At 47.5% G+C, this 57,671-nt stretch carries 55 protein-coding genes (2 of these 55 only partly in view); 11 read left to right on the top strand and 44 right to left on the bottom strand.

Annotation, left to right across the window (positions count from 1 at the left end; translation table 11 throughout):
• From L985_RS06360 to brnQ, 9 genes are all read right to left on the bottom strand, one after another.
• On the bottom strand, window positions 1–135 hold the start of the coding sequence (locus L985_RS06360; protein WP_029341318.1) for a glycerol dehydrogenase. The gene continues 978 nt to the left of window position 1, outside the view; the window shows 135 of its 1,113 coding nt (coding positions 1–135); it begins with the start codon at window positions 133–135; its stop codon lies off the left edge, out of view.
• A 94-nt stretch (window positions 136–229) separates the two neighbouring features.
• Window positions 230–1,057, bottom strand: a complete 828-nt coding sequence (locus L985_RS06355; protein WP_029341317.1) for a sugar phosphate isomerase/epimerase family protein — start codon at window positions 1,055–1,057, stop codon at window positions 230–232.
• Window positions 1,005–2,003 (bottom strand): DUF6005 family protein, encoded by a 999-nt coding sequence (locus L985_RS06350; protein ID WP_029341316.1) that lies wholly within the window; start codon window positions 2,001–2,003, stop codon window positions 1,005–1,007. Before L985_RS06350 ends, L985_RS06355 begins: the two co-directional genes overlap by 53 nt.
• Window positions 1,996–2,247, bottom strand: a complete 252-nt coding sequence (locus L985_RS06345) for a phosphopantetheine-binding protein (protein WP_029341315.1) — start codon at window positions 2,245–2,247, stop codon at window positions 1,996–1,998. The genes L985_RS06350 and L985_RS06345 overlap by 8 nt, the downstream gene beginning before the upstream one ends.
• On the bottom strand, window positions 2,235–3,431 hold the full coding sequence (locus L985_RS06340) for an AMP-binding protein (RefSeq protein WP_047396108.1): 1,197 nt from the start codon (window positions 3,429–3,431) through the stop codon (window positions 2,235–2,237). Before L985_RS06340 ends, L985_RS06345 begins: the two co-directional genes overlap by 13 nt.
• The gene (locus tag L985_RS06335) at window positions 3,418–5,043 is read right to left on the bottom strand and encodes an IucA/IucC family protein (RefSeq protein ID WP_052169514.1); all 1,626 of its coding nucleotides are present in this window, start codon (window positions 5,041–5,043) and stop codon (window positions 3,418–3,420) included. The genes L985_RS06340 and L985_RS06335 overlap by 14 nt, the downstream gene beginning before the upstream one ends.
• Window positions 5,000–6,694 carry an IucA/IucC family protein gene (locus tag L985_RS06330; protein ID WP_052169515.1) on the bottom strand — a complete coding sequence of 565 codons (1,695 nt, stop codon included), beginning with the start codon at window positions 6,692–6,694 and terminating at the stop codon, window positions 5,000–5,002. Before L985_RS06330 ends, L985_RS06335 begins: the two co-directional genes overlap by 44 nt.
• Window positions 6,695–7,021: 327 nt before the next feature.
• Entirely contained in the window at window positions 7,022–8,500 is a 1,479-nt protein-coding gene (locus tag L985_RS06325) for an AraC family transcriptional regulator (protein WP_052169516.1), read from the bottom strand.
• Between the two features lie 208 nt (window positions 8,501–8,708).
• Entirely contained in the window at window positions 8,709–10,049 is a 1,341-nt protein-coding gene (gene brnQ / locus L985_RS06320; RefSeq protein WP_047396111.1) for a branched-chain amino acid transport system II carrier protein, read from the bottom strand.
• Window positions 10,050–10,415: 366 nt separating this feature from the next.
• Between brnQ and L985_RS06315 the strand changes: the two genes are divergently transcribed.
• Entirely contained in the window at window positions 10,416–11,294 is an 879-nt protein-coding gene (locus tag L985_RS06315; protein ID WP_029341309.1) for an AraC family transcriptional regulator, read from the top strand.
• 124 nt (window positions 11,295–11,418) lie between these two features.
• Here the strand turns inward: L985_RS06315 and L985_RS17260 are convergent, their stop codons facing one another.
• The 7 genes from L985_RS17260 to L985_RS06280 form a co-directional block, all read right to left on the bottom strand.
• Window positions 11,419–12,273 (bottom strand): IS3 family transposase, encoded by an 855-nt coding sequence (locus tag L985_RS17260; RefSeq protein ID WP_419718458.1) that lies wholly within the window; start codon window positions 12,271–12,273, stop codon window positions 11,419–11,421.
• Entirely contained in the window at window positions 12,258–12,767 is a 510-nt protein-coding gene (locus tag L985_RS17255) for a helix-turn-helix domain-containing protein (RefSeq protein ID WP_029341908.1), read from the bottom strand. Before L985_RS17255 ends, L985_RS17260 begins: the two co-directional genes overlap by 16 nt.
• A gap of 99 nt (window positions 12,768–12,866) precedes the next feature.
• Window positions 12,867–14,057, bottom strand: a complete 1,191-nt coding sequence (locus L985_RS06300; protein ID WP_047391267.1) for an acetyl-CoA C-acetyltransferase — start codon at window positions 14,055–14,057, stop codon at window positions 12,867–12,869.
• Between the two features lie 13 nt (window positions 14,058–14,070).
• Window positions 14,071–14,847 (bottom strand): 3-hydroxybutyrate dehydrogenase, encoded by a 777-nt coding sequence (locus tag L985_RS06295; RefSeq protein WP_047391263.1) that lies wholly within the window; start codon window positions 14,845–14,847, stop codon window positions 14,071–14,073.
• Between the two features lie 5 nt (window positions 14,848–14,852).
• Window positions 14,853–15,515 carry a 3-oxoacid CoA-transferase subunit B gene (locus tag L985_RS06290; protein ID WP_029341304.1) on the bottom strand — a complete coding sequence of 221 codons (663 nt, stop codon included), beginning with the start codon at window positions 15,513–15,515 and terminating at the stop codon, window positions 14,853–14,855.
• 13 nt (window positions 15,516–15,528) lie between these two features.
• Window positions 15,529–16,230: a CoA transferase subunit A gene (locus L985_RS06285; RefSeq protein ID WP_029341303.1), complete on the bottom strand. Its 702-nt coding sequence runs from the start codon at window positions 16,228–16,230 to the stop codon at window positions 15,529–15,531.
• A 24-nt stretch (window positions 16,231–16,254) separates the two neighbouring features.
• Entirely contained in the window at window positions 16,255–17,694 is a 1,440-nt protein-coding gene (locus L985_RS06280; protein WP_047391258.1) for a GntP family permease, read from the bottom strand.
• A gap of 240 nt (window positions 17,695–17,934) precedes the next feature.
• On the opposite strand from L985_RS06280, the gene L985_RS06275 reads away from it, so the two are divergent.
• From L985_RS06275 to L985_RS06270, 3 genes are read left to right on the top strand one after another with little or no spacing between them, the layout of a single operon-like run.
• Entirely contained in the window at window positions 17,935–19,050 is a 1,116-nt protein-coding gene (locus L985_RS06275; protein ID WP_052169386.1) for a GGDEF domain-containing protein, read from the top strand.
• 55 nt (window positions 19,051–19,105) lie between these two features.
• Window positions 19,106–19,273: a hypothetical protein gene (locus L985_RS17025; RefSeq protein WP_023467823.1), complete on the top strand. Its 168-nt coding sequence runs from the start codon at window positions 19,106–19,108 to the stop codon at window positions 19,271–19,273.
• 13 nt (window positions 19,274–19,286) lie between these two features.
• Window positions 19,287–19,691, top strand: coding sequence for a DUF350 domain-containing protein (locus tag L985_RS06270; protein WP_023467822.1), 405 nt, complete (start codon window positions 19,287–19,289; stop codon window positions 19,689–19,691).
• A 151-nt stretch (window positions 19,692–19,842) separates the two neighbouring features.
• Here the strand turns inward: L985_RS06270 and L985_RS06265 are convergent, their stop codons facing one another.
• The 8 genes from L985_RS06265 to trhA all read right to left on the bottom strand — a co-directional run bounded on the left by L985_RS06265 (window position 19,843) and on the right by trhA (window position 27,799).
• Window positions 19,843–20,397: a hypothetical protein gene (locus tag L985_RS06265; protein WP_047391253.1), complete on the bottom strand. Its 555-nt coding sequence runs from the start codon at window positions 20,395–20,397 to the stop codon at window positions 19,843–19,845.
• 862 nt (window positions 20,398–21,259) lie between these two features.
• The gene (locus L985_RS06255; protein WP_231925719.1) at window positions 21,260–21,946 is read right to left on the bottom strand and encodes an ABC transporter permease; all 687 of its coding nucleotides are present in this window, start codon (window positions 21,944–21,946) and stop codon (window positions 21,260–21,262) included.
• 20 nt (window positions 21,947–21,966) lie between these two features.
• A complete protein-coding gene (locus L985_RS06250; RefSeq protein ID WP_029341297.1) occupies window positions 21,967–22,815 on the bottom strand; it encodes an ABC transporter ATP-binding protein in 849 nt (282 codons plus the stop codon).
• Between the two features lie 122 nt (window positions 22,816–22,937).
• Complete coding sequence (locus L985_RS06245) at window positions 22,938–23,987, bottom strand: LytTR family transcriptional regulator DNA-binding domain-containing protein (protein ID WP_051656231.1); 1,050 nt, start codon at window positions 23,985–23,987, stop codon at window positions 22,938–22,940.
• A 297-nt stretch (window positions 23,988–24,284) separates the two neighbouring features.
• Complete coding sequence (locus tag L985_RS06240; RefSeq protein ID WP_029341295.1) at window positions 24,285–24,545, bottom strand: hypothetical protein; 261 nt, start codon at window positions 24,543–24,545, stop codon at window positions 24,285–24,287.
• Window positions 24,546–24,566: 21 nt separating this feature from the next.
• On the bottom strand, window positions 24,567–25,265 hold the full coding sequence (gene rpiA / locus L985_RS06235) for a ribose-5-phosphate isomerase RpiA (RefSeq protein ID WP_047391248.1): 699 nt from the start codon (window positions 25,263–25,265) through the stop codon (window positions 24,567–24,569).
• Between the two features lie 42 nt (window positions 25,266–25,307).
• Window positions 25,308–27,032: a M3 family oligoendopeptidase gene (locus L985_RS06230; protein ID WP_052169385.1), complete on the bottom strand. Its 1,725-nt coding sequence runs from the start codon at window positions 27,030–27,032 to the stop codon at window positions 25,308–25,310.
• Between the two features lie 119 nt (window positions 27,033–27,151).
• Window positions 27,152–27,799, bottom strand: coding sequence for a PAQR family membrane homeostasis protein TrhA (gene trhA, locus L985_RS06225; RefSeq protein WP_023467814.1), 648 nt, complete (start codon window positions 27,797–27,799; stop codon window positions 27,152–27,154).
• A 112-nt stretch (window positions 27,800–27,911) separates the two neighbouring features.
• On the opposite strand from trhA, the gene L985_RS06220 reads away from it, so the two are divergent.
• Window positions 27,912–28,427, top strand: a complete 516-nt coding sequence (locus L985_RS06220) for a DUF1836 domain-containing protein (RefSeq protein ID WP_029341292.1) — start codon at window positions 27,912–27,914, stop codon at window positions 28,425–28,427.
• Between the two features lie 54 nt (window positions 28,428–28,481).
• Window positions 28,482–29,441 carry a DUF4003 family protein gene (locus tag L985_RS06215; protein WP_029341291.1) on the top strand — a complete coding sequence of 320 codons (960 nt, stop codon included), beginning with the start codon at window positions 28,482–28,484 and terminating at the stop codon, window positions 29,439–29,441.
• Window positions 29,442–29,518: 77 nt separating this feature from the next.
• Here L985_RS06215 and L985_RS06210 read toward each other — a convergent pair whose 3' ends face one another.
• From L985_RS06210 to L985_RS06195, 4 genes are all read right to left on the bottom strand, one after another.
• Window positions 29,519–29,797: a hypothetical protein gene (locus L985_RS06210; protein ID WP_029341290.1), complete on the bottom strand. Its 279-nt coding sequence runs from the start codon at window positions 29,795–29,797 to the stop codon at window positions 29,519–29,521.
• A 61-nt stretch (window positions 29,798–29,858) separates the two neighbouring features.
• Window positions 29,859–31,616 carry an EAL domain-containing protein gene (locus L985_RS06205; protein WP_235609864.1) on the bottom strand — a complete coding sequence of 586 codons (1,758 nt, stop codon included), beginning with the start codon at window positions 31,614–31,616 and terminating at the stop codon, window positions 29,859–29,861.
• 31 nt (window positions 31,617–31,647) lie between these two features.
• The gene (locus L985_RS06200) at window positions 31,648–33,282 is read right to left on the bottom strand and encodes an ATP-binding protein (RefSeq protein WP_231925601.1); all 1,635 of its coding nucleotides are present in this window, start codon (window positions 33,280–33,282) and stop codon (window positions 31,648–31,650) included.
• An 83-nt stretch (window positions 33,283–33,365) separates the two neighbouring features.
• Entirely contained in the window at window positions 33,366–33,797 is a 432-nt protein-coding gene (locus L985_RS06195; protein ID WP_029341287.1) for a YaiI/YqxD family protein, read from the bottom strand.
• Between the two features lie 124 nt (window positions 33,798–33,921).
• Between L985_RS06195 and L985_RS06190 the strand changes: the two genes are divergently transcribed.
• Together L985_RS06190 and L985_RS06185 are read left to right on the top strand one after the other, a co-directional pair.
• The gene (locus L985_RS06190) at window positions 33,922–35,667 is read left to right on the top strand and encodes an ABC transporter ATP-binding protein (RefSeq protein ID WP_084642212.1); all 1,746 of its coding nucleotides are present in this window, start codon (window positions 33,922–33,924) and stop codon (window positions 35,665–35,667) included.
• Complete coding sequence (locus L985_RS06185; RefSeq protein WP_047391245.1) at window positions 35,664–36,545, top strand: NAD(P)-dependent oxidoreductase; 882 nt, start codon at window positions 35,664–35,666, stop codon at window positions 36,543–36,545. The genes L985_RS06190 and L985_RS06185 overlap by 4 nt, the downstream gene beginning before the upstream one ends.
• A gap of 52 nt (window positions 36,546–36,597) precedes the next feature.
• Here the strand turns inward: L985_RS06185 and L985_RS06180 are convergent, their stop codons facing one another.
• The 10 genes from L985_RS06180 to acnA all read right to left on the bottom strand — a co-directional run bounded on the left by L985_RS06180 (window position 36,598) and on the right by acnA (window position 47,878).
• A complete protein-coding gene (locus L985_RS06180) occupies window positions 36,598–37,233 on the bottom strand; it encodes a DUF975 family protein (protein ID WP_047391242.1) in 636 nt (211 codons plus the stop codon).
• Between the two features lie 186 nt (window positions 37,234–37,419).
• On the bottom strand, window positions 37,420–38,082 hold the full coding sequence (locus L985_RS06175; protein ID WP_047391237.1) for a copper homeostasis protein CutC: 663 nt from the start codon (window positions 38,080–38,082) through the stop codon (window positions 37,420–37,422).
• Between the two features lie 25 nt (window positions 38,083–38,107).
• On the bottom strand, window positions 38,108–38,872 hold the full coding sequence (locus tag L985_RS06170) for a DeoR/GlpR family DNA-binding transcription regulator (protein ID WP_047391234.1): 765 nt from the start codon (window positions 38,870–38,872) through the stop codon (window positions 38,108–38,110).
• A gap of 191 nt (window positions 38,873–39,063) precedes the next feature.
• A complete protein-coding gene (gene plsY, locus L985_RS06165; protein ID WP_029341281.1) occupies window positions 39,064–39,678 on the bottom strand; it encodes a glycerol-3-phosphate 1-O-acyltransferase PlsY in 615 nt (204 codons plus the stop codon).
• A gap of 17 nt (window positions 39,679–39,695) precedes the next feature.
• A complete protein-coding gene (locus L985_RS06160) occupies window positions 39,696–40,724 on the bottom strand; it encodes a M15 family metallopeptidase (RefSeq protein WP_029341280.1) in 1,029 nt (342 codons plus the stop codon).
• 238 nt (window positions 40,725–40,962) lie between these two features.
• Complete coding sequence (locus tag L985_RS06155; RefSeq protein WP_023467801.1) at window positions 40,963–41,400, bottom strand: acyl-CoA thioesterase; 438 nt, start codon at window positions 41,398–41,400, stop codon at window positions 40,963–40,965.
• Between the two features lie 12 nt (window positions 41,401–41,412).
• Window positions 41,413–43,656 carry an AAA family ATPase gene (locus L985_RS06150; protein ID WP_047391232.1) on the bottom strand — a complete coding sequence of 748 codons (2,244 nt, stop codon included), beginning with the start codon at window positions 43,654–43,656 and terminating at the stop codon, window positions 41,413–41,415.
• A 76-nt stretch (window positions 43,657–43,732) separates the two neighbouring features.
• Complete coding sequence (locus L985_RS06145) at window positions 43,733–44,440, bottom strand: hypothetical protein (RefSeq protein ID WP_029341277.1); 708 nt, start codon at window positions 44,438–44,440, stop codon at window positions 43,733–43,735.
• 189 nt (window positions 44,441–44,629) lie between these two features.
• Window positions 44,630–45,094 carry a DUF3939 domain-containing protein gene (locus tag L985_RS06140; protein WP_029341276.1) on the bottom strand — a complete coding sequence of 155 codons (465 nt, stop codon included), beginning with the start codon at window positions 45,092–45,094 and terminating at the stop codon, window positions 44,630–44,632.
• Window positions 45,095–45,151: 57 nt separating this feature from the next.
• A complete protein-coding gene (acnA, locus tag L985_RS06135; protein WP_047391228.1) occupies window positions 45,152–47,878 on the bottom strand; it encodes an aconitate hydratase AcnA in 2,727 nt (908 codons plus the stop codon).
• Between the two features lie 257 nt (window positions 47,879–48,135).
• On the opposite strand from acnA, the gene L985_RS06130 reads away from it, so the two are divergent.
• Window positions 48,136–48,630 (top strand): hypothetical protein, encoded by a 495-nt coding sequence (locus L985_RS06130; RefSeq protein WP_029341274.1) that lies wholly within the window; start codon window positions 48,136–48,138, stop codon window positions 48,628–48,630.
• Window positions 48,631–48,663: 33 nt separating this feature from the next.
• On the opposite strand, the gene L985_RS06125 is transcribed toward L985_RS06130, so the two are convergent.
• Genes L985_RS06125 through L985_RS06115 form a run of 3 tightly spaced genes read right to left on the bottom strand, consistent with a single transcriptional unit; the run spans window position 48,664 to window position 51,323 of the window.
• Window positions 48,664–49,242 carry a hypothetical protein gene (locus L985_RS06125; protein ID WP_047391225.1) on the bottom strand — a complete coding sequence of 193 codons (579 nt, stop codon included), beginning with the start codon at window positions 49,240–49,242 and terminating at the stop codon, window positions 48,664–48,666.
• A gap of 34 nt (window positions 49,243–49,276) precedes the next feature.
• Window positions 49,277–50,461, bottom strand: coding sequence for an RNA-splicing ligase RtcB (locus tag L985_RS06120; protein ID WP_047391220.1), 1,185 nt, complete (start codon window positions 50,459–50,461; stop codon window positions 49,277–49,279).
• 40 nt (window positions 50,462–50,501) lie between these two features.
• Complete coding sequence (locus tag L985_RS06115; protein WP_047391216.1) at window positions 50,502–51,323, bottom strand: LysR family transcriptional regulator; 822 nt, start codon at window positions 51,321–51,323, stop codon at window positions 50,502–50,504.
• 107 nt (window positions 51,324–51,430) lie between these two features.
• On the opposite strand from L985_RS06115, the gene L985_RS06110 reads away from it, so the two are divergent.
• Window positions 51,431–52,669: a purine/pyrimidine permease gene (locus L985_RS06110; protein ID WP_047391213.1), complete on the top strand. Its 1,239-nt coding sequence runs from the start codon at window positions 51,431–51,433 to the stop codon at window positions 52,667–52,669.
• A 164-nt stretch (window positions 52,670–52,833) separates the two neighbouring features.
• Here L985_RS06110 and L985_RS06105 read toward each other — a convergent pair whose 3' ends face one another.
• The 3 genes from L985_RS06105 to L985_RS06095 all read right to left on the bottom strand — a co-directional run bounded on the left by L985_RS06105 (window position 52,834) and on the right by L985_RS06095 (window position 56,224).
• Window positions 52,834–53,922 carry an MBL fold metallo-hydrolase gene (locus tag L985_RS06105; RefSeq protein ID WP_029341269.1) on the bottom strand — a complete coding sequence of 363 codons (1,089 nt, stop codon included), beginning with the start codon at window positions 53,920–53,922 and terminating at the stop codon, window positions 52,834–52,836.
• A gap of 122 nt (window positions 53,923–54,044) precedes the next feature.
• Window positions 54,045–54,518: a YflT domain-containing protein gene (locus L985_RS06100; RefSeq protein WP_047391209.1), complete on the bottom strand. Its 474-nt coding sequence runs from the start codon at window positions 54,516–54,518 to the stop codon at window positions 54,045–54,047.
• Between the two features lie 125 nt (window positions 54,519–54,643).
• Window positions 54,644–56,224 (bottom strand): peptide chain release factor 3, encoded by a 1,581-nt coding sequence (locus L985_RS06095; protein ID WP_029341267.1) that lies wholly within the window; start codon window positions 56,222–56,224, stop codon window positions 54,644–54,646.
• A 402-nt stretch (window positions 56,225–56,626) separates the two neighbouring features.
• Between L985_RS06095 and L985_RS06090 the strand changes: the two genes are divergently transcribed.
• Window positions 56,627–57,671, top strand: the 5' portion of a protein-coding gene (locus L985_RS06090) for an MDR family MFS transporter (protein ID WP_029341266.1). The gene runs 200 nt beyond the window's last position; only the first 1,045 of its 1,245 coding nucleotides appear in the window; the start codon lies at window positions 56,627–56,629; its stop codon lies beyond the right edge, outside the window.

Genomic DNA, 57,671 nt, shown 5'->3' with positions numbered 1-57,671 from the left:
GACGATTTTCCAGACGACATCATCCGCGATGACGAGCGCTTTTTCACCGAACGGGCTCACATATGTACCGAGCCGGTCAATGACATCCTTTCCTTGGACATACTTTGAGGGACTAATGAAGACACGTTCTGACATGTTTCAACATCCTTTCTGTAAGGGACACGATAGTCAATGACATACAGTAGAGGAATTTCCTTTTCTACTAACGTTTAAACCCCATCGATTCGAATCATTTTGACAAAACGGGTACTCTTTCAAGAGCTTGTGTGATGAGACTCCGATCACTTCTTAATCGCTCGTCCGGATCAGGACCGAACCATTCGAGGCTAGCCGTCAAGTGATCGAGATGACCTGAAACGTCTTCAAAGAACCGGTGATAATCGACGATCCCTTCGAACAATGGAACCATCCCTTCCCGCGATCCGCTTGCCGCATAGACATTTGCTGGTTCAAAAACTGAAAACTGTTCAGCATTCGCCACTGTTTTTAAGTGTAGGTGATCCACATACGCTGCAAGTCTGAAGTATGCTTCGACGGGATCTGCCTTTGATTCGATGACGTGTAAGACGTCAAAGTTGATCCGACATGCCGGGTGATTGATCGCTTGTAATAAACGTATCGTTGCCGCAACCGTATCCGTTGCAGTGTTCGGATGAAATTCAAGTAATAATCGCTGTCCTGCAGGATCAAGGACACGACAAATCCCCTTCAATCGATAAACGAGTTGATCCCATTTTGCATCGGATAAGGTATGGCTCGCCTCATTACCAGCAAAGATGCGGATACGCTCCGTTCCGATTCGTGTCGCTAATCGCGAGAGTCGTTTTGTCTCCGCAAGTAGTTCTGACATCGATGCGTTTAAATTTAAATAATGACTCAACATACTGACGTTCAGATGGGACGAGTTCAGCCGATCGACTTCTTCCATCCTTAAATGTTCAGCATGAACGCCCCAGATATCAATGGCGTCAAAGCGTTCTTCTGAAGCAAAATCGATCAAATCATTAAATGAACGCAGATGATGCCGATAGCTGATCGTGCAAAGTGCGAGTTTCATGTTCAATCCCCTCCTGTCGTTGATACGCATGGAACGTGTCGACGAGTTGCCGTTTAATTGCACTCTCCCGTGCCCATTGTTCTTCGATCAATCGTTCGATTTCCAAGTACACTTCCGGTTGACGCGTTACAGCATATTTAACAGCCCGATGCTGGATGACAGAGTATTGATTGACTAATGTTTCAACCTCATCCGTCCATTCTTCAAAATCAGATGTCTGCAAGTCGCGTCCAATCGTTTCATATAAATAAGCAAATGCATGCTCATAGGCGTATTTTCGAATGGCAATGACAGGTAACTGCTTTAAGGCATTCGGTAATCCCTCAGGTTGTTTACGATAGTGATGCACAACACGTCTGACTGCCTCGGTCAATGGATGATGTACGTTTAGACAACTCATGAAATAGGCACTTACCGTCGTCGCGTCCGGTATTCGAACATCCGTACTCTGAAACGCGAACCCACCAGCGACAGCAGGATGACGTACCGCTTCCAGAATACGCTCGCGTGCAACATCACCTTCATATCGGAAATCAGGATCAAGCATGTGCCATACTTCCGGATTTTCTGTCGCCTCTAACATGACGTAGTGGGGAAACACATCATGGTGAAATTTATTTTCGCGCTCAGGTAGACTAGCTAAATCCAACATGACAATCACTGACTCGTCCTCGTTTTTCTGTTCGACTCGTTTAATAAGATGTGCGATATTCAGTTCCTTTGATTGCTCGTGATCATACCATTCTTCGACAGGTATGCCATAAAGCTGTTCATACCAAACAAGCATCTCCTGATGATCGATCTTCTCATCATGATGTGAGAGGACATAATCGGCTGACAAGGAGAACGAAGAGTCCCACACGCCAAAGTAATAGGGACGATGGTCCGCGTCCGATCGTTTGATCGTCTCGCAGACGCAACTGACGAGACAGTGTACTTTAATCATGTGCGACCTCCTGTAAAACAGACATCAACTCTTCTACTCGCATTTTGGGCAGGGCTGACATGTGCTCATCGGGAATCACTAACCCGTGTTCCAATTCAAGGTGAAGCAACAGATGAATCAAGCGCATCGAATCGAGTCCTAGATCATCTCGTAGAGAGTCTGTTGTCGAGACAGCGACAGATGATGACCATTCGAGCTGTTCGGTCAGTATATCTTCGAATTGCGCAATCGTTAAACGGGACATGTTTGTTCCCCCAATCGTTTTCTACTCACTTTCCCATTCGCAGACAGCTCGATTTGCTCAACGATTTGCCACTCCGTCGGTCGTTGATGTGGTGCGAGATGCTTCATACAATGTTGTTTCAGTTCTTCCTCTGATGCTGTCGTCACGAGTTGAGCGCAGACGCGCTCTCCTTGAAACGCATCCATTCGTTTAAAGACGACGACAGTCTCGACGGTCGGAAGCTGATACAAGACATCTTCGACTTCCCCTGGATAGACGGATAAGCCAGACACATTGATCATCTCATCGAGCCGGCTAAGAAAGTGCAGCCCGTCTTCAAAGTACATCAAATCCTTCGTACCGATCCGTACGCCTTGTTGCGAAACGACTAATTCTGCTGGTTTTCCCTTCGTGCCCGTTTCAATCTCAAGATGCTCTAGTGGAAAGCCGATCGCTTGCGGACTCGACGGATTCGGATGAAGTGCGATACAGCCGATTTCTGAACAGCCATATTGTTGAAGCAAATGATGTGTCTTCCGTTCAATCGAACGGAACCACTTTTCTGGTAATGTCATCCCGGAAATCATCACTGCGTGAACTGTTTGCGGGAACAAACTCATCGCATACGCCAGTCCCGGTGCCGTATAGATGATCGCGTCCGGATGCAAACGATGGATTGCTAGCACATGACGCGGTGAGAAGTCTTGTAGGATGACTGGTGTTGCTCCACGTCTTAAAGTCGCGAACACTCCACACAGTAATCCGAATGAGTGCGTCGTCGGACAAGCAACGATCGTCGCTTTCGTCGTCAGCGGAAAACTGTTCGTATAAGCATTCAGTTCCGTCTCGATCGACTCCCATGTCCGGTGAATGATTTTTGGTAGCCCCGTTGTACCGGAACTGAATTGAATCAATCCACCCGCACGTTTTTCTGCTTCCGGAAGCGAAACGATGGTCTCTTGATAAATCAAATAACCACATCCGGCTTGTGTCGCTAGACGCTCAGCACCGGAAACTGGCGTATCCGGATGAATGGGCAGGATCGTTCCATTCATTCGGCGCATCGCAAGACAAAGGGCTAACCACGCTTTTGTATCTGACGTACAGATGGCTACGGTCTTCCCTTCCGTTATGAACGATTGCTTCACCAGTTCATGTGTCGTCAATTCTTCTTCTGTCACCCATTCTTTCTCAATCCATAGCATGATCGTCTTCCTCTCCTCGTTGAACGAGTGAATTCTTTACATCGATTTGATTCGTCAAACCAAACCGTGGTGCCAGTAAGGCTTCTGCTGTTACTCTTTGTTCGTACCATCCGATTCGTTCTAGTCGGTCTCGATCAATCGGCAATCCTTCGATCGTCTGATGCATCCAATCAAAGAACGTCGCTTCACTCAAGTTCTCCGTCTGTTCAAGTTGATACGCTAGTTCCGTCAAATGATAGACGAATAATGTATCGTACAGCAGTTCGCGTAAGGCAAGCGGGTGTGACATTTCGTAATACGTGTTGAGCGGTGCATCAAAATCAGGATGTAGCCTCTTAAAATCGGGTACATCCGATGGATCGTCGAGTAACTCGGTGACGAACTCGACGCTATCATGAAAATCGCGGAGAATGATCCGTTCCGGCCATCCGTCCCGTAAGACAAGTAACGTATTCTGGGCGTGAGCTTCCACACCGATTCCTTTCTCAGTGACGAGTCGGATGATCGGTTCGAGATAGACAACGAAGAATCGACGAAGCCACCGTTCATGACCATATCGTTCCAACCACGGTCCTAGAAAATGTCTTCCGTCGACCTCGATTTGAGCAAGTGCCGTCAAAGGCATGACTTGCTCGCCCGGTTGAGCATACGTCAAGACGTTTTCTCGAAAGACACAGCCGACCCGACCCGCAAGTGGACCGCTCGAGCCGACGCATGAAGCAAATTCAGATAACAGCGTCACCGGCAATTCACTCGCCTGTTTTTTCAACCAATCCGATACTGCAGGAGCTGCCACGACATTCGGCACGGCAAAAGTCCGAACGGCTGACGTTTGCTTCAAGTCGAGTGGCAATTTGATATGCGGTAGTTCGGGGTGACCTGGACAAAAAACGGTTCGAATCGACTGCGTCGCTTGCACGAATACCCCGCCTTCTCCTAAGTCGATACCTCCGACTTGCGCCACCTCCTGCTTGATACGTGACCATTGCCATGGGTGGACAGGAAGAATCTGATAATCGATTCGATTCAAGCTCTCTAGCTTTTCCAAAAAACCGTGAAGTTTATGCTGTCCAAGTATTCGTCGAATCGGCATGATCCCATTTCCTTGAACGAGCGTAGGCGGCAAGGCGACCCAATGCAACTGGAAGCGATTGCCCGCTTCAGGTCCATATGCCTCGTGATCGGCACGCGAAAAGCCAATTCTTGATTTGAAGCAAGGATGGTAGGGATGCCCTTCGATGATGGTCTGCTCCAACTCTTCATAACCGAAGCCTGCTCGGTGGATTCGTAGACGATGTCGCTGCGACAAGTCATCGAAATCATGTGTACGTCGCAACTCTTCCTGAAAGTCGTCCGAGATCGGCAATTGCGTCAAAAGATACTCAAACCAGTCATTGACGCCGGATGACTTCGATGAGCGTAACGTCTTGATGTCGAGCCGTATTCGGTCGAACGGACCACGTTTGCCTTCGACTGTCACTTCACTATCTTTTAAGTGGAATGTAAAACAATGCTTTGTTCCGACAATCGTTTCAGTAAAAGGAAGAATCCGCTCAAATAACAGACTCTCAAGAAGTTGTTTGCAGATGCGTGTTTTGCTGTCGTAAAGCATAGTTTCCCTCCCGTAACGGATTATCCAAGTCGACGAAACAAACCCGTTCCCCCTCGACTTCGAGTTCATCGAGTCCTTGAAGGCGTGTTAGTAAATTCGCCTTGTATGGAAGTGTCGACGATTCTAACAACATCAAAAGCCAAGCTCTGCCTCTCCCTTCTAGATTTTCAACTCGTACCTGACACCATTCACGCAGTAACGCGATAGCAACTTCTTCGTTCAATAATGTGTCTGCTGCCAATCGGTCGATGACACTCGCTAGATGGTTCCAAATCATGTAGTACGTCAAACGCTCAGCAATGACTTCTTCTGAGTAGAACAACGTCGTATGCTTCAACTCCGGTTCTAGCAGGATGAAGGAATCTCGATTCGTGTCTGCTAAGTAATAGCCTTGATTATCCCGGACGTGATATCGAACTGGCCATCCTTTTTCAAATGTAATGAGACTATTTTGTTGATGTGCCTCGAGCCCGATTCCTTGTTCCTCATATAGTGTAACGATCGCTCCTAACGTCAACTCCAAGTACTGTTTCCACCACCGAGTGACATGCTCCGTTTCAATGGATCCTGACTGCCGGATGAGCCGCAACAGGAGTGATTCTGAATCCGGCAATGCTGGTTGGACGAGTGCTGCAACATTTACCGCGTGGGGTGCTGGCTCTCGCAAAATGACTTCGAATCCGGTCTCTTGTTTAGTCCGTATCGCTAAATATGCAGGATCGTGAATGAGGTCAAACGTATCAGGCAGAGACAGATGACGAAACAAGCGATACATCAAATAACCAGCCTCTAATTCATGCCGCTTATTGACGCGTCTTGAGTTCGTCACTTGGACAGGTATGGATAACTTCAACATATGACTTCGGTCGAGTGCTTCGACGGTCCGGAGCGACGAAGTTGCGTTATAGAGTGGTCCAGTTGCACCATGATAACGGAGAATACCTTGCTCGATCCACAGCTCGACTGTCGGCTGACGCAACAGATACTCGGCTTGAAGCGGATGAATCGGAACGATTCGCTCTTGTGCTGTCGCCTGAATTGAGTTAGCCAGTTGGTTCTCCATCAGCTGACTAATCGTCTCGTAGCTACCTGAACGCTCCTCGAGCAATGTCTCATGTACCGTAAAATAGTGAAGTTGAAACGGCTGACGGAATTCAGGCGCATACGCTTTTTGTTGCCAGTCGGTCATACCGACTCTACTTTTCGGGGTCGGATGGAACCAATGACCACACCACAAGCGTTGTTCATAATCGATGAACGTCTCTTGCTCTTGTGCATTCAGTTGTTCCTCCAAAATCAATTGGATTGTCCGGTGACTGTCAAGAACACGAAAGAGTAAGTCCGTCTGATCCGGATCTTTTTGTTGAAGCCTGATGCAAAAGGTGATGATACAGGACATGGCTGACACTTCCCGCCATCCGCTTTTTGTCTCTTCACGGATTATTCCAATCTCGTGGCGTCCGATGATGGAACGACGTTTGATTTCGATGAGATACGGTTTCATCCAATAAAAAGAGGATATTTCGGATGCATCAAACGGTCTCTCGTTGACCCATTCGCCCGGGTTCACTTCTCTGATGTAGCTGTTCATGAACGATTGAAGCGTCACCTCGGTCGCTAATCGCTCGATTTGTTCTTCGCATGTTCGCACGCTCTACTCCTCCTCTTATTGAAAATCATTCTCATTCCATAACAATAGAAAAACGGGTTTCCCCGTTTTTGATGGTACGTATACGCACTTATGTTAAGTAAAACGTTTTCAAGTTCCTTCAATCCGTTTTCACAATCAATCAAATGCCAGAAGTCACGTATCGTCGTGAGATTTAACACCAATCAAACAAACGATCCTCCCTAACATTCGTACGACAAGGCGACGACTTTTTAGGTTCATTTATCAGCCTTCTCTGCCTCATTGTGAACTCCACCTGTAATGATAATCATTATCAATGGTGAGTGACATGGATTTTCTTTTCATTCTTCATGGACAAACAAAACAGTTCCTATCACTGATATTCGTATGCAATTGACGTAACATATGCATTCTCCCAAGTGGTCCCCACGGATCCCAATCGACACTGTCTGGGTAAAATATACGCCCCGTCCTAACGGCACGAAGCGTTTGCCACGCCTTCGTTCCTCGAATTCGTTCCACATCTGCAGGTTGACTCCACAGTATGAACAGACCATCCGGATCCAACTGCTGTAATGTTTCTAGACCGATCGTCATGTAGACGGTATGCGGAAGTCCTTCCACTGCTCGTAGACCGATTTCATTGAACAGAAAATCCAACATCGTATGCCCTGTTCGTCCGTAAAGTCTGATTTCTGAGTCTCTGATCCAAATGACGGCCCATGTCACATTCCGATTGAATTCGAACTGTTGCTTCACAATTGTTTCAAGCGTCTCGACTTCGTTGATGATATCAGTCGCTCGCTCAAGCATATCGGTTGCCGTAGCAACAGCATACAAGTAATCCTTCCAACAAGTTTGTTTCGGAATATCGATGACCGGACAAGACGTCAACATAGATGGTGATTCACCTCGTATCGGTGTCCGTAAAACGAGATCGAGATTTGATGTCTCGAACCATTCCGGTAAAATCGTTGCTGACGCGTCGTATAGTCGTGTACCTTCGATTTCACTTAAAAAGTCTGGAACCCCGTTCGCACGATATTGTGTCGGAAAAGACGGTGCGATGACCGGTTGAATGCCAAGTGCCAATAAGTGATCTTGCAACAACGCCTGACTCCAGATTCCGACCCGTGGAATCAACCGTTTCCGGTACTGACTTGGTGATAGTCCCTCACGTTTTTTAAAGAGACGACTGAAATAAAATTCATCATTGATTGATACACGTTCTGCGATCTCAGCAATCGTCCAATCTGGATGTGCAATCATCCACTCCTTCGCCCGTTGCATCCGCAATTGATGAATCAGTTCCTTTGGTGATTGATCGTAGTGCTTTTTGAATTGACGAGAAAACGTCGGCAGTGACATGTTCAACTCATTTGCCAAGTCACTGACTGTTCTTGATTTCCCGAGTTCTTCTAACCACTGGGACGTCACTTCCTCAAACGTCTGCTCATGACGACGTTCACTTAATTGCTCCAGCAGTTGATACAGATAGCGATGCTGTCTAAGAGAACCGGTTATTGTTTCTGGACAACTGTGCATTCGTTCTAAGCACTCCACTAGTTCATTCGTTGGTTGTCGGAAGATTGGAAATGGCGTCAGTTCAACCTCTAACTGATACAAAAGACAATGCCCCTCCTGAACGATGAATCGTTCACCTGATTTCTTGACGAAACAGGCTTCTCCCGCCTCTAGACGTTTTCTTTCCGTGTAGGTAATGCCAGCGCCTTGTATGACGACGATCAAACTCGGACGTAACGCCAATTGTCCTCCTGTTTGTAATGCGTGTTTCCTCACTCGAAATGTATGTAGTGCTTCTGTCATTTCCAACTCACTCCTAAAAACATTTGCTACCTGATGTTTTTTTCGTATATCAACTTTGAATTTCCCTAATTGATAATGAATATCATTTTCGTTAACACTATAGCATCACTCTGCCGGTTTTTGTCAACAACTGTTGCTAAAGTACGTTCCACCGTCACAACAAAAAAGTCCCTTCACCCAGTGTAATCTGAGTGAAGGGACTTAATTTTTAAGCCACACGCGACGACGAGTGTGTCTCCGCTGTTTTCTTACCAACGACTGCTCCGATCACCCCGCCGATGATCGCTGGAACGACCCACCCGAGACTGACGGAAGCAAACGGTAATACTACATCGAACACGTCCGTGACAGCTGAGACGTTAATCCCTGCTGTCTTTAATCCATCAAACAAGCTGATGAGGAATGTCATCCACAGCGCCCCTTGATAGACGGCTGGTTTGCCTTTAAAGAGTGGATGCAAGAACGTCAAGAAGATGAGACAGATCGCCAGTGGATAAAGCGTCATCAAGACTGGTTTTGAGACGGCGAGCAATTGATTCAGACCGATGTTCGCGACGAGTGCGCTGAAGACCGATAGACCAATCGTCCATTTGACGTATGAGATTTTCGGCACGAGGGTCGAGAAGAACGATGCACAGGCCGTGATCAACCCGACGCTTGTCGTCATACAGGCGACCGTGATCATCAGACCGAGCAAGATTGCACCGTATTCACCGAAGTAATGATCCGACACAGCCGACAAAATCTCCGCTCCGTTTGCAAGTTGACCAATCTCCGAGACACTCGACGCACCCATGAAGGCTAGCGCCGTATACGTGATTGCAAGTAAGGCTGCGGCAATCAATGACGCTTTCGTACAAATCAGCAACAACTGTCGCTTTGACGTGACGCCTTTTTCCTTGATCGCTGCGATGATGATGATACCGAAGACGAAGGCCCCAAGTGCATCCAGTGTCATGTATCCTTCTTGGAAACCGTTAAAGAAGGCATTCGACTGATATGTCTTCAAAGGATTCTGAAAACTTCCGATTGGATGAAGGACGGCGACGACGATCAAGAGACCGATGAACGTAATCTTGATTGGTGTCAGTACCTTACCGACAACATCGACGATCTTCGTCGGGTTCAACGACAAAAGACAAGCGACCGTGTAGAACAAGACCGTGAAGATGAGTAAAGGCCAGTGGCTCGTTGACTCACTGAAGAATGGCTTGATTCCGATCTCATATGAGACCGTTCCGGCACGAGGAATCGCAAAGAATGGTCCGATTGCCAGATACAAGATGACCGAGAACCCGATTCCGAATGCGGGATGGACACGTGACGCCATCGCTTGTAGATCGCGTTCCCCTGAGTACGCGAAAGCGAGAATCGCTAGCAATGGTAGACCGACACCGGTAACGAGGAAACCGGCATTGGCGACCCAGACATGCTCCCCTGCGAGCTGTCCGAGCATCGGTGGAAAGATGAGATTGCCTGCCCCGAAGAACAAGGCGAAGAGCATCATACCGATGACGATGATAAATGATGTTGGAACAGTTTTAGACATAATAAACCCCCACTGATGATGATCGACTTGATCCGCTCCCTAAGCAGATGAAGTACTTCGTTCGAAAGAATACCATACGTTTAAGAGCTCGTGCTAGGAGTTTATCTGGAGAATATTCTGAAAATTATGCAGAAAGTTTGATATAGCTTGTTTCTACATAATTTGTTACGTCTGTGCGTCGAAGCGTGAAACCGGATTCATAAGTTCATCTGACGGAGTAGAAGCTTTTACTTCTTTTTAAAAAAGAAGATAATATAAATTGTCCACAATGATGACTCTCACCAATCGACTTAATTCGTATGCAAAGAATCAAGTCTCCTTTGTCAGCGACACGTATAGTGAATAGTGAAAGGAGGGGAATAAATATTGCTCGATCAATTAAATCAATTGATGCGTTATATCGATGAACATTTGACGGAAGAACTATCACCTCAAGACATTACTCGACTGACAGGACTATCCGATTATCATTTTCGAAGAATGTTTTCTTATATGTCCGGGGTAACACTAACGGAGTATATTAAACAAAGGCGTTTATCAGAAGCGAATCGCGACTTAATTCAAGGTGCTTCTGTCACTACGGTCGCCTTCCAGTATGGCTTCCGTTCTGTAGAAGGTTTTTCGAGAGCTTTTCGTAACTGGTCAGGTTATTTACCGTCATTTGCTATAAAACATCAGATTCAAAAAAACTTTCCTCCCTTCACATTTTATTTAGAAATTAAAGGAGGAACTTCAATGGAGTTTAAAATCGAAGAAAAAAGTTCATTTTTTATAACGGGTGTCTCTAAACGTGTACCAATTCAATTTGAAGGGGTTAATGAATCCATCATTGAGCTTGCCCAATCCATCACGACGGATCAACGACGACAAATGAAGGCAATGGCCGATCTTTATCCTAATCATATATTGAATGTATCTTTTGATCATGAGGAACAATTCCAGGAAGAAACCGGTTCACTTACTCATATGTTAGGATATGCTACAACGCAAAAATTAACTGATTCCGGTATAGGACTTGAACAGTTGTACATCGATGCATCGACATGGGTCATTTTCCCGAATCGTGGACCTTTCCCAGCAACTTTACAAGATACGATGGCTCGATCATATTCTGAATGGTTACCTTCCTCTGGTTATGAATTGATTGACTTGCCTGCCATCTCCTTTACGATTCACGGTGACGACCCTGAACAGGTTTATAGTGAAGTATGGGTCGCAGTTTCAAAGAAAAGTAGTGAACAGTAATTCTATATATGTTGGCAAACGAAAAAGCCGTCTTCTCAGCAAACGAAGACAGCTTAAATGTCACACACTCCCTTAAATTATTTGAATTGAACTGAACCAAAAAAGTTAGACAATAAATAATTTGTCAGGCGACCTTGAGGACCTGAGTCCGGTATTCCACCGGGCTCAGGTTTTTTAGTCGCCTCTTGATACGACGATGGTTATAGTATTCGATGTAACGCTCGAGCTCACATTTGAAGTGGTCCATGTCATCGAACTCCTTGAGATACAGGAGCTCTGACTTGAGCACAGCGAAGAAGCTTTCGATGGCTGCGTTGTCGAGGCAGTTGCCCTTACGGGACATGCTTTGCGTAATACCGTGCTCGTGAAGCGTACCGACGAACGCTCGATATTGATAATGCCACCCTTGGTCGGAATGCAGAATCGGTCGGGCTTTCCCGTCGAGCTTCCCGATTGCCTGATCCAACATTTCACCAACGAATTGATAGGTAGGGCGGTCCGATAGGGTATAAGCAATGATCTCACGATTTCCCAAGTCCATCATCGGCGAGAGGTAGAGTTTCTCCCCGAACAGGTGAAACTCAGTGACGTCAGTCACCCATTTCTGGTTCAGGCCGGTGGCCTTGAAGTCACGTTGGAGAAGATTCGGTGCGACCTTTCCGACCCGTCCTTTATAGGAGCGGTATCGCTTCATACGGACAAGACATTTTAGACCGAGCTCATTCATGAGACGGCGTACGGTCTTCGGATCGTGCCGGAAGCCTTGGCGTTCGAGAAGTGCGTGGATGCGACGATAGCCACATCGTCCCTCGTGTTCGTGGAAGAGAGTATGGATAGCTGTCTTCACCTCCGCATACTTGTCCTCGCCCGTCAGGCGCGTCCGCCAATAGTAATAGACGCTTCGTGCCATACCGAGCACGCGAAGGAGTCCCGGAACGGGATAGACTGACCGCAATTCGTCGATTACTTGTGCCTTGATCCGGTTCGTCGCGCATTCTCTTCTTGAACCAAGGCTTTCAATTTTTTTAACGCAGCGTTCTCCATCTCGAGATACTCGATCCGCTCTTTGAGCTTCTCGACTTCTGTCATCTCTTCAAATTCCTTCTTCTTGCGTCTCGCCATCGGGGCACGTCCTTTCGGTCTGGCGACCAGACCTGCGGTCCCTTCCCGTTCATACGTCGATCGCCATCTCGAGATCGTCCCTGGGGAAGAAATTCGGTACTTTACGGCCGCCTCTATATTGGACAGCCTGTTGGTCACCATGTCGTTTAATACCTCCAGTTTAAATGCCAGCGAGTGGCTTGTATAGGAAGGATCGAAGATCGTTTCCCCCCAACGCTCATAGAGACGCGACCACTCGCGGATCAGTTCACGTGCTATCCCGAATTCTATCGCTACACCTCGGTATCCGTCTCGTCCTGTCAGATAACGCTCAGCGACTTGGACTTTAAACGCCTTTGTATATTTGACCATAAAAAACACCCCATAAAAGTTGGATTTTTATGTCCAACTTTTATGGGGCAGTTCAAATTGAGGGAGTGTTTTCATTTCTTTTTATTATTCCTAATTCAATCATCCTCTTACAGACCTTACGATCGTCGCAACCCCTTGCCCGCCACCGACACATAACGTCGCAAGACCATGCGTTTCACCCGTCCGTTCGAGCTCATGAATCAACGTGACGAGAATTCGCGCACCACTTGCACCGATTGGATGACCGAGAGCGATTGCTCCCCCGTTCCGGTTAAGTTTTTCATGCGGGAACTGAAGCTCTGCATCGACCGCGAGGGATTGCGCTGCGAACGCTTCATTCGCTTCAATGACATCGATATCGTCAAGCGAGAGTCTCGCTTTACCGAGTGCCTTCTGAACCGCTTGAACTGGACCGATTCCCATGATGCTCGGATCAACACCGGACGTTCCATTCGCAACAATCTCAACGAGTGGTGTCACGCCGAGTTCTTTTGCCTTCGCCTCTGACATGATGACGAGTGCGGCAGCACCGTCGTTAATGCCTGACGCATTACCTGCTGTGACCGTTCCGTCCTTCTTGAACGCCGGGCGCAAGCGACTGAGTTTTTCGACAGACGTTCCGGCGCGTGGAAACTCATCTTGATCAAAACGAATCGGATCGCCTTTTCGTTGTGGAATCAGAACCGGTGTAATTTCTGAGACGAACCGTTCTTCCGCTAATGCCGTCTGCGCTTTTTGCTGACTCGTCGCTGCGAACTGATCCTGCGCTTCGCGCGATAGTTCATACACATCGGCTAAATTCTCTGCCGTAATACCCATATGGTAGTCGTTAAAGGCACATTCGAGCCCGTCCTGGATGATCGTATCGACGAGCGGTTGGTCTCCCATCTTCAGTCCAGAGCGTGCACCCGCGAGGACGTAAGGTGCTTGGCTCATGTTCTCCATCCCACCGGCAACGATGACGTCAGCTTCGCCTGACTTGATCGCTTGATACGCGAGATGGACGGCAGATAGACCGGATCCGCAGACTTTGTTGACGGTCATCGCCGGACACGTCTCCGGTAACCCGGCAGCAAGTGCCGCCTGCCGTGCTGGATTTTGACCAAGTCCTGCTGAGAGGACGTTGCCGAAAAAGACTTCATCGACGTGACTTCCTGCGACACCAGCTTTCTCGAGTGCCGCGCGGATGACCGTCGCTCCGAGTTCCGTTGCTTTGACGTCCTTCAAACTTCCATTGAAATTCCCGATTGCCGTGCGCGTCGCACTGACGATGACGACTGCTTCACTCATCTGCTCCATCTCCTTATTGAATCGTATATCCACCATCAAGGACGTTTGCTTGTCCCGTGATGCCTTTTGCTTTGCGGCTCGCAAGGAACAACGCATAATCCGCGATTTCTTCGACTGCGAGCAGACGTTTTTGCGGAACGAGCGGATAGATGACTTCTTCAAGTACCTTCTCAAGCTCGACGTGTCGCGTTTTCGCTAAGTCTTCCATTTGATTACGAACGAGTGGTGTATCAACGTAACCCGGACAAATCGCGTTGACGGTGATCCCGTGTTCTGCTCCTTCAAGGGCTGCGACTTTCGTTAGACCGAGCAACCCATGTTTCGCTGAGTTATATGCTGCTTTACCGGCAAAGCCGATCAAACCGTTGATCGATGCCATATTGAGAATGCGTCCGTAGCCTTGATCCTTCATGATCGGAAAAGCATGTTTGATGGCGATGAACGGTGCCGTCAACATGATCTTAATCATCAATTCGAACTTCTCCGTCGGAAACTCCTCAATCGGTGAGACGTGCTGGAGACCAGCGTTGTTGATTAAGACATCGAGTCGACCGAACTGTTCGACCGTTTGCTTCAAGACCGCTTCGACCTGTGCTTCATCGGTGACGTTTAACGTCATCCCGACTGCTTCATGACCGGCCGTGCGAATTGATGCCGCTGCTTCCTCTGCTGCTTCAGCACGGACATCCGTCACGACGACTTTTGCGCCAGCTGCTGCGAACGCCTTCGAGATTTCAAGTCCAATTCCACTCCCTGCACCTGTAACGAGTACGATATCTCCTTGTACCATCAACTTCACTCCCCTACCGTCACGCGTTCGAGTTCCGGACTGACCGTGAACCGCGCTTCCGTGACTTGTTTGATGTCCTCGACCGTATGACCATTCAGTGTCTCGATCAAGACCATCCCGTCCGGTGTAAAATCAAAGACGGCTCGGTCCGTAATCAGACGATTGACGACAGCGCGTCCTGTCAACGGCAAAGTACACGCCTGTTTGACTTTCGATTCACCGTGTTTGTTGACATGTTCCATGATGATGACGACGCGTTTTGCTCCATTGACGAGATCCATCGCCCCGCCCATTCCTTTGACCATCTTGCCCGGAATCATCCAGTTCGCGAGATCACCGTTCTGATCGACTTCCATCCCACCTAGGATTGCGAGATCGATATGCCCGCCGCGAATCATCGCGAACGACTCAGCACTATCGAAGTAAGAAGCTCCTGATTGTGCCGTAACCGTCTCTTTTCCAGCATTGATCTCGTCCGCATCAACCTCATGATCGAGTGGATAAGGTCCGATCCCAAGCAGACCATTTTCGGATTGCAACATGACATGCATGTCGTCCGGAATCGCATTGGCAATCAATGTCGGAATCCCGATCCCGAGGTTGACGTACATCCCATCTTCAATTTCCTGAAGTGCGCGTTCAATGATGATCTCTCGTGTCGTTTTCATGTCAATCTCCTCCTCAAGCTTCCCGGACAGTTCGGCGTTCGATGCGTTTTTCATAATCCGTCCCGACGACGATGCGCTGGACGTAGACGGCAGGTGTATGAATTTCGTTTGGATCAAGTTCGCCGACTTCAACCAGTTCTTCGACTTCGACGATCGTTACTTTTCCGGCTGTCGCGACAATCGGGTTAAAGTTGCGTGACGTCTTTCGGAAGACGAGATTCCCGAGACGATCCGCCTTCCAGGCTTTGACGATCGCAAAATCACCAACGATTCCTTCTTCGAGCAGATATGTTTTTCCGTCGAACTCTTTTTGTTCTTTTCCTTCGGCAATCGGTGTCCCAACGCCAGTCGGTGTGTAGAAACCAGGAATGCCAGCACCACCAGCACGAATTCGTTCCGCAAGCGTACCTTGTGGGACGAGATCGACTTCAATCTCGCCACTGAGGTACTGTTGTTCAAACGTCTTATTTTCTCCGACATACGACGAAATCATCTTCTTGATTTGCCGTGTCTGCAAGAGCAAACCGAGTCCGAAGTCATCGACGCCACAGTTGTTACTGACGACCGTCAAATCTTTGACGCCCTTCTCTTGTAACGCCGTAATGGATTTTTCCGGGATTCCGCAGAGTCCGAAGCCCCCTACGACTAACGTCGCCCCGTCAAAGATGTCTGCTGTCGCTTCCGCGAATGATGCGTATACTTTCCCCTGTTTCATCTGATGATGCCCCCTTTGAAGTCTTTAATACAAACCAGTTAAGCTATACAATCCGATCATCAAGAAGACGGTTACTGTCTTGAGGATCGTAATCATGAAGATATCCTTATAGGACTGACGGTGTGTGAGTCCTGTGACCGCTAGCAACGTGATGACGGCACCGTTATGCGGTAACGTATCCATCCCACCGGACGCCATCGAGATGACGCGGTGCATGACTTCTGGCGGCACACCGCCTGACGTGATTGCCTGTGTATATTTATCAGACATCGCACTTAACGCAATCCCCATCCCACCAGATGCTGAACCAGTGACACCGGCAAGCGTCGTCGTCGTGACTGCTCCGTTGACGAGCGGATTCGTAAATGTTTCCGAGATCCCGCTTGAGACGGACTTGAATCCCGGAAGTGCGGCGATGACACCACCGAAGCCATACTCAGCACCGGTATTCATGACGGCTAAGAGTGCGCCGCCGATACTGACGTTTAGACCCGTTTGGAAGTTCGTCTTGATCTTCGGGAAGTCATACAGCATCGCTGCGAGAATTCCAATCAATAGCGCCATTTGGACGGACCAGATCGCAAGAACAGCTGGTGTCTCAATCTTTCCGAATGCTTCTAATCCAATCGCTGAAAAGTCGAACCCTTCTGGATACCATTTCGGAATCGACAAGGTGAAAACTTTGTTCATGACGGCAACGAGGACGAGTGGGACGAAAGCAAGGATTTGACGATAGACCGGTTGACGATCCGTCTCAAGTGTCATTTCTGGTTCATTTTTCAATTCCATCTGTGGTGCGGCACTCGCAGCTGTCGCTTCGAATCCAGCGTATCCTTCACCCTCTTGATGGGCTTTTTTCTTGCGTGACTCGAGATACCACATCCCGACGACTAAGATGAACAAGCCACCGACCGTCCCCATGATCGGTGCAGCGTAGATATCTGTTTTGAAGAACGTCGTTGGAATGACGTTTTGAATCTGCGGTGTTCCTGGCAACGCGTCCATCGTGAATGTAAATGCACCAAGGGCAATCGTTCCTGGAATGAGACGTTTCGGGATATTCGCTTCGCGGAACAGGTTTGCCGCGAACGGATAAACAGCAAACACGACAACGAACAGGCTGACGCCGCTATATGTAAGAATGGCGCCAAGCAAGACGATAGCGAGGATGGCGCGTTTTGCACCAATCATGCGGATGATCGTCTTCGCGATTGATTCCGCGATACCGGACATCTCGACGACTTTCCCGAAAATTGCTCCTAGAAGGAAGACCGGGAAGTATGCTTTGATGAACCCGACCATCTTTTCCATGAAGATATTCGAGAAGAAGGGTAACACCCAATCCGGGTTCGTTAGTAAGACGGCGAACAAGGCACAGATTGGTGCAAATAGGATGACCGAAAAACCACGATAGGCAACAAACATCAATAAGGATAAGGCAAGAAGAATGATGACGAGTTCCATAAGTAGATCTCCTTCAAATTTAGTAAGCGTTTTCATTTCGCTTCTTCATCATTTAACAACGCAGTGTCGAGAAGGTCAATTACATTTCGTAAAACCATAAGTACAGCTTATAGAAATCATAATTTCACATTATAGACACAATTGGATCAGATAGATTATTTTTTCAAGTAACAGGAGTTAGTCCTTTTATGGCGTATGTCTTTTAAGTAACGTACTTTTATTTGAAAGGATGAACAGTTCATGAAAAGCATCCTTTTTGACGTCTTGCATAACGTGACGCTATTAATGGCTGGTTTCTACCTGCTCGGAAAATTATCACCGCTCCCGATCACCCGTGACTCCCCACGGCTGACCCGCGTGTTGTATGGCCTTGCCTTAAGTGTCATCTCATTACTACTCATGCAGATGACGATCGAAGCAGCGCCTGGCGTCATAGTCGATTTGCGCCATATTCCGGTCGTCGTCGCTGCCTACTTTGGTGGTGCCATCCCGACAACGATCGTGACGATCGCAATCATCATCTATCGCTTCAGTTTGGGAACGAATCTAGCAGCCTTCACCGCATTCGGTTTCATCGTCGCCGTTGCTCTCGGAACGAGTCTGATCGTTCGCGAGATGCCACCCTATGCAAAACGAACATTCACACTCGTGACGATATACGCGACGGCTTTACACGCTCTTGTCTTATGGATCGTCTTACCGAAACAGATTCTTCTACTTGAAGTGATGACAGTCGTCATTCCTGCATCGTTCGTAAGTAGTTGGCTCGCCCTGCTGATCATCCGCGATATTCGGTTGACCAAACAATCATTACGGATGCTTCGTCAGAAAGCGCAACTTGACTTTTTGACGGGATTAAATAATTCACGCGCCTTTAATGAATACTTCACGGATGTCAAACAGCGATTGATCCTGAACAAACAGTCGGTCGTGTTGTTGACGATTGACATTGATCATTTTAAACAGGTCAACGATACGTATGGACATGAGGCGGGCGACGAGGTGCTACGGCAGTTCGCCAATCGACTGCGCGATGGAGTGGCAGAAAGCGGGTATTTATCCCGTAACGGCGGTGAGGAGTTTTCAGTCCTGTTTGAGGGCGTGCCACTCGCTGAAGTGATTCCTTTAGCAGAACAATTGCGTGAACGGATCGCTTCCAGCCCGTTTCGATTGGCTTCGATCGATTTGCCACTTACGGCATCGTTTGGTTTAGCGGCTTTTGATGAAACGACATCTCAAATCGACCAGCTCCTTCCGGATGCGGATGCTGCCCTCTATCAGGCGAAGCAACAAGGTCGGAACCAAGTCGTCCTGTTTTCTCCTAATGCAGAATCTGCCGTCAGCTTTCAAGAATAACGATGGACGTCACCTCTGAAATCCGCTACCTTTAAAGAAGAGGTAGGTGATTGGCATGAAGTTAGCAAAAGGTCCCTATATCCTGATCGGCCTCATATTAGGTCTCTTGTTCGGATTCATTGGTGACAACTTCTATTTGTATGTATCAGCAGGTATTCTTGTCGGAGCACTGCTCGAATTATATGTTGCATACGAACAACGCAAAAAAAATAAAAAATCATGATGGAGGTATCAGCATGACATTCAGTGATTTATTCCTCTCGACTCTTTCGTATATCGGTGTCGCAACCGTACTCCTTGCCATCGGTGTCGTCCTGTTCGAGGTGACGACGAAATCAAAGGAGCTTGAATTAATTCGTAACGGGAAGAAAGCGGCCGTCTACGCCTTCGGTGGACGAATTCTTGGTCTCGCCATCGTCCTGTATTCGAGTATTTCGAACTCTGTCAGCATTCTCGATATGGTGTTATGGGGCGCACTCGCGATCGTCTTACAAATCGTTTTATTCTATCTCGCGGATTTACTAATCCCACGCTTAAGCATGACGAAAGAGATTGATGCGAACAACGAAGCAGTCGGCTTGTTGCTTCTCTTCTTATCGATTTCGATCGGTTTGATCATTGCAGGATCGCTTACATATTAAAAGGCACGAAAACAGCCCTGGATCATTAGGATCTAGGGCTGTTTAGATTGTATATCATTTAATCCATATTATAGATTCTAGCTTTATAAGGTCGTAATCTAACTGTATCATTCGAAACGTTCAAATTTATCCATCCTAAACCCCATCAATATTAGTTCCAAACTGAAGTAATTTCTTTTTCAAACATGACGGCCTCTCCTTCTTGAGAACGATCGACCTCATCTTTTATATATTGTGCAGGTGTAACGACCTCATTCCAAGCACTCTTCAGATAGTTTGCTTGATCGACGTTCATCGATTCCTTACCGTGCATATTGCTCGCAACATATTCAAGCGCCTCAATATAAGCAGTATAGTTCTTCGCTACTTTTTGTAAGGATTTTGATTCTGGATCATTCGACTTGAATTGGAAAGATTTTTCGATGTGGTACATCGCATCAATCTTCGACCTCAGTTCATTCATGGTCACATTCTTTGTAATGGAATCACCCGTCGAATAAGGTGCAAAGTTAGCCATATTTCGCATCGATCTATCGATGTAGTCTTTTCGATTGACTGAATTGACGGTCTTAGCATCCATCAACTCCTCATGCTCTTTATCTATATAAGGTGTTGTATAAGGGATGTATCCTGCTTGATACGAATACAAGCTTCCCCCGATTAATACAATGACTGTCGAATAGAAATATAAATATCGTTTTTTCAAAATACCCTCTCCTTAATGCTATGGAATTTTATGTACCTTACATCCTTCTATTAAGATCTGTAAAAAATGTTCGGGGGCAGTAGACTCCTCATAACATCATTCATTTCTTTCAAATTGCTACTTTTTCAATCTTTCATCGACTTTTGATCCACGATAAGAAATTTAGAAACCATTACAAAAATTGGATACGTTAATACAATGGTGATTAAAATGAAGCCTAAACCAGGGCTTGGCATGTCTCCTTCATTCGTGACTGGAATAATCCCACTTATGAAATAGGTGAATAAAACAAAGTAGACGAACCAGGAAAGACAGATGATTCGTTCAAACGACTTATGTAGAGTGGACTTGAAGGTGATCCGTCTAATTAAAAAAGGAATACTGATTAGAGTGATGCATCCAATCATGATATTCAGAGTCCAAAACATACTTGAAGACATATCAGTAAGTCTCATGATTCGATTGATATTTAGCATGCATTGTAATGGAATGAATAAAGCGACGGCATATAAAAAGCTCGATATGTTGATGTTTAAAAATGTTTTCATTCAATGAATCTCCTCTCGAAAAAGGCATAACTTGTATGAACACACTGCATAAATTCTAATTTTGATGACTTAGGAAAATATCTCGAATTAAGAAATATGATCTATACATTTTTCCAATCAAATACGAAAGTCAAACTTAATTCAAGTGAAAAGCATCAATTATTATGTGAAACTCTCCTACCAATCATTTTTATAATCCGTTCTGAATGACATACATAATGAGTAGGCCAAAGAGCGTCCCAACAATTGCTAACAGTACTTTTTTCATCATTTCTTACCCCCATCGATTTTTGTATTCTGTGCTGTAGTGACTATTAATCTTTTAATGTTCTCTTTCGATAGATCATGAAGACTAAAGCACTAGATAATATACCAGCAATCAAAATAACGATTAGATTAATGGATAGCGAAGAGAAAGAGGCACCATTCTCAACCTTTTCAGCTAGCTCTAACAGTTGTAAGTTCGGCAAATAATCGACAATCGAAAGTAACGGATATTTATCAGAAACCTGCTGGAGCAACGTTCCGAATCCGAATAAAAACATGACAGGTAATACAGCGACAGAAGCTTCCATCACAGAGGAAGTCATCAATCCTAGAAGTGTCCCTAAGGCAAGGTAGAACAAGCAAGAGACGAGAAGTCCAATTATTATGATGAAAGGATGTGACGGAGCATAACCCGTAATGACGGCACTGATGACTATGGTGAAGAGTGTGATCAGTGCAGTCAATATACTTTTGCCACCTAGAATCTCTAGAGTGGAGGCAGGTGACAGCATCAAGCTTCGTAACGTGTTCTTCTCTTTCTCTTCTGCGATCAATGTGCATTGAACGAATGCTGCTACTGAAGAGAATGTCAAATTGATGACGGTGTAGTGAATTTCTAACGTCACTTCGCCAATATTCTTATAGACAATTGCCATCAAAATAGGTACTAACAGTGTCGTACCGACAAATACGTTTCTTGACACGTCTTTTACATCCTTCTGAAAAATGGCCATTGTACGATTGATTGAAAAGATCATCTGAGTTCACTCCCTGTTACTTTTACGAACACGTCCTCTAGAGTCGGTTCGTTAGAATGGATAGATACAACCTGATTAGTACGTAACATTTCATAGATATGGCAAGCATCTTTTTCATTCGATTCGAAAACGTGTTCTAGGCCGTCTAATGATTCGATTGTCAACGTCTGATCAGCAAAACGCTGTTTGATCGATTTTGGTGATCCTAACAACTGGATATGACCACGATTTAGGAAGGCGACACGATCGCAAAGGGTGTCCGCTTCTACCATATCGTGAGTCGTTAAGAAAATCGTCGCACCGTCTCGATTCATATCTTTAAGGGCAGAATAGATGGCTTGAGTGTTGACAGGATCTAACGCAGAAGTAGGTTCATCTAAGAATAAGATTTCGGGTTGATGTAAAAAAGTTCGAGCGAGTAGTACCCGTTGTTTCATCCCTTTCGACAGTAAGGCAACTTTCTTATTCTGCTCATCACCTAAATTGACTAACTCCAGTGCACGATGAATACGGTTTTCAGAGACAGAAAAAATTTTGCAAAATAACTTTAAATTGTCTTTTACCGTCAAGCGATCGTAGAGACCACTATTGTCTGTCATGATACCTACTTTCTGAAAGGTGTTCTTTTGTTTGAGTTTTTCAGAGGGAATTCCAAGTAAACTGGTTGAACCCGTGGATGGTTTCATTTGACCAGTCAATATTTTGATCATGGTAGTTTTACCAGAGCCACTGGGACCAAGTAGCCCGAAAATCTCTTTTTGCTTGATATAGAAACTTAAATCGTCAAGAGCCGTCTTATCTGAAAAGTGTTTCGTCAATGATTCAATTTCGATTACCTTTTCCATAGTATAGTTCTCCTCTCGTTTTCTAACCTTAGAATAGTAGAGAGCACTATACATCGCACTATTTTAACGATGAAAGGAGTTAATAAGCTTATGAAAAGAGTAATTAGCTTGCTAGAAGATCGTCATTTAATGCCGAGCATCTCTTTAAGAACGTGTATTTTATTCTTAGATAAAGGCACTTCGGTTCGATCGTCGAGAACCAGACTAAAACTGTTCCGTGTCCACGTGACAATCTCGCGTACTTTCTTCAGATTAACGAGATAGGAACGGTGACATCGGAAAAAATACCGGTCCTGAAGAGTCGTTTCATACTCATTCATTGTATATAGACCCGGTAACATCGTATCCGCCACATGAATTTGAACACTTCCCGATGCGCTCTCGAAAAATTTGACCTCATCTATATCCAGTAAAATAAGATTACGTTCAAGTTTGGCAACGACCTTATTCAGTTCGAGAGGCGAAAACGGAGTGGATTTTTCAAGTCCATTGATCTCTTCATCATTTTTTGAGATTGCGTTCTCTTCTTCCTCAATTTCTGTATTGATGCGTGTAAGCCCACTACTACTTAATACATAAGATTCTTCGGATAAAGTAATTGCACTCTCCGTACTTCCTGTCAGTATTAGAAGACACTTTTCTTCCTGGAGCAACAATTCGATAACTTTGAATAGAATGTTCTTGGTATATTGATCAATATTTTGATCCGGTTCATCGAAAACGACCACCGGTGTATCTTGTAAAATAAGAATTGCGAGTTGCAGACGTTTCTTTTGAGAACGATCTAGTTTGTTTGTTCTTTTCTTTGCTATCTCGCTTAATTGTGTAACTTCGAGTGTGTCTGAAATCGCTTTTGAGCTGTTATACAATTTTTTATAAAAAGCAAGATGATCTAAAATGGTTAATCTATCGTATGTATACGGTTGCTCATAATAGAAACTGATTGACGAGTGATATTGTACAGTATTTCCTGGGTGATGATTGTTTACTTGAACATGTTTATTTGCACTTTGGATACGACCTTCAAGTATCTTTATGAGTAGCTGACGATGGGTAATATTAGAACTAATCGCCAATGACTTTCCTGGAGAAATGGAAAACGTAACTTTTTCGAGTACTGTTGTTTTATCTTTCTGATCTATGTAATTAAGCTCATTAACAAATAAAGTCACTCTAGTTCCCCCTTTGGGATGAATTATCCCTTGAAATATACATAAACCTTATCATGTTTTTTTACAAAATGTAGGTTATAAAAGAAGAATAATGGAATAGTGAATTAAATATTGAATATTTTAGAAATGAATTTTTGAATAGTAGTCACATACGATTTTCTTATTAACGTTTTAATTCATAACTATAGCGCAGAAGACACAAAAACGGCTTAGGTCCGTTTAAATAACGAATTTAAGCCGTTTAAAAAATCATTAAGTTATTTAGTTTATCAATAAAGAAATATTTTATTGACATTCTTATTTTTCAAGCTCCTCTAGCTCCGTCCGCGAACGTGGGAAACCATTCGCTTGCCACTCCGACCGATAGATCGAATCCAGTTTCGTCAATCCGACCTCATCCGGGTCTTTCGCAGCATCTGGACTCGGATCCTGATCGAGATGCGCTAAATAGTCTCGTAACGCATCGGTCTGTGTGCTCTGTTCCCGCTTCCTGAACAACAGTAGACTCGCACCGGCAATGACACCTGCTCCGAATAAATACCGTTTTTTCAAGCCCATACGGTTTCCTTCTTTCTTCCCTTAAACCAACCCACCGCCGTCACGCAGTCGTGGATGCGCGATGCGTTTGACATTTCCCTCTTCGACCGTCAGGACATGATCGGGCTGTCGCTCGAAGTAACCCGTATCGAGTACACCCGACCAGCTCTTCACTTCTTTTGCAAATACTCGGACGTCCGAGATGGCTGATACATCAACGTCCAAAATCACGTGACCTCCATCTGTAACGAAGGGACGATCGTCTTTCACGCGTAGCGTTGCTGAGACATGCTTATCACGTAACCGTTGTCGCACATACGGTAAGGCAAACGGATCCAGTTCGACAGGTAACGGTCCGCTTAAATGATGGACGAACTTCGAGGAATCTGTCAGATAGAGCAATTCCCGACTCATCAGTGCGACGATTTTCTCGCGAAATAGTGCACCGCCACCACCTTTGATCGTTTGAAATCGTCCGTCAATCTGATCGATCCCATCGATCGTCAAATCGATTTCCATTCCCTCTTCCAAGTCAATCAACGGAATGTGTAGCTGTTCCGCGAATCGTACCGTCGCAAGTGACGTTGCCACACCTTGAATCTGTAGTCCAGCATGCACAAGTGGACCGAGCGCTTCGATGAACCGTTCCGTCGTCGAACCTGTCCCAAGACCCACTATCATCCCATCTTTCACATAAGTTAGTGCTGCCTCAGCGACTAATTGTTTCTCCTGTTCATACATCCGCATCCCTCCCTACATTTCTGTTCCCGTTTCGATTCGTCTTCAATCGACGGAGAGAGAGGATTCCGTTAACGTCAGGTACTGCTCAATTGCCTGGACGAGCGGTTGCTGAGCTTCCATCCAAAACGCGACAGATGTCGGATCAGCATCGAGATGACGGTTAACGATCTCATCGATCGTCGCTTGACCGGAATCATGCATGACCGCTTCAAAGACTGCTGAAAATTGACTCGGATCCGCTTGAACCGTCTGATACAGACTATTGCTGAGCAGATAACCGATCGTGTATGGAATGTTGTAGAACGCAAGATTCGGATTAAACAGATGACTGATGTACATCCATTTATAGCGCGCCGGTTCAGGCAATACCGGACCATAGGCTAACCGTTCTTCCTCTTGCAGGAGTTCACTTAACCGTTCGGCACTGACCGTCCCTTGCTGACGTTCCGCATAAAAACGTTGCTCGAAACGGAACATTCCGGGAACGATGCTGGCATATTTCAGCCCTTCCCGGATCTTGACCTCTAGGAGAGCGAGCACTTCCTCCCGCTCCGCCGTCTCTTTGATGGCAGCATCGAGGACGAGATTCTCCATGAACGTCGAAGCCGCCTCCGCGATGCTCGTTCCTTTGACTTGATTTAAATACGGTTCGTCTTGCAGTAAATAATTATGATAGGCATGACCGAATTCATGAGCGAGCGTCGCGACGTCCGGATAACTATCACGGTACGTCATAAAGATCCGGCTCTCTTTGGCAATCGGAAAGGCAGCACAGAATCCGCCCTCTGCTTTTCCAGGACGATTCTCTGCATCGACCCATCCCTCACTAAACACGTTTTCCGCAAAGGCGCCGAGCTGCGGATTCAATCGTTTGAATTGTGTCGTGACGATTGTCTCTGCCATCTCAAACGGAACGAGACGCGCGGAGCGATAGGTGTTCGTCTCAAAATCATGCCATTCTCCCGTCATCCGCTCCGCCTGGGCAATCTTCCGAGCGTAATAAGCGTGAAAGAGGTCGCGGTGTTGATCAAGTGCTTCCATCATCGCTTTTAGGCTCGCTTCCGAGATCCGGTTCTGCTCAAGCAACTCAGTCAACGGTTGCTCCCAGTTCCGCATCTTGTAGGATTGCAATCTGAAGCCGGCAATCCGGTTCAGAATTGTCGCAAACAGGTCAGCTTCTTGTGCACAAGCGGTGTCAACTGCTGTCGCTGCCGCTAAACGAGCCGAACGGTCAGGTGCGAACATCGCTTCGTGCAGCCCTTGACCGATCGTGACCTGCTTTTTGTCCAAGTCGACGCGCAATGCCATGAAACGCTGTTTGTAGAGCTGCCCCCAGCCTTGGAACCCGTCCACACCGAGATCTTGCAACAATTGTTCTTGAACCAGTGGTGCACGACGCGACTGGATGTCACGGCGTTCGTTCAAGAAAAAGGCGTATGGTGAACTAGTGACGAGCGCCTCCCACTCTTCTTGTGACAGTGCGGCGATCTTCGTATCGAGTGCTGCTGCCTCACTGCGCACCATCGCTTGTACGATTTCGATTTCCTCGAGCAATGAATGGACTTCTGAGCGCGTGACATCTTCTGCATATAAGCAATAAATGAAGTCACTCCATTCTTCGACGTCGCGCGCGACTTGCTGATAACGCTCGACCTGTTCTGCCACATTAGCCGGACGTTTCGTCAACGCGGCTTGTATCGTAGCAATTCCTGCTTTAACGTCGTTAATCGTGTAGAGTTTTTCTAATTGCCATCGTGTGTGTTTCATGCTTTTCCTCCTATGCGTGATCTATTCGTTCTTTCATTCGTGAGGACACTCGACTTCTCCTGTATTTTCCATCAGACACAAAAAAAACTCCTTCAGCCATTGACTGAAGGAGGACATCCTCATAAAACGAAGAAGTAGACACATAGAAAGTGTGCTAGGCTACCCAGTAGTACGAAGATATGGAAGATTTCATGGAATCCAAGATGTTTGAACGATAAGATACGTGGCTTCAGCCCATAAATGATGCCACCAATCGTGTAGAAGATACCACCAAGGAACAATAATCCGATGCCGAGCGGTGATAAAACTTGCGCAAGTGGTGTGATCGCAAATACCATGATCCAGCCCATTCCGATGTAGAGCGTCGTTGATAACCAACGTGGACTGTTGAACCAAACCAATTTAAAGGTGATTCCAGAGACTGCAATCAACATGACGATGCTGAACAAGACCCAACCAGTCGGACCGTTCAGACTGACGAGACAAAATGGTGCGTAAGACCCGGCAATCAACAGATAAATCATCGAATGATCCAACCGACGCCAGATCGCGATTGCCCGGTCGCTCGCAAGGACCATATGGTAGGTCGCTGAGACGGCATAGAGCGCCATCATACTGACACCAAAAATAATCGCTGCGACGATCGCAAGTGATGCCCCCCGTTCTAACGATGCCTTGATGACAAGTGCCAGTAACCCGACAAAAGCAAAGACAGCCCCTCCAAGATGCGTTAATCCATTAATCGGTTCTCTCATATAAGCTTTCACTTTCGTTCCTCCCCTGATATGTAGTTTCGAATACTACATGGCGTTATATACGTATTCTATCATATGATGGAGAAGTAGAAAGTCCTATTTTAGCGATTTTGGAGGTTTTTTTATGACACATTCTGATGACACGAGACACGATCGTCAATTACGGCTCGAAGATATCCCGAATATCGATCTCTATATGGATCAAGTCATTCAACTGTTCGAGCGGACATTCGAGGAAACGACGCGAAGTGCAGACGAGACGATTTTGACGAAGACGATGATCAACAATTATGCCAAAAAGAAATTATTCTTTCCGGTCACGAATAAAAAGTATACGAAGGAACACTTGATTCTGATTAGCTTGATTTATCAATTGAAAAGTTCGTTTTCGATCAATGATATCAAAACGATTCTTGCGCCCTTGAACGCAGGGATCGAACAGGATCAACTCGATCTTGAAGGGTTTTATCGTAATTACCTCGAACTGACGGAACGAAATACAGCCCGCTTCGTAACGGAACAAGACGCTCTGACCGCTTCGACGACCGATCCACTGGAGCAGATTCTCGCTATGGCTCATATGAGTAACTTGTACCGGCGCGCAGCAGAACAATTGATTGACACCCAACTGAAAAAATAAGAGAACGCTTTCACTGCGTGATACACTAGAAGAAAAGGCAGAGGAGGAACAGTCATGGAGATCGCGACGACTTTCTTGCGACAGCTTGATCACATCGGACCAGAATTCAGAACCTATCAGGATGGTATTCTGATCGAACTGGCATTCGACCGAACGATCGGAACGGAGCAGGTTTCCGCAAGTGTGTTGCTTGAGACAGCAGATGACTTGAAAATACGCTTGTATACACAAACCACCCAGGCATTATTACTTGCTTCGAAGATTCATGCCTTTGACGCCCACACACCGAGTCGGATTGCTGAGATGATGTCGATTCATGGCTATTTTAAATCGCATCGCTTGTCGCATCCCTTGAATGCCTACTCTACTGCCCTGTTCATCAGCCGTCTTACTCCACAGGACGCGGTACTTGAACGAACGGTACAATTATACACACGCCTCAAAAAACAACATCGGTTCATCGTGTCACCGCTATTGATCTCTTTCGTCTATTTTCACGCTACGACACGCGGTGAGTTAGACGAACTCGCCTCGCGTATCGAAACGGTCTATCAACGACTCAAACGACGGTTCGGACGCGCTCAACAGACGTATGTCGTGGCCTTGATATTCGCTTTATTGCCTGAAGACGATTGGGATCGCTATATCGCACAAGTGGAGGCATCCCGTAAGATACATCGTAAACACCATGTTCCGCTGTCGTTCCACGGCATGCTTGCGTTACTCGGTGATCCAAACGTTCACGCTTCGTCACTCGAACGGATGGCAGAGGCGTTACGCTCCGATTTACATTTTAAATACCGGAAGGACTTAGTCTATTTGACAGCAATCCGATTGTATTTAAGTCAACAAACGATCCTGCAACAACTCTTCCCATCTTCGATTCTCCCACCGGACGGCGCCGACGCGATTCCGTTCTTACTCTTCCCTGTTGATTTGACCGACACGTCCCATGCGACGGACGGCGGGATCGACGGAGGATTTGATGGTGGTGGTGACGGCGGGGGCGAGTAATCATTCAAGAACAATACAGCAAAAAGGGCAATCGACGCGTGGCATTACTGCCGAACGTCGATTGCCCTTATTTTTAGTCATTCTTTATCTTGCTGGTCTTCATCAGAAGGCTGGACATCGCCATCTTCATCAGAAGCGTGTGATAAATCGGGTGCTTCTTCACTCGAAGCATCGTCATCTGATCGTTCTGTTTTCTCAGCATCTTGTTCTTGCTCTTGATGCTTTGATTCTTTTTCCTCTTTTGAAGATTCCGGTACATCCGTATGGTCTTGCGGATCACGTCCGGCAATCTCATCCTTCGTCATGCGGTTCCCTGAAGTAATCGGATCCGTCTCTTTATCGTGTTGATTCGCCATTTGGCATCCCCCTTAAAATGTACTTGTTCCACATTTTAAAGTATTCCCGACTGAAGAACGATTAAACCTCGGCGTGCCCGCGAACGATGTCCTCGATGAGTAATTGTTCAATTGGCTGAGGGTGATGTACTTCATAGCCTTGCACATAAAGGTCCTCATCCAGCAGTTGAATCTGTTGGAGTTGAGACGCGGTCTCAACCTCTTGAATCACGAGCGCGATGTTCAGCACAGACGTCAACGAATGAACAGACCGAATCATCGAGCGCTCCAACTGATTTTGGACGAGGCGACGCGTAAAGATTGGATCAAGTTTGACCGCTTGAACAGGTAAACGCAATAACGAATTGAGTGATGCGTAATGACTTCCAAAATGATCGACGGTCAAACGATAGCCTGCTTGACGCAATTGTTCCAACCGGTTGATCGCAAAACGGCGACGTGTCTGCAGTACTTCTTCCCGAATTTCAAGAATGAGTCGTTCATTCGGGAAGTATGACTCCTCTGTCAGTCGGAGCAACTCGGAAAATAGTTGATCTGACTCGAACTGATTCGCCGACAGATTGACGGCGACGGAAATCTTACGACCAAACGTTTCTTCTAAACGACGTTGATCCAAGATTGCCTGACAGATCGTAAAGCGACCGATGTCCGGGAAAATTTCCATCTTCTCGGCAATCGGAATGAAATCCGTCGGACTGACGAAGCCAAGCACTGGGTGGTTCCAACGTAAAAGCGCTTCAACCGCGACATAATGTTTTTGTTTCGCATCGACGATCCATTGGTAATAAAGTTCGAACTGCCCTCGTTCAAGTGCATGCGACAACTCTGATTCAAGGACCGATGCAAATGGATGTTGCTCCGCATTTCGGTTCGGATTAACGAACGAGGTCCGTCGTTTCCCATCGTGTTTGACCTGTTGCATCAGCGCTTCTGCTGCGTAAATTTGTGTTTGACGGCTTGCCATGTCACCGGTCAGGAGACTGACGCCAGACGAAGCCGTCACGTGAATCGGTTCATCTGCGACACCAACGATCGGTTGCTCAATCGCTTCCGTGACGATACGGGCATATTCTTCTGCATGTTGCTCGAACTCCAGATCCTGTTCGATTGCTGCTAGGACAACGAATTCATTCCCGTCCATCCGCCCGACGACATGGTTCGGTAAAGGAACATACTTTAACCGGCTCGCGATTTCACGCAGTACTTCATTCCCTGCCCGGTATCCGTGCACTGCATTGATTGCATGAAAACGGTCCAGGTTCAACACCATCATGAAAGCGGGATGAATCGTCATACTCGAAATCAATCGATTCATATACCGTTCGTTGTAGACGTCTGTCAGTGCATCTTTGATGACATAGGTTTCGACGTTGATTGATTTACTGATAATATCCGCGTATCGTTCAACGAGCGCAACATCCTGTTCCTTGAAGTCAAATGGCTGATCGTCAAAGGCACATAACGTTCCGATTTTCTCGTTCTCCGCGTTTTTGATCGCCACCCCTAAAAAGCTACCGTTTCCAAGTGCTTTCGTGACCGGATGATTAACCGTCAATGGATCATTGAGCAATTCATTGATCGAGACCTTCCCATCCGTCTCATCGACGACCAGCTTACAGAGGACATGTTGGAAGACATGGGTCGAGCCTTCTTCGATCAACTGACGGTCTTGGTTGATTGCTTTAACGACAAAATTGCTGTAAGAATCGTTTAATGCAAAAAATAATGTATTGACGCCGATTTGTTCACTCAGTTTTTCAAGAATTTCTTCGACGAGTGGATGCAAAGCTTCATAACGAATGTGTGAGTTATTATTCACCGTGTCTTCCTCCTTTCTGGTTCTGTCGTGGTCATACGTCAACTGGAAGTTGAATGATGAAGGTACTACCTTTTCCTTCCGTCGATTGAACGGAAATCGCTCCTCCATGATCGAGCACGATCATTCGGCAAATCGCGAGCCCTAAGCCGGTTCCGCCGATTTTACGTGTATCCGAATTATCCGCTCTATAAAACTTATCAAAAATGTAAGGTAGGGCTTTCTCTGGTATACCGAGCCCTTCGTCCGAAATCTCAATCCGTAATTGATCCGATTGGTTTGACCCTTTGATCCGGATTGCGCCGCCCTCAGGCGAATATTTTATCGCATTCATGATTAGGTTCGTAAACAGTTGCTTCATCTTCTCACTGCTGGCTGATACCGTATAGTCTCCTGATTCGAACTGAACACTGATTCGGTGTGCCTGACTCGCAAGATCAAACATCGGCTTCATCTCGAATATCAACTGTTTCAAATCAAGCGGTTCTTTTTGCGTGCCGTGCGTCGAATCTTCCCCTTTTTGAATTTCCAGGATATCATTGATCAATTCCGCTAATCGAACGGTTTCCGAATGAATCGTCTGCAAATACCGCTTTTGGCGCTTCGGATCGACTTCTCGTTTCATCAGTAACTCCGTAAAGCCCATGATGGAAGAGAGCGGTGTCCGCAACTCATGCGATACGATCGAGACGAACTCTGCCTGTTTAAGATCGAGTTCCTTGTCTTTCGTCACGTCGCGTAAGACGAGCATCATTCCCCATTCAACGTTCGCGATCGCAATCCGTTCAGCGTAGGCACTGAGTAATAAGTTCCCACGAAACGCCGAGAGTTCGATTGTTTCTCCCGGAATATCCCCGTTCATTAGTTGACCGATATAGTCATGAAGTGCGTCCGGCTGATCGACATGTTCAAACAGCGACGTCGCCCGTTCATACGCATGACGGAATCCTTGCGCTTGATTGACGAGCTTCGGGGGAAACATGTTCAACAAGGCTTGGTTTGCATAAATCTGTTCTCCGCTACTCTCGATATATAGGACAGCTTCCCGAATCGAGTCCAGTAGCTGATACGTCTTGATTTTTTCATGCTCCATCTGATGGAACAACAGATGGCGCTCAAGCGTCATCCCGAGTTTTCGTGATAGATCAAGTAAGTCCCCGACTTGCTCTAGATTGAACTGAGCGAAGGCATGACGAACATAAAGCAATCCGACGACTTGTCCGTTGCTTGGAGACTGGACCGGGATTGCCGACTCGAACTGCTCACTGATTGGCAACTGAACCGATTTACGCATGACGAACGCCCGACGTAAGACCGAATATTGATCGAGATCTTTTTCGATCAGCTCCATCTCGTCGATGCCTTGCGCGACGAAATGATTCAATTGTTCACGACGGTACAAGAGGATGGCACCTTCTTTTACATCGAGCAGTTGCAACAGAATCGTCAGGACGGTCTCACAGGCCGCTTCGACATTTTGTGTCGCTAGCGCTTCCATGATTTCATTACGTTGCTTCAATTTCAGTTCGACTTCCCGTAAATTCTGTTGTAACCGATTGATTTCACGTTGATCGAGTGAAGTGAGTCGTGCCTCAGCTGATGCCGGAACCGTTCCTTGGCGCAATCGGTAAGGACGGTCCTTCGAGTGGTCGCGTAAAATTCGTTTCAACGTGCATCCTCCTTTCTGAATTCATTCCTGTTTCAAATTATAGCATGGTCCTTGCTGTATCAACAGTTCAAGTACATTCTTACTTATATGATGGTGTGCACTAATGCACGAAATGCTTCTTCAAATGCCCGATCCGCATCACGTGTCCGTTTTTTCGGTCCTTTCGTCCGTCCACCGGCTCGTCGGATTTGTTGTCCGACATGCCGTGTATGAAGTAATAAATCAATATTATCGTTCGTGAACTCACGACCGTTTTGGTCCATTGCGAGTCCTCCTCGCGCTAAGACGAGTGCTGCTAAACCGTAGTCTTGGGTCACGACGAGATCGCCACGTTTCATCCGATTGACGATTGCGTAATCGACAGCATCTGGACCTTGTCCGACCGTAATCGTCGTCGCCCCCTCCCGCATCATCTGGTGTGCTGTATCACAAACTAAAAAGACGTCACGTCCCTGTCGGTGTCGAACGACGAGATCGACAACGGGACATCCGTCCGCATCTACGAAAATAGACATCTGCATCCTCCCTTGTTGGTTCCACTATCAGTGTCACAAACCAAAAGATTTCTTGTCAAGTCGCGTTTCCCATTTGACCGTTTCTTCGTTCTTTCGGACAATGGAAAAGAGAGGATGTGTTGAAATGAACGCTGCGACGTTCCAATCTTTTTACCTGTTATTGAAAAAAACGAAACCCCCGGTCGGATTATTATCCGCCGCTGTTTCCGTCTCCGTCATCCAAGCACTGGCTGCCCTCGCCATTCCTTGGTTCTTAAAGACGTTGATTGACGGTTTTACAGTCGATCGACTGACTCCGCAGCTGATCAGTTTGTTCGTGATCGTCTTTGTCGTCCAAGTCGTCGCGAATGCTTTATCGATCTATTGGTTACAGATCGTCGGTCAACGAATCGTCGCTAATTTACGGACACTCCTATGGAAACACCTGTTGACCTTATCGATTCCGTTCTATGATGAGACGAAATCTGGTGAGCTTGTCTCCCGACTCAACAGTGACGCTACGACACTCCAGCAATTGCTGTCGGAGCAACTCGTCCGCCTGCTGACATCACTCGTTTCGATCATCGGAGCGATCACGATTCTGTTCTTCCTCGACTGGCAGATGACACTCGTCATGGTCATCGCTGTACCCGTGATGCTACTAATCATCATCCCGCTCGTGCGGAAGTTGCATAAGATATCTCGTGAGACTCAGAAGGAACTCGCGGGATTATCCGGTTTTTTTGCCGAGATGCTCGGTGAAGTCCGACTCGTCAAATCGCAAGCGACTGAATCCTATGAGCTCGACCGTGGGAAAACTCGCATTGAGAATCTTTATGGCTATGGCGTCAAGGAAGGACGAATCCAATCCCTTTTGTTGCCAATCTTTAACGTCACCTTGACGACGATGTTGATCTTGATCATCGGCTTTGGTGCCTACCGCGTCGCGACGAACCAGATCACAGCAGGTGAACTCGTCGCCTTCTCACTCTATTTGTTCCAAATCATGACGCCACTCGTGACGATGACTGAATTCATCACGAAGTTACAGAAGGCTCGCGGGGCGACAGAGCGAATCATCGAGCTTCTCGATGAGACACCGGAAGCACCTGGAGCGCTTGTTGCGCCGCGTCCGTTTACGGACGTCACGGTCGATCACCTATCATTCGGATACAATGAGACGCCCATCCTACAGGATGTCAGCTTTACGTTACCACGCGGCAAGACGACAGCGATCGTCGGTCCGAGTGGATCCGGGAAGACGACATTATTCGCGATACTGGAGCGATTCTATCAACCGACATCCGGACAGATTCGACTCGGAGATCAATCCATCGCTAATTTAACGCTATCGTCTTGGCGCCAAGCGATCGGTTATGTCGCCCAAGACTCCCCTGTTTTATCGGGAACGATCCGTGACAATCTCGTCTATGGTCTTGCGGAAGACGTCAGTGAAGACAAAATTCGTGAGGCTGCACGGATGGCGAATGCCGATACGTTCATTGAACGTTTTCCAGAGGGGTACGCAACTGAAATCGGGGAACGAGGTGTCAAGTTGTCTGGTGGTCAACGCCAACGGATTGCGATCGCACGTGCACTCCTCCGAGATCCGGAAATTCTATTGCTGGATGAAGCCACGTCAAGCCTCGACTCCGAGTCCGAGCGGGTCGTTCAGGAAGCACTCGAGCGATTGATGGTCGGACGGACGACGTTCGTCATCGCTCATCGTCTCGCGACAGTTCGTCATGCCGATCAAATTATCGTTCTTGAAGATGGTCGGATTTCCGGCATCGGGACACATGATCGTCTTGTCGTCGACAATCCATTGTATAATAAGCTCGTAACGCAACAATTCATCGGCACGGAACGTGCAAGGGGGAATCATGTATGAAGACAGTCGGTTTCATCGGATTAGGTGTCATGGGACAAGGCATGGTCCGCAATCTGCGCAAGGCAGGTTTTACAGTCAAAGGATACAATCGTACGAAAGAAAAAGGACTTGTCCTTGAAGCAGATGGTGTCGAAATCGTCGATACGATTCAAGACGTTGTCACGGATGTCGACGTCGTCATCTCAATCGTCGGTTATCCGCAAGACGTCGAGCAAATCTACTTCGAAGACGGAGTCCTCGACTATGCGTCACCCGGAACGATCCTGGTCGATATGACGACATCTAGTCCAGCTCTTGCAGAACGCATCGCGCAGGAAGCGGCAACACGCGGTCTTCAGGCACTGGACGCACCTGTCACAGGTGGTGACCTCGGTGCGAAGAACGGGACACTCGCTATTCTCGTCGGTGGTGAAGAAGCAGCGTTCGCGCTAGCGAAGCCATTATTCGAAGCGATGGGAAAATCGATTTCACTCTTCGGTGGTCCTGGTAAAGGACAATCAGCAAAACTCGCGAACCAAATCGCAATCGCCGGCTCAATGATCGGAACAGCGGAGATGCTGTTGTTCGTCACGCGGTCCGGGATTGATCCGACGCAGTTCATCGAGACGATCAAATCTGGTTCTGCCGGTAGCTGGAGTCTTGAGAACTTAATTCCACGCGTCATCGCTGAAAACTACTCACCTGGTTTCTTCGTCAAACACTTCATCAAGGATATGCGGCTTGCTCTCGAACGCGGCGCTGAGATGGGCATCGCGACACCTGGTCTCGCACTGACGAAGGATTTATATGAACAACTTGCTGAGCTGGGTCACGCCGATTCCGGTACACAAGCGCTTTATCTGTTGCTCGCTGAACGTTCACGCGCTTCGGTAGAATGAGCAAAAAGCCTGTACATTACGTCAGTCGACGTAGCGTACAGGCTTTTTTGGTTCATCCCTCGACGGATGATTGACGTGTTGGTTTCAAGCGTTCATAGAAGTGTGCCATCGTCGTATCGAAATACGGCGTCAAGAAGATGACACCCACAGTACTAAGTAGTGCAAGGATACCCCAGCCGATGAAACTCAAGTAAAGCATGATCAATTCACGCTTATGCCCTTTCATCATCCGACGACTCTCACCGAGGACTTGCCAAAACGACAATTCTGGTCGGTCGACCAAAATGTACGGGACGAGGCGATACGCTAGATAAAAGTACAATGCCGGTAAAATCAAAAATGATCCGACATACACCAATACCGTCACGATTGCATACGCAGCAATCGTCCGGAAAGCACGTCGAAACGAAGAAAACCCTTCGAATAACGTTCCGATACCGGCAGACTCCCCGCGTGTGAAGCGTAAGTAAGCAATCGTTCGTCCAACCGTCACCGGAGCAAGCACGATCGTTACGACCATGTTCAGTCCGATGAAACGGACCATGCTGTCGATGTCATCTTGTTCAAAGGACATCCGGCTTGCTGCAAGCGCAAAGATAAGGAAGTAGATGATCGAGATGCTTAGCCCGACCAGCCAACGTCCTTTTAGTGTACCAAGGGCGTCTTGTTTTAATTGTTTAGGGTTCATGTCGTACTCCTTCATTTCCACTATTTCCATCTTTGATTCTAGCGTAGTCCCGTTGAAAAACCTAGTTATCCCGCTCTGCTTTTCAAACGCGTCACGGAATCGTCGAAAATCCGTCACGAACACATACAAAAAAATCCATTTCTCTCATCTCATAAGATTTGAAAAATGGATTCGTGCGGTATAGGATTAGCGCAGAAGTCGCGTCAATGCCTCAACACGTTCTTTTTGAATGATACCGTCTTGTAAGACAGCGGATCCCACATGTAGTTCCGATGCCTTCGTCGCCTCAAGAAGTGCTTCCGCATTCTCAAGCGTAATCCCGGAACCTGGTAAGATAATCAAGTCCGGATGGTCCTCGATCAAGCGCGCGATTGTCTCTTTTCCTTCTAACGCCGTCGCTTGACCACCCGACGTCAAGATCCGGTCGACTTCTGGAAAATCAGCGAGCACTTCTGCCGCTTCGAGAATATCGCGACTACTGTCGATTGCTCGGTGGAACGTCAATGACAGTTCCCCTTTATGTTTGATGATTCGACCAAGGAAGCCTTCGTCGACGCGACCATCTGCGGTCAATGAGCCGACGACGATCCCGGCAGCACCGAGTTCTCGGATCAAGTCGATATCCGTGATGATCGTTTCTTCGTCTGATTTCGAATAGACGAACGACTTACTATGTGGTCGAACGAGGACGTAAACTGGAATCTCGACCGTCGAGACGACTTGACGAATCAGTCCATAGCTCGGCGTCAACCCACCTTCGGATAATGCGGAAACGAGCTCGATCCGGTCCGCTCCGGCTTGTTCTGCTGCGACCGCTTCTTCTACGGTCGATGCGATGATTTCTAACATGATACATCCCTCCCGCATCAGTGTATCATGAGACGACCATCCAGTTCACGCGTTCGTTGAACAGTTTCATCTCCCACGATGGTGGATAGGAGGCTGGACTGAGGACGATCTTCGCACGTCGGAACTCTGCCACCTTATATTTACGATTGCCCTGGAATTCATCATTCGCCAAGAAGGCATAAACGTCTTTCGTACAACTGATGACGGCTTTTTGAATCAGCGAGGATTCAATATCATCGCTGACGAAGCCACGCTCGATTTCGGCACCGTCAAACGATAGAAAACAGGCATCAAAAGCGTAGGCATCGAGCGCCTGCAAGACTTCGACTCCGACCGTCTGCCCATAGGCATCGACCGTCCCACCAAGTAACCGAATTTCACCTTTGAACGGTCCCGTCTTGCGGCACTGCTCCAAGTGACTAGCGACCACTAGTGAGTTCGTGACGATCGTCGCGTTCCCCGTTAAATACGGCAACAGATGCTCGACCGGCTCGCCTCGACCAAGAAAGATACAGGAATAATCGCTGAGCCATCCTTTCGCATAACGCGCTAAACGGCGAGACAACTGATCCGTCCGACGCGAGATCGGTGTTTCTCGTTTTCCTCCTTGATAGATGGCACCGCCATAGACGCGCTTCAACTGCCGTTCCCGTTCGAGCTCCTCTAAGTAGCGTCGTACCGTTTCTCCCGAGACATCGAGACGTTCGATCAAATCCTTCGTCATGACTTTCCCTTCCTCTTCCAGCCATTCCATGATGCGTGATTTCCGCTCTTCTCCTAACAACGACACGTGCGCTTCCCCCTTCACAGACAAGTTCTAGTTCTAGTGTATCGAACATCTGTAAAGGTCTTGTAAATCCGATGTAAATAAACGTGTAGTTCCTATGAAATGTCGTTGAATTCGTCCGTTATCCGACTTTTTCCACAAACAAAAGACGCATCCGCATCTCAATGAACGAGATGTAGATGCGTCTTAATGACTCATTCAGACGGTTTCTTTGCAAAGAGTGGAATCTTAGACTCTGTACCTTGGCGAATCCGTTGGATGTTCTCGCGGTGCTTGAAGATGACGAACAAGGCAAGAACCGTAAAGAACGTCGGAACGATCCAGTCGTTCGTCAAGACACCAATCGTGATGGAAACAACGATTCCGACACTTGCTGCCACGATTGAACTGAGCGACACCATCCGGCTCAGACGAAGTGTCGTCAAAAAGGAAACGAGCAGGAAGATGAACAGAACAGGGCTCGTCACGAGCAACATTCCACCTGACGTTGCAACTGCTTTTCCACCTTTGAACTTCGCGAAGATCGGATAGATGTGACCGATGACAGCTGCTAGTCCAGCAAACAACGGATGTATATCTGCTCCCATCAAGATGGGAACGAGACTTGCGACGGCTCCTTTTCCGAAATCACCGATCAATACGATGATTCCCGCCTTTTTTCCCAAGACACGGAACGTATTCGTCGTTCCGAGATTCCCGCTACCATGTTGGCGAATGTCCATCCCGTGTCCCCACTTCCCGACAAGAAGTGCGAACGGTATCGAACCAAGCAGATAGCCAAGAACTAAAATCCCTATGATTTCAATCATAGTCAACCTCCAACCTCTTAGTGACCGACTTTCATATATTCCTCAAGAGTCTGTCCGTTATTTTTAATTTGTGTCGCGACATCGACACCGACATAACGAATGTGCCATGGCTCATACGTATAGCCTGTCCGTGATTGGAAGCCACGATCGTAGCGAACGATGAAACCATATTTCGCTGCGTTATTCGCAATCCATTTCCCTTCTTTCGTATCACCAAGAGCAGCCGTTAACCCGTTACCAACGCTTGGTGCTGAAATATCGAAAGTGAGACCCGTCTGGTGCTCACTATGACCAGGACGTGCTGAATATTGATCAGCAGCTGCCTTGCCATCACGTGCGACATAATTATTATACAATACTTTTTGACGTTCGCCTGAACGGAATCCACTGACAGCGTTTAATGTCACGCCTTCTTTTTTAGCAGCGGCAAACATCTTTTCCATCTGTTTCGCAGCTGGCGCCCGCATGTAGCTCTGCTCAAGTACACCTGAGTATGAGAAGCTGACGTTTGGTACGACGAGATCCGATGGTTTGTAGTCGATCGGTAAGCTGTATTTCTTATTGACGACGACGAGATTACCAAGTGATAGATCTGCTTTGGCATCTGCTGATTTATCAACGTCCGGTGTCTCATCTTCTGGTTTCGACGGTTTCTCTTGTTCTGGATCCTGAGACGAACTGTCCGGTTTATCCGTCGATTCATCTTTTTTGTCCTCTGTTTTGTTCTCTGAAGCTGGTGTATCGTCTTTTTGTTCTTCTTCTTTTTTCGTTTCATCTGAAGATTCTTGATTTTCTTGCGTTGCATCAGACGAATTGTCTTCTTGTTTTGCTTCTTCTGACGTATCGTCTTTTGTTGTTTCGTCTGTTTTGTTTGTTTCTTCTTTGTTCGTGTCTTTTGCTGTGTCTTCTTTTTTCGTTTCGTCGTTTGATTGTTTTGTCTCATCTGATTTCTGTTCCGTTTTCGTTGTATCATCCGCTTGTTGATCCCCAGGATTACATCCTGCAAGGAGAAGCGCTAACGTACTGACGGTTACGATTTTTTTCATGAGTAAGACCCCTCTTCTTTTTATGCTTCTCTATGTTACCGCTAATCGTTCCATCCGTCGAGTCTACTTCCGACAGATGGAGTAAGTCCCTACCTTACTTCAGCTTCTTTATTTTCGCAAATGATCCTGACTTTGTCATCGGTCGTTAGTACCAAGTGCTAAATTTTACTGTTCAGACTGAAATAAAAGAAAAAAGCGGAACCGATTCAAAAATCGATCCCGCTTTTGTTGTATCGCTTCACGCTTCCGTTAAGAGTGCTGCGTCCGTCTCACTCATCTTCTCATAAATTTCGTGCCAGTTCGGGAACACCTTCGGCAAGCGAATCGGTCGGAAGTTTTCCTTCTTGACGACGACGTGTGTCGTCTTCGCCGATACTGCAAGTTTCCCGTCCGGATGTTTGACTGTATAGCCATAAATCGTTCGTAGTCCATCGTAATGATCAATCCAGACTGTGACGACCGCTGTATCACCGTACGTCAACGAGCGTTTGTAATCGAGATTGACATTCGTGACCGGGGAGACATATCCCGCATCTTCCATCTCCTTGTAATCAAGACCCAAGGACTGGATTAATTCTGTCCGCGCCAATTCCAAATAGACGAGATAGTTCGAATGATAGACGATGCCCATCATGTCCGTCTCGGCGTACCGGACAGGTATTTCAATCGTGTGCATGTAGCTTCCCCCTTAAAAATCCTCTTTTTCAAGATAGGACCATTCTGAACCGGACAAGCTAACTTTGTCAATTAATCGCATCGATTGTTTCGCAATCGCCTGTTCAACGATCGTGATCGCCGCCCGTGCGTTTCCGTTCGGAACGACATCAATCTTCTCGGTAAGCGTCAACCGTGCGTCCTCCGTCAGCTCGTATCCGAAACGTGCCGCGTATCCTTCAATGATTTGAATCAACTCGTCTGGCGAATAATCCGGGAAGTGGAATGATCGCTTGAAGCGTGATTTCAATCCTGGATTACTCGCGAGCAAGGCGTTCATCTGTTGCTCGTAACCCGCAAGGACGACGACGAGATTATCTTGGTGTTTCGTCATCTCATCCACGAGCGTATCAATCGCTTCCTTCCCAAAGTCGTTCGCTCCACCGTTTAACGCATACGCTTCATCGATGAATAAGACACCACCCAGCGCATCGCGAATTGCGTCTCGCGTCTTTTGCGCCGTTTGTCCGACGTAACCGGAGACGAGATCCGCCCGGCTGACGACTTTCAAGTGTCCGCGTTTTAAATAACCGCATTGTCGTAAGACATCGGCATAGAGCTGCGCGACGGTTGTCTTTCCGGTTCCGCTATTGCCGCTAAAGACCGCATGTAGTTCGACCGGTAAGACTTTATAACCGGCTTCCCGGCGACGTTTTTGCATCGACAACAGAGCTTCAATCTGTTTGAGTTCATCTTTGAGATCAGACAATCCGACGAGCGAAGCGATCCGCTCCTCAACGGTTGCATCCGGTTCTTGGACCATCTCAAAATCTTCTTGTTCGAGTAAGGCAAAGTCTTCATGACTGGCACTCTCTCCAAGGCTCGCACCCTTCTTGAAGATGGCATCGAGCACGATATTGCGAACAGCGCGTCCGTTTCCGAAACTGGCGTCGACGCGTTCCCGCTCAAGCCGTCCGAGTAATGCCCGCTCCGCTTGTTCCGTCAAGACATAATCGTTCGCGGTCGCGATCGAGCGTCCGATGGCGAGCAGCTCCTGATCCGTATAGTCGGCGAGTAGATAATGATTCGATTCCGGAAAACGACTCCGCAGTCCAGGGTTCGCCTTCAGAAAGTCACGCATCTCTTCTGGGTAACCAGCAAGCACGACCGCAAATCGCCCTGCATATTCCCCACTCGTCATCGCTGCGACGAGCGTATCGATCGCGGCCTGACCATAATCGTTCCCACTTTGTCCGGCACGTTTTAAGGCATAGGCTTCATCGATGAAGAGCACCCCTCCGACGGCTTCGCGGACTTTACTCATGACCTGTTCTTCCGTCTGACCGACGAACGCACCGACAAGCGATGAACGATCCGTCTCGACGACTTCCGGTCGTTCGAGTAATCCGAGCTCGTGATAGATCTTTGCCATCAAACGGGCAAGCGTCGTCTTTCCGGTTCCAGGGTTCCCCATGAAGATCATGTGTAGGGATGGTTGATCGCTTGAACGGTAGCCATCTTCCGATCGTTTCTGTTGATACTTCAAGAAGCGATACATATGATGAACCCGTTGTTTGATGTCTTCGAGACCAATCATCGCGTCAAGTTCCTCGAGTGCTGAGCGTTCGACTTGTTTGCTTTCGACGGGGAGCAAAGCGACGACACGTTTGAGATCCTGGATCGTCGTCGCTTTCAGTTCCGTCATCTCGCGGAACGCTTCCCGGGAATAGAAACGCTCTTGTAAGCTGTCGACGAATGTCTGCGCTGTCTGTTCAAGCGTGGCACTTGAACGCAATAATGCCGTTCCAGCCTCGAACAGTTCCGTCCAGCGTCCGGCATCCAACCGACGAAGTCGTTCCGTCAGTTCGACGATTTGTTCCGTCTCCTCGACGATTTGACTTGCTTGGAGGATCAGTTCCTTCGTCGCCGATCGTTTGGCGTTCGCATTGTCCGTCTCGCGAATCGTCGGAAACGTATGCGCGACAAGACGCTGATACGTACTTTGTAATTGTTGTTCCGTCAACAGCTGCTCAAGACGGGCTGGCAGGCGGCCATGCTGACGGATTTCTTGCATCCAGCTCTCAGCTAAGGCATCCAGTCGTCCCGTCATGATATAGCGATGCTCGACAAGTAATGCCAAGATGCGGACGAGTGCTTCCGTTTCGCCAAGCAACCGGCTACTTTGGGCATAACGTAAGGCGAGCACCTCCTCGACCTTCGCGCCCTCTTCCCACGCTTTGATTTGATTGAACATCTCCTCTTTCGAGAATGCTTCCATGTTGAACCTCCTGCGTCTCGAAAAAACCGACTTTGTCCGCTACCGTTTCGTAGCGTCATCGCCGGTCGTTTCTTGTTTATTTTGCTTTTAACCAATCCGGATCGAACGTATCGATCGTTTCAAAACTCTTCATTTTGACAGAGTAGAACAATTTACCGTTATTGCGTGACTCCGCACCGAGTACTTTCGAACGGTCGGAAGCGACATAATACGTTGCTTGTTCTTGGTTGTTTTCTTTATCGAAGATCGATGGATATTGTTTGATCCATTCTTCTGGTACCGTGCTTGACGGTTCTTTTTTCACATACACGTCCGCTGCCATTCCGGCGATGTCCGCTTCTCCCTCGACTTGTCCAAAGTCACCTTTGTTAATGAAAGCGAGGATCTGTTCGTTGAAGCCACGTGAGAGGAATGGGCGCGGCGCACTGACACTTTTGCCAGCTTTCGTCTCATTGACTAACTTCCCTGTCGCATCATACTCACGGAACATCGTCCCGTTCCAGATCGCAAGCGATCCTTTTGACGGACCGTCTACGACTTCTGTCCGGAAATGACCTTTGTCATTAAAGACGACTTCATACGTGCGTGATTCAAGTTCATCTTTTTTCGTCGCGAGTTTCTTCTCAACATATTGAATGCGTGTCATCGTATAAAACGGTTTGACCGTCGCGGCTTTTTCATCGCTTGCAGTCTGCGTCTTGTTCAAGAGATAAAAATTGTAGGCAAGGAGGATCGCCATTGCCACGATTGCTACTGCAATCCACGTGCTCGTTCGTTTCGTCATGCCATGTACACCTTCCTAGCTCAAGTCTCTATTCCTTATCATCGTATCGGTTTTATAAGGAGAATACAAAGGGTTTGTCCGAGATTTCACGATTTCTGACTAAATTCGTCAGACTTTTGAACAAATCAGAAAACGGTCAGGACAACAAAAAAGGCGAACCGAATGAATTCGGTCCACCCTTGATTACGTTTATGCTTCCTTCGGCGTCAGCGAGACGATCATCGACTCATCGACCAAATAATAGCTATGATGCGGCATTTCGCGCAAATAGCCATCCTGAAACAACATCGCGCAGTCGACTTGGAACGTCTTGCTATATGGTTTCAACGGGAGTTTCTTCACCCGGTCAAAATAGCGATCGACGGCGACTTGGACATGATCCATCTCATAGACGAGTTCCCGATCTTTTGCCTCCATGATGGTGAATGTCTCACGCGACATGTAAAACACTTGTGTCGAACGTGCTTTCAAATACGGCTCCAGCTGTTTTAAATCGACTCGCTGCTCATCATCCAGAAGTACCGTCCGATTCGTCCCTTTCGGTAGTTCGGATTCAAAGGCATGCGTCGCTTGTTTGACTTCATCAAGCGTCACGTCACGCATCGGCAACGGCTGGTCTTCCTTCGGTTGAAACCACTTCTTGAATCGGTTCACCTTTTTCCTCCTCTCGTCAAAAAAAGGTGGGGTTTCCCCCACCTTTGATTAGACAACTTATGCTTGTTGGAGACGCTCACGAAGGACCATTGGAAGGATCCCGCCGTGACGGTAGTAATCGATGTCGACTTCTGAATCGAAACGAGCAATCGCTTCGAATTCAGTGACTTTTCCACCTGCCGCTGTTGCCGTGACTTTAACGATGTCACGTGGACGAACAGACTCATCGATTGCGATGCTGATTGCTTCTTCACCTGTTAAACCAAGTGTTTCAGCTGTTGTGCCTGCCACGTATTGAAGTGGAAGAACACCCATCATGACGAGGTTTGAACGGTGAATCCGCTCGAAGCTCTCCGCGATGACGGCTTTGACGCCGAGCAAGTTCGTTCCTTTGGCTGCCCAGTCACGTGAAGAACCCATACCGTAGTCTTTACCAGCGAGGATGACGAGACCTGTACCATCTTCTTTGTACTTCATCGCAGCATCGTACATCGCCATTGTTTCGCCTGTTGGCCAGTACGTCGTGAAGCCACCTTCTGTACCTGGTGCGACTTGGTTACGGATCCGGATGTTCGCGAACGTTCCGCGCATCATGATTTCGTGGTTACCACGACGTGAACCGTATGAGTTGAAGTCTTTCGGTGCAACCCCTTTGTTGACGAGGTATTGACCGGCTGGTGTCGTTTTCGAGAATGAACCCGCTGGTGAGATGTGGTCCGTTGTGACTGAATCAGCGAACTTACCGAAGACACGGAGTCCGTTGAGTGCTTCGACTTGACCAGCTTCCTTCGCCAAGTTCTCGAAGAACGGTGGGTTTTGGATGTACGTCGACTCACCGTCGAAGTCGTACTGATCGCCTGTTGGCACGTCAAGGTTGTTCCAACGTTCGTTTCCTGTGAAGACTGAATCGTATTCTGCACGGAAGCTTTCTGGTGTGACGACCGTGTTGATGATCGTTTGGATCTCATCACGTGAAGGCCAGATGTCAGCAAAGAAGACTTCTTGTCCGTCTTTGCCTGTTCCGAGTGACGCGTTCATGATATCGACGTCGACTGTTCCTGCAAGTGCATACGCGACGACGAGTGGCGGTGAAGCCAAGTAGTTCGCTTTGACGAGCGGGTGGACACGACCTTCGAAGTTACGGTTTCCGGAGAGGACAGACGAAACGAGTAAGTCTGAACCGAGGATCGCGTCTTCGACAGCGCGGTCGAGTGGACCGGAGTTACCGATACATGTCGTACAGCCGTAACCGACTGTGTTGAAGCCGAGTTCGTCAAGGTACGTTTGGAGTCCTGATTTCTCGAGGTAATCCGTAACGACCTTCGATCCTGGCGCAAGTGATGTCTTGACGTATTTTGGAACCGATAGACCGAGTTCGATCGCTTTTTTCGCGACGAGTCCCGCACCGATCATGACGTATGGGTTTGATGTGTTCGTACAGCTCGTGATCGCAGCGATTGCGACGTCACCCGTACGCATTTCAACTGCTTCGTCTTCGAACTGAACGACAGCGACTTTGTTCGCTTCTTCTTCCGCTAAGCCGAATCCAGCGTTTCCTTGTGGAGCCGTTAACGCTGTTTTGAATGATGTATGCACATCCGTCAAATCGATCCGGTCTTGTGGACGTTTTGGTCCAGCAAGGGCAGGAACGATTGTTGAAAGATCGAGTTCGACTGTTTTCGTGAATGTTGGATCTTCGTTTTGTGGTGTGTAGAACAAACCGTTTGCTTTCGAGTAGTTCTCGACTTTTTCGATCAATTCTTCATCGCGACCTGTCAGACGAAGGTACGTCAATGTTTCTGTGTCGACTGGGAAGAACCCACATGTCGCACCGTATTCTGGTGCCATGTTCGCGATTGTTGCCCGGTCAGAAAGTGACATCAAGTGGAGTGATGGACCGAAGAACTCGACGAATTTACCTACGACGTTCTCTTGACGTAGCATTTCCGTTACACGAAGGGCAACGTCTGTTGCTGTCGTTCCTGGGTGCATCTCACCTGTGATGCGTACGCCGATGACTTCAGGTACTGGGAAGAATGACGGCTGTCCGAGCATGCTCGCTTCCGCTTCGATCCCACCGACTCCCCAACCGAGGACGCCGAGACCGTTGATCATCGTCGTATGTGAGTCTGTTCCGACGAGTGTATCCGGATACACATCAACTGTACCGTCTGCTGTTTCCTTTTCAAGGACGACAGATGCCAAGTACTCGAGGTTAACTTGGTGGACGATCCCTGTTGCTGGTGGTACGGCACGGTAGTTATCGAATGCCGATGTCGCCCAGCGAAGTAATTTGTAACGCTCTTCGTTACGTTCGAATTCGAGATCCATATTTTCTGCAAGTGCTCCAGCAAAACCGTAAGCATCGACTTGAACCGAGTGGTCAACGACGAGGTCGACTGGTACTTCTGGGTTGATGACCGATGGGTCTCCACCGAGATCTTGCATCGCTTTACGAAGTGACGCGAGGTCAACGACCGTTGGAACACCTGTGAAATCCTGAAGGATGACGCGTGACGGTTTGAACGGAACATCGACATCGTTCGAAACTTGAGCTGTTCCCCATTTCGCCAAGTTCTCGACGTGTTCACGTGTGATCGAACGACCATCTTGTTGACGAAGCACTGACTCGAGTAGGACACGAATCGAGTATGGAAGACGTTTGACTTCTGTCAATCCGAGTTCTTCCAATTTTTCAAGACTATAGTACTGATAATTCTTACCGTTTGCTTCAAACGAACGGCGTGCGCCAAAGATATCTTGCGACACATCTGTTTGCTTCATGGTGATTCCCCCTTTAAGTGTTCACGACATCAAGCCCCTGATACCGCTTACTTGTACAGTTCTATCATAGTATAATATGGATTCCGTTACAATTTGAAAGAACAAAAGACTTTCGATAAGTTTTACTTATTGCCGATATTAAAAAATTATTCTGTTGTCCTGTTTTTTTCATATTTCCAGTCTCGCGTTTCCATTTAGAATGTTCAGGGTACTTAAAAAGTGTAGTACGATAACCGATTCTTGTGGAGGCGTTTATTATGGCGAAATATAAAAGCGATGCAACGCACGTCATTACGACAATCATTTTTAGTGATGTAGAAAAAGCAAAAACAGGCTTTGCGATGATTAAGGATCTCGAAGCAATCAAGGAAATCGAGATGGATCAGATGGTTCTCGCAAAACGTGACGAAGCAGAGGGCTTCTCTTTCATCGATGCGATCGACTTCACACAACAGGACCAATCCTTCAAAGGTTCATTGATTGGCATGGCGATTGGTGTCGTCGGTGGTCCGTTCGGTATGCTCGTCGGTTCCGTTGCTGGTTACTTGATCGGAGCGAACCGGGATGAGAAGAATGAACGGGAGTCGTTTGATTTATTCAACCGGACGCTGAATCAAATCGATCCCGACCATTACGGTGTCATCTTGATCAGTGAGGTCAACGAAGATTCAGAAGCCGTCAATGCGATCGCTGCTGAACTCGGAGCGACAATTCGCCGGACAGGTGAGACATTGCCGGATGGTACGGTCTAATCAAATCAGAGTTGTCTCCTTTACGTTCTCGTTTTAAACGGGAACGTTTTTTAATTCGTGGATCACCTGTTTTGCTGCTTCCTGCGTCGTGTCTGAATCGACTTTCTGTAAAGAATTGTGTTGCACGGATATGAGGATATTTTTGTAGCTGATGATGAGGAGCTCACCGTAATCACCGTTTGATTGATATTGAATCAGATCATTGCCTATGTATCGATCCGTATACGCAAAATGGATCGCTAATTGCGTATCTTGCTTCTTGTTTTCAAAATAAAGTGCCTCCTGTGTCGAGGACGTGTCAATCGTTCCGTCAACCGTTAACCAACGTCTCTTCCCAAAACTCAAGGATTGATCCACAGCTGTAAAGTCTGCACCTATCGTGCTTCTCTTCAACTGAAACTGATCCATCTTCAAGTGTTCATCCATATGCTTGAACAGCTTTTCATACTGAACAGGATTTAAGATGGGATGTTTCGTCTGATTCGTCTTCTGATCCGTATGAGTAGTGGTTTTGACTACTTTTTTCTGTTCCGTCGTGACCGCCTCATCCGTGCATCCAGCAATTAAAAACACACTTGAAAACAGAATTAACATAGTCCCCTTATAGTTCATACTGTATCCTCCCATATTGAAAGTATCTTACACATCATTTTGCCTTAAAGTTGTACAGCGGTTTAATGATCTCAACGACATCGACTGTTTCTTTTGTGTTTCGGATGATTTCGTCCATCGGTTTGTAGACGAACGGTGATTCGTCACGCGTCGATGCGACGACAGAACTTGACCAGACATCGGTCATCGTCTTTTCAAATGCATCCAGTTCAACTGTTTTGAATGCTTTTGATCGTGACATGATACGTCCTGCTCCATGTGGTGCGGAATAGTTCCAATCGGGATTTCCTTTTCCGACGACGATCAAAGAGCCGTCACGCATGTTCATCGGAATGATTGCCTGCTCACCCGCTTTCGCAGAGATGGCACCTTTTCGTAGAATCATCGCGTCAAGATCGATGTAGTTGTGGATCGTATCGAACTGATCCGCAACCGTCCACCCCATCGCTTCAAAAATAACTTGAGTCATCGCCTGACGGTTCAGCGCGGCGTAGCGTTGCGCAATCTTGAGATCATGCAGGTAGCGCTCCATCGCTTCTCCGGAAACAGATGCTAAGTCTTTGTTAAACATAGAGCGTGTTGCTTTCAATTGCTGTAAAGTCGCTTGAATCTCCGACTCACGCCCCGCTTGCTTTAATTCCCCGATGACTTGATTCGCATCAAATTGGAAGCGTGCCGTTTCCGCTTCTGCCTGATAATGTTCAGCGATCGTTTTCCCAAGATTTCGGCTTCCGGAATGAATCACAAGATAAAGCTCGCCTGCTGCGTCCTGGTTCAGTTCGATGAAGTGATTTCCTCCACCGAGCGTACCGATCGATAATCGTGCCCGTGTCTCGTTGAACGGTGCAAGCACTTGATCAAATGGTACCTGTTCTGATAATGGATGGGCTTTTTGACGTACCGACATGCCACTTGGAACGAGACGCTGGATCGTTGCGTCAAGCTCTGCAAAGTCGATTGGTCCCTTTTCAGCGAGTCGTGTACACAACATCCCACAACCAATATCGACTCCGACGAGATTCGGTACGACCTCGTCCGTCACATGCATCGTCGTTCCGATGACAGATCCTTTTCCAGCATGGCAATCCGGCATGATTCGAACGCGACTACCTGTCGCAAATTGTTCCTCTAGCATGGCTGTGACTTGCTTAATCGTCAGGTCGTCGACGTTATCCGTGAAAATCTTTGCTTCCCCATACGTGCCTTGAATTGTTTTCATACGATCGTTCCTTTCCATCCTATCTATCCTATCCATTTGGTTATTCTGCTGTTTCTTGTATGATTTCAATGAATTGTTTTGTCAGTGTCGTCGGTCCGGCCTCCGTCAACCAGACGAAGGCTGTCGTACTCGCGGCACCTGGTAGGTATGTCTGGTGCAGTCCTGTCATATCCAGTTCCCGCAACGTACTTTCCGGCAAAACAGTCACCGCCTGTCCACTACGGACGAGTCCGATTAGCGTCAAGACATCAGAACATGTTTCTTGCGATACGACACCGAGTCGTTGACTTAACGTCTGAAAGACACCCAGTCCTTCTTGACTCGGAATGATGAGATCCGCAGTCGGGTGATCGGGGTGCCAGACTTGATGAAACGGTTCTTCCTCCATCCATTCAATCGAGATCCCTTGCGCATCAATCGGCAGACGGACGAACGCTGCGTCAAGCGACCGCTCTTTCAACCGTTCGATGAGCGCACTCGATTCTCCTTGGTGGACTTGTAAGATAATGCCAGGATGTCGTCGTTTCATCTGTTCGATCCATTCGACGAGCCGACTGGCAGATAACGTGTTGACACCAATCCGCAAGATCCCCGTTCGACCGGCTTCGATGTCGCTCACTTCCATTCGCGTCTCCTGCTCGAACTGCAACAACGAAACCGCTCGTTCATATAAGCGGTTGCCGCTTGGGGTAATCCTGATCCCACGTCCTGCCCGCTCGATCAGACGAACTCCGAGTTCTTCTTCCATCCGCCGGATTTGCTGGGTTAAGGCAGGTTGTGCCATCCGTAAGCGCTCTGCCGCCCGCGTAACGGATTGTTCCTCGACGACCGCACAAAAATAACGATACTGACGTAAATCCACATTCATCATCTCTTTCATATGTTTTCATGTATAAAGATATATGAATCATAACATCAATCATATGCTATGATGCAGGAATATCTGAAGTTAAAGAAAGGAGCTTTTTCATGAAACAAACGACTTCTACCTTCCAGTGGATCGTCTTTTTACTCGCGAACACGATTGCCTTACCAATCGTCGTCGCCAGTCTGTTCGACCTCTCCTCAGTCGAGACAGCTGCCCTTGTCCAACGGTCATTCTTTGTAGGCGGGATTGCCTGTTTCCTACATGGCGCTTTCGGCCACCGGCTTCCGATCGTATCGGGACCTGCCGGATCATGGGTCAGTATTTTCGTCGTCATCGCCGCCTTACCGGTCGATTCAAAAACAGCCTTTACGATTGCGATGGCAGCTGTCGTCATTGCTGGTGTTGTCCTCATCATCCTTGGTTTGACAGGATGGACGAAATACTTATTACCTGTTTTCACACCGCTCGTCAGCGGAACATTTTTGCTCTTATTATGTATTCAATTAACAGGTGTCATGCTCGGTGCCGTCCTCGCTGTTGAAGCAACACGTCTCGCCGGGATTATCACATTCTTGCTCGTGCTCGGACTCAGTCAATTCGGTCCGAGTCGCTTACGCCCGTTTGCCTTGATGATCGGGATCATCGTTGGTTGGCTCGTCAGCCGTCCGTCACTTCCTACGTCGTCAAGTTTGTTTGCACCACCGCAAGCGTTACCGTTCGGATGGCCGCAGTTTGACGGCAGTGCATTCCTTGTCGCGATTCCGTTCGCGATCTTGCTCGTCGTCAATTTGATCGCCGCTTTAAGTGCCGTCGAAGCGACGCTTCAAAAACAAGGTCGTCTGCACCAAGGATTATCAATCGAAGGCGTCATTCATTTACTCGCTGCTACATTCTCGACGCTTGTGCCGGTGCCGTTACCCATCACGAGTGGTTTCATCGCGCAAACCAGTAGCCGGAAACGTCGCCCGTTCTTGATCGCCTCACTCGTCATCGCGTTGATCGGGTTCTTCCCAAGCTTGATCGGGATCATCGCGACATTACCGCGTAGCGTTGCGAGTGCCGCGTTGCTTGCGACATTGCCGCACATGTTTCTGATTGCCTGGCAGTCAGCGGAAAGTAACATGGAGAACAGCCGTCGCCGCCATGCGTTTGCGATCAGTGCCGTCATCGGCATCAGTATCTTGTTGCAATCGACCGTCATCGCGGAAGTCCTGCCTTTGACGCTTCGCCCGTTCCTCAGTAACGGATTACTTGTCGGAACGATGCTTGTGCTCGGTTTCGAAATCATCGAAAAAGTTCGCTCTCGTCGCGCGAAACAAGCGGATCGATTGGCGAGCTAAATTGTATTGTACGACCGGACGATGTCATCATCCTCGCTTTCCTGTAAGAGTCAAGGATGAACATCTCGTCTGTTTATTCACCTAAAAAAGTAGCCTTTTCGATGTGATTCGAAAAGGCTACTTTTTTCTCATTTCATTCAATTAAAATCAAAAAGCTATCTTACTCAACGCACTTCCCGCCACCATTTTCGTGTAGTACTCTCGGGTGTCACACTTTCCCCGATCATTGGTGTCAGAACCGAAATCTCGTCACGTTTCGCTTCCTTGAGCAACCGTTCGACCGGTTCGAACCAGGCATGAAACGCGAGGATGAAGGCAGACCAGTGAATCGGCATCAGGACACGACCTTTTACATCTCGATGAGCTTGAACTGTTTGTTCCGGTAACATATGCGAATTGGACCACCGGACATCGTACTGCCCACATTCCATCATCGTCAGGTCAAACGGACCATATTGTTCGCCGATTGCTTTGAAGTGTGGACCATATCCACTATCGCCACTAAAGAAGACCTTTTGCGAGCCTTCGATGACCCATGACGCCCATAGCGTTGAAAATTGATCAAGACCATTTCGCCCTGAATAATGGCGCGACGGAGCCGCTGTCAGTTTGATGCCACCGACTTGTGTCGATTCATGCCAGTCGAGTTCCGTGATTCGCTCAGCTGAGACGCCCCATCCACGGAGACGACTCCCGACACCGAGCGGCACGATGAAGCGACCGACTCGATTTTTCAAGGCGAGGACGGATGGATAATCGAGATGATCATAATGATCATGCGAATAGACGACGACATCAATCAACGGTAAACGTTCGAGATCAACCGTCTGCGTCGTTTGAAAACGTCCTCCACCCAGTTTTGGGAACGGTGATGGTGCGCGCCCGAGCATCGGGTCAAAGAAAATCGTTTGTCCATCGAGTTCGATTAAAAATGCCGAATGTCCGAACCATGTGACGCGTGGTGCTTCACTATCGTCTTGACGTCGCTGATACGGAAGCGTCGGTAACGCTTTGACAGGACGCAGATTTGGAATGTTTCGTCCGTAATCCTTTAAAATGCTTTTCATCGAGTCCCATTCCATCTTCAACTGAAAATCCATCTCATTTTTGAACTTCCCGTCGACAAAACGGTCTGATCGTTCGAAACTTCGCCGTTCTGCACGGCTTGGTCGTTTCCCGAACACCGGGTATCGGTTGATGAACCAAGCGCTCGCAAGACCAATTCCTGCTAAAGCTGTCACTATTTTTTTCATGTCTTATCACCTCTTCGATGCTCTCAGTATAGCACCTCGATTCCTCAGACATCTCGCTTTGCGACTCCGGACGCGAGAAAAAAAGTGAAGATCACCGTTATCGGCGCCTTCACTTCTAGGTATTAGTCGAGATCGTCTGCTTTCCATTTCGCCCGGTCGCTCTTCTCACCGTCTTCACGGTGATTGCTCTCGTAGGTATTGTTCCCCGGATTTTCGACCTTGTTATCATCGTGCCGATGGTCGTGGTCATGGTGATGATGGTGCTCATGGTCATGATGGTGATCGTGGTCATGAGCATGGTCGTGATCTCGATCCTTGACGAACAATGCAAGACCGCCGCGCTCGACTTCCGCGTAATGCCGTTCTGCCTCATCATCTGAATGTCCGACACGTTTTAACGTCTCGCGGAGCGGTGGTTCTTTAGAAAACGTTGATTTAACTTGATCAATCCAACTCGCACCTGATGCTTCGTCTGCCGCGTCATCCCGACCCACGACAGAAAAATCTGAATCGTGATGTCCTTGTTGTTTCAATTCCTCGATTTTTCGTTCCAGACTCGATTGATCCTGATAGATCCCAACAAACCGTTTCGCCATAACATGACACCGTCCTTTTTCATATGAATTCAAACACGCTCTATTTTTACCCTTGTTCGATTGTCATCAAACGAGATTTCAGGAACGAAAAAACGGACCACTTCGAAAAGTAGTCCGTAAAAACATTAGAGTTGTTGCGGTGAATCGACCAATGTGATCGTCCCTTCGTTTTTCTGAACGAATCGCTCGTAAACGAAATCGTTCGCAAACAGCAATACAGCATTTTCCCAGCGGTCGTAGACGAGTACCGTCCGTGAATCCGTCAATTGTTTGACAGCAGCGACTTCTGCCGGCTTGATCCACTTCGCGACTTGGAAGTTCGCAGCATCCTTCAAGATGTCAACGCCATACTCACCTTTGAGCCGGTGCTCGAAGACTTCGAATTGGAGTTGTCCGATCGCTCCAAGAATGATTTCGTTGTATTCCGTCTTGTAGACTTGGATCGCTCCTTCTTGCGCGAGCTGCTCGACACCTTTTTGGAACTGTTTCGACTTCAAGGCGTTTTTCGTATAGACCTTCAAGAAGAGTTCCGGTGCGAACGTTGGGAGTGCTTCATATTGGAGTGATGGATCACCATTCGTGATCGTATCGCCGATTTGATAGTTGCCTGAATCGTATAGCCCGATGACGTCTCCCGCGAACGCTTCGTTAACCGTTTCACGCTCATCTGCCATGAATTGTGTCGATTGCGACAACTTCATCTTTTTCCCTGTCCGTGTCAGGACGACGTCCATTCCACGATCAAACTTACCCGTACAAATACGGACGAACGCGATCCGGTCACGGTGGTTCGGGTTCATGTTTGCTTGAATCTTGAAGACGAAACCACTGAAGAAGTCTTGCGCCGGTTCGACCTTCCCTTTGTTCGACTCACGTGGTGTCGGTGAAGGAGACAGGTTCAAGTAATGCTCGAGGAGCGGTGTGACACCGAAATCAACGAGTGCTGATCCGAAGAAGACCGGAGTCAATTCGCCTTTTGCAATCAATTCTTCATTGTATTCGTTACCTGCGCCGTCGAGTAAGTCAACTTCATCCATCAACGTCTCGTACATTTCCGAGTTGATCGTCGTCGCGAGTTCTTCGTTCGCGAGACCTTCCTCACCGAGTTCGATCGACTTACGATCGTTCTTGAAACAATGGAATTGTCCTTTGACACGGTCGTAAACCCCTTCGAACTGTTGCCCTGAACCAGCTGGCCACGTCACAGCAACAGACGGAATGCCGAGTACTTCTTCAAGTTCTTCCATCAATTCGAGTGGATCACGTGCTTGACGGTCCATCTTGTTGATGAACGTAAAGATTGGAATCCCGCGCATCCGACAAACTTGGAAGAGTTTCTTCGTTTGCGACTCGATCCCTTTCGCTGCATCGATGACCATGATTGCTGAGTCAACAGCTGTCAGGATCCGATACGTATCTTCACCGAAGTCCGAGTGACCTGGTGTATCCATGATGGAAACGATTTTTTTATCGTATTCGAATTGCATGACCGAAGACGTAACAGAGATGCCTCGTTGTTTTTCGATTTCCATCCAGTCCGATTTCGCGAATTTCGAGTTTTTCCGTGCCTTGACAGAACCTGCTTCACGGATTGCCCCTCCGTGTAGGAGGAATTTTTCAGTTAATGTCGTCTTACCCGCATCCGGGTGGGAAATGATGCCGAAAATCCGACGCTTTTCGACTTCCGTTTGTAGAATGTTTGTCATGTATGGTAGTTCCTTTCACCGATATATTCAAAAGTCCGATCAATCTTTTTCGCAACTAGTCTATCATACCGAATTTTCAAGGTCTCGTCCATTTCACTTCATTGACTTAATTTTCAGATTTAAAGTTGACAATTCCTCTACTTCTTCTTTACGATGACTAGGAAGTTCACTATTACAGAAGGAGGAGACGTACAATGGTATTCTATCAAGCTCGGACATCTGTCCACACTGTCTTTGTATTGGCTACAACTGTACGTCACCCAATCGTTTAATTTTTAATTAAGCAGGGTGTGCGTATGCGTATACGTACATGCTGCCCTCTTATATTAGGACGGGTATGCCCATATTTGTGCGTATCCGTCTTTTCTATTGTCTAAAAACGGAATATAAGGGGTTTTCACTATGTTTAACGCACTCAAACAGCTTGATCGTAACATCTGGATCCGGTTCGTCGGGGAAACGATCACGGGAATCATGATGTTCATGATTGCACCATTTTTAGTTCTGTATTATGCGGATCGTCTCGATTCCTACTTTTTGGTCGGTGTCATCATGGCGACCGGACCGATCATGTCACTCGTCGGCGCCGTCCTCGGTGGTCATTTCGCTGATAAATTCGGTCGAAAACCACTGATGGTCCTCTCGATCATCGGGGATGTCATTGCGCTAATCGGCTTCTCGTTCGCCGATTCATTCGGACCGCTTCTCGCTTTGAACGCGCTGCTCGGTTTATCCAGTTCACTGTTCCATCCGGCTGCAAGCGCAATGGTCGCTGACGTCACGCCACCAGAACGCCTGAACGAATCGTTCGGTCTATTGCGGATGGGGCATAACGTCGGGGCAGCATTCGGTCCACTGCTCGGAAGTGCCGTCTTGTTCGTCGACCGTTCACTCATCTTCTACTCTGCCGCTTTCGTCTTTTTCCTGTACGGACTCGTTCTCTACTTCTTCATCGAAGAAACGAAACCGGAGTATATTGAAAAGACAGACGAAGTCAAAGTGTCCCCACTCACCGTGTTACGGAAGGACCATGTCTTTTTAATCTTCATCGGTGCGGGTGTCTTCATCTCGATGGGATTTGCCCTCGTTGAGAGCATGTTACCGGTCTTCTTGAAGGAGGCACTACCGGGCTTGCCGACGAAACAAAATCCTTTCCCTTATTTGATGGCATTAAACGGAATCATGGTCGTCTTATTCCAATTCCCGATCGCCGCTCGTTTGTCAGGTAAAGCATTCGGAAAAGTCATGTTGCTCGGGGCATCGATTTTCGGCATCGGTATGATTTTCCTCGCGTTCGTGCCGTCCTACCTGTTCTCACTCGGAACAGACTATGTCGTGCTCGTAACGGTATTGCTTGCGATTTATGCGTTCTATACGCTTGGTGAGATGATTATGTCCCCTGTCCAGATGACGTTCATCGCTTTGATTGCACCAGAACATCTTCGCG

It is taken from the genome of Exiguobacterium sp. ZWU0009 (genome assembly GCF_000798935.2).
Lineage (GTDB): Bacteria > Bacillota > Bacilli > Exiguobacteriales > Exiguobacteriaceae > Exiguobacterium_A > Exiguobacterium_A acetylicum.
This window is presented reverse-complemented; position numbering and strand designations above follow the sequence as displayed.

Coding starts and splice junctions, on each gene's coding strand:
- L985_RS06120 (WP_047391220.1), bottom strand. CDS start 50,461: ATGAAAACAATTCAAGGCACGTATGGGGAAGCAAAGATTTTCACGGAT.
- L985_RS06160 (WP_029341280.1), bottom strand. CDS start 40,724: ATGAAAAAAATCGTAACCGTCAGTACGTTAGCGCTTCTCCTTGCAGGA.
- L985_RS17025 (WP_023467823.1), top strand. CDS start 19,106: ATGAAGTTAGCAAAAGGTCCCTATATCCTGATCGGCCTCATATTAGGT.
- L985_RS06345 (WP_029341315.1), bottom strand. CDS start 2,247: ATGTCCCGTTTAACGATTGCGCAATTCGAAGATATACTGACCGAACAG.
- acnA (WP_047391228.1), bottom strand. CDS start 47,878: ATGAAGCAAACAGATGTGTCGCAAGATATCTTTGGCGCACGCCGTTCG.
- L985_RS06355 (WP_029341317.1), bottom strand. CDS start 1,057: ATGAAACTCGCACTTTGCACGATCAGCTATCGGCATCATCTGCGTTCA.
- L985_RS06100 (WP_047391209.1), bottom strand. CDS start 54,518: ATGGCGAAACGGTTTGTTGGGATCTATCAGGATCAATCGAGTCTGGAA.
- brnQ (WP_047396111.1), bottom strand. CDS start 10,049: ATGTCTAAAACTGTTCCAACATCATTTATCATCGTCATCGGTATGATG.
- rpiA (WP_047391248.1), bottom strand. CDS start 25,265: ATGTATGAACAGGAGAAACAATTAGTCGCTGAGGCAGCACTAACTTAT.
- L985_RS06145 (WP_029341277.1), bottom strand. CDS start 44,440: ATGACGAAACGAACGAGCACGTGGATTGCAGTAGCAATCGTGGCAATG.
- L985_RS06230 (WP_052169385.1), bottom strand. CDS start 27,032: ATGAAACACACACGATGGCAATTAGAAAAACTCTACACGATTAACGAC.
- L985_RS06255 (WP_231925719.1), bottom strand. CDS start 21,946: ATGGCCATTTTTCAGAAGGATGTAAAAGACGTGTCAAGAAACGTATTT.
- plsY (WP_029341281.1), bottom strand. CDS start 39,678: ATGATTGAAATCATAGGGATTTTAGTTCTTGGCTATCTGCTTGGTTCG.
- L985_RS06215 (WP_029341291.1), top strand. CDS start 28,482: ATGGAGATCGCGACGACTTTCTTGCGACAGCTTGATCACATCGGACCA.
- L985_RS06220 (WP_029341292.1), top strand. CDS start 27,912: ATGACACATTCTGATGACACGAGACACGATCGTCAATTACGGCTCGAA.
- L985_RS06210 (WP_029341290.1), bottom strand. CDS start 29,797: ATGGCGAATCAACACGATAAAGAGACGGATCCGATTACTTCAGGGAAC.
- L985_RS06285 (WP_029341303.1), bottom strand. CDS start 16,230: ATGAAACAGGGGAAAGTATACGCATCATTCGCGGAAGCGACAGCAGAC.
- L985_RS06295 (WP_047391263.1), bottom strand. CDS start 14,847: ATGGTACAAGGAGATATCGTACTCGTTACAGGTGCAGGGAGTGGAATT.
- L985_RS06180 (WP_047391242.1), bottom strand. CDS start 37,233: ATGAACCCTAAACAATTAAAACAAGACGCCCTTGGTACACTAAAAGGA.
- L985_RS06280 (WP_047391258.1), bottom strand. CDS start 17,694: ATGGAACTCGTCATCATTCTTCTTGCCTTATCCTTATTGATGTTTGTT.
- L985_RS06350 (WP_029341316.1), bottom strand. CDS start 2,003: ATGATTAAAGTACACTGTCTCGTCAGTTGCGTCTGCGAGACGATCAAA.
- L985_RS17255 (WP_029341908.1), bottom strand. CDS start 12,767: ATGGTCAAATATACAAAGGCGTTTAAAGTCCAAGTCGCTGAGCGTTAT.
- L985_RS06325 (WP_052169516.1), bottom strand. CDS start 8,500: ATGACAGAAGCACTACATACATTTCGAGTGAGGAAACACGCATTACAA.
- L985_RS06175 (WP_047391237.1), bottom strand. CDS start 38,082: ATGTTAGAAATCATCGCATCGACCGTAGAAGAAGCGGTCGCAGCAGAA.
- L985_RS06275 (WP_052169386.1), top strand. CDS start 17,935: ATGAAAAGCATCCTTTTTGACGTCTTGCATAACGTGACGCTATTAATG.
- L985_RS06190 (WP_084642212.1), top strand. CDS start 33,922: ATGAACGCTGCGACGTTCCAATCTTTTTACCTGTTATTGAAAAAAACG.
- L985_RS06250 (WP_029341297.1), bottom strand. CDS start 22,815: ATGGAAAAGGTAATCGAAATTGAATCATTGACGAAACACTTTTCAGAT.
- L985_RS06300 (WP_047391267.1), bottom strand. CDS start 14,057: ATGAGTGAAGCAGTCGTCATCGTCAGTGCGACGCGCACGGCAATCGGG.
- L985_RS06340 (WP_047396108.1), bottom strand. CDS start 3,431: ATGCTATGGATTGAGAAAGAATGGGTGACAGAAGAAGAATTGACGACA.
- L985_RS06290 (WP_029341304.1), bottom strand. CDS start 15,515: ATGAAAACGACACGAGAGATCATCATTGAACGCGCACTTCAGGAAATT.
- L985_RS06240 (WP_029341295.1), bottom strand. CDS start 24,545: ATGGGCTTGAAAAAACGGTATTTATTCGGAGCAGGTGTCATTGCCGGT.
- L985_RS06125 (WP_047391225.1), bottom strand. CDS start 49,242: ATGAACTATAAGGGGACTATGTTAATTCTGTTTTCAAGTGTGTTTTTA.
- L985_RS06150 (WP_047391232.1), bottom strand. CDS start 43,656: ATGGAAGCATTCTCGAAAGAGGAGATGTTCAATCAAATCAAAGCGTGG.
- L985_RS06270 (WP_023467822.1), top strand. CDS start 19,287: ATGACATTCAGTGATTTATTCCTCTCGACTCTTTCGTATATCGGTGTC.
- L985_RS06095 (WP_029341267.1), bottom strand. CDS start 56,224: ATGACAAACATTCTACAAACGGAAGTCGAAAAGCGTCGGATTTTCGGC.
- L985_RS06105 (WP_029341269.1), bottom strand. CDS start 53,922: ATGAAAAAAATAGTGACAGCTTTAGCAGGAATTGGTCTTGCGAGCGCT.
- L985_RS06110 (WP_047391213.1), top strand. CDS start 51,431: ATGAAACAAACGACTTCTACCTTCCAGTGGATCGTCTTTTTACTCGCG.
- L985_RS06195 (WP_029341287.1), bottom strand. CDS start 33,797: ATGTCTATTTTCGTAGATGCGGACGGATGTCCCGTTGTCGATCTCGTC.
- L985_RS06335 (WP_052169514.1), bottom strand. CDS start 5,043: ATGCTTTACGACAGCAAAACACGCATCTGCAAACAACTTCTTGAGAGT.
- L985_RS06130 (WP_029341274.1), top strand. CDS start 48,136: ATGGCGAAATATAAAAGCGATGCAACGCACGTCATTACGACAATCATT.
- L985_RS06155 (WP_023467801.1), bottom strand. CDS start 41,400: ATGCACACGATTGAAATACCTGTCCGGTACGCCGAGACGGACATGATG.
- L985_RS06185 (WP_047391245.1), top strand. CDS start 35,664: ATGAAGACAGTCGGTTTCATCGGATTAGGTGTCATGGGACAAGGCATG.